Origin of the sequence: Chryseolinea serpens (assembly GCF_900129725.1) — a bacterium.
GTDB lineage: Bacteria > Bacteroidota > Bacteroidia > Cytophagales > Cyclobacteriaceae > Chryseolinea > Chryseolinea serpens.
The window spans coordinates 749,726-801,025 of the sequence record NZ_FQWQ01000004.1 but is presented as its reverse complement, the minus strand read 5'-3'; the positions used below and the strand labels follow the sequence as shown (position 1 = coordinate 801,025).

General features: G+C 52.1%; 44 protein-coding genes (1 of these 44 running past the window's edge). 14 read left to right on the top strand and 30 right to left on the bottom strand.

What is annotated here, in order from left to right; all coding sequences use genetic code 11:
- The 15 genes from BUB30_RS27890 to BUB30_RS27820 form a co-directional block, all read right to left on the bottom strand.
- The coding region (locus tag BUB30_RS27890) for an immunoglobulin domain-containing protein (RefSeq protein WP_221408811.1) at window positions 1-3,349 on the bottom strand (3,349 nt) is incomplete at its 3' end.
- 75 nt (window positions 3,350-3,424) lie between these two features.
- Entirely contained in the window at window positions 3,425-4,672 is a 1,248-nt protein-coding gene (locus BUB30_RS27885; protein WP_143165116.1) for a hypothetical protein, read from the bottom strand.
- Entirely contained in the window at window positions 4,659-5,771 is a 1,113-nt protein-coding gene (locus tag BUB30_RS27880) for a porin family protein (RefSeq protein WP_073141143.1), read from the bottom strand. The genes BUB30_RS27885 and BUB30_RS27880 overlap by 14 nt, the downstream gene beginning before the upstream one ends.
- Window positions 5,771-8,926 (bottom strand): nSTAND1 domain-containing NTPase, encoded by a 3,156-nt coding sequence (locus BUB30_RS27875; protein ID WP_143165115.1) that lies wholly within the window; start codon window positions 8,924-8,926, stop codon window positions 5,771-5,773. The genes BUB30_RS27880 and BUB30_RS27875 overlap by 1 nt, the downstream gene beginning before the upstream one ends.
- A 186-nt stretch (window positions 8,927-9,112) precedes the next feature.
- Window positions 9,113-9,457, bottom strand: a complete 345-nt coding sequence (rplT, locus tag BUB30_RS27870) for a 50S ribosomal protein L20 (RefSeq protein WP_073141140.1) — start codon at window positions 9,455-9,457, stop codon at window positions 9,113-9,115.
- 82 nt (window positions 9,458-9,539) lie between these two features.
- Window positions 9,540-9,734, bottom strand: coding sequence for a 50S ribosomal protein L35 (gene rpmI, locus BUB30_RS27865; RefSeq protein WP_073141137.1), 195 nt, complete (start codon window positions 9,732-9,734; stop codon window positions 9,540-9,542).
- Window positions 9,735-9,756: 22 nt separating this feature from the next.
- A complete protein-coding gene (gene infC / locus BUB30_RS27860; protein WP_073141136.1) occupies window positions 9,757-10,329 on the bottom strand; it encodes a translation initiation factor IF-3 in 573 nt (190 codons plus the stop codon).
- A 73-nt stretch (window positions 10,330-10,402) separates the two neighbouring features.
- Complete coding sequence (gene thrS / locus BUB30_RS27855; RefSeq protein ID WP_073141134.1) at window positions 10,403-12,337, bottom strand: threonine--tRNA ligase; 1,935 nt, start codon at window positions 12,335-12,337, stop codon at window positions 10,403-10,405.
- A 135-nt stretch (window positions 12,338-12,472) separates the two neighbouring features.
- Window positions 12,473-15,013, bottom strand: a complete 2,541-nt coding sequence (locus BUB30_RS27850) for a DUF5686 and carboxypeptidase-like regulatory domain-containing protein (RefSeq protein ID WP_143165114.1) — start codon at window positions 15,011-15,013, stop codon at window positions 12,473-12,475.
- A gap of 58 nt (window positions 15,014-15,071) precedes the next feature.
- Window positions 15,072-15,725 (bottom strand): SanA/YdcF family protein, encoded by a 654-nt coding sequence (locus tag BUB30_RS27845; RefSeq protein WP_073141128.1) that lies wholly within the window; start codon window positions 15,723-15,725, stop codon window positions 15,072-15,074.
- 26 nt (window positions 15,726-15,751) lie between these two features.
- Window positions 15,752-16,438, bottom strand: coding sequence for a TrmH family RNA methyltransferase (locus BUB30_RS27840; protein ID WP_073141127.1), 687 nt, complete (start codon window positions 16,436-16,438; stop codon window positions 15,752-15,754).
- A 103-nt stretch (window positions 16,439-16,541) separates the two neighbouring features.
- The gene (locus BUB30_RS27835; RefSeq protein ID WP_073141125.1) at window positions 16,542-17,849 is read right to left on the bottom strand and encodes a NupC/NupG family nucleoside CNT transporter; all 1,308 of its coding nucleotides are present in this window, start codon (window positions 17,847-17,849) and stop codon (window positions 16,542-16,544) included.
- Between the two features lie 140 nt (window positions 17,850-17,989).
- Window positions 17,990-18,589, bottom strand: a complete 600-nt coding sequence (locus BUB30_RS27830; RefSeq protein WP_073141122.1) for a bifunctional nuclease family protein — start codon at window positions 18,587-18,589, stop codon at window positions 17,990-17,992.
- Window positions 18,590-19,543 (bottom strand): electron transfer flavoprotein subunit alpha/FixB family protein, encoded by a 954-nt coding sequence (locus BUB30_RS27825; protein WP_073141120.1) that lies wholly within the window; start codon window positions 19,541-19,543, stop codon window positions 18,590-18,592.
- A 49-nt stretch (window positions 19,544-19,592) separates the two neighbouring features.
- Window positions 19,593-20,333 (bottom strand): electron transfer flavoprotein subunit beta/FixA family protein, encoded by a 741-nt coding sequence (locus BUB30_RS27820; protein ID WP_073141118.1) that lies wholly within the window; start codon window positions 20,331-20,333, stop codon window positions 19,593-19,595.
- Between the two features lie 242 nt (window positions 20,334-20,575).
- Between BUB30_RS27820 and BUB30_RS27815 the strand changes: the two genes are divergently transcribed.
- On the top strand, window positions 20,576-21,883 hold the full coding sequence (locus tag BUB30_RS27815) for a hypothetical protein (RefSeq protein ID WP_073141116.1): 1,308 nt from the start codon (window positions 20,576-20,578) through the stop codon (window positions 21,881-21,883).
- A gap of 88 nt (window positions 21,884-21,971) precedes the next feature.
- On the top strand, window positions 21,972-23,264 hold the full coding sequence (locus tag BUB30_RS27810) for a hypothetical protein (RefSeq protein WP_143165113.1): 1,293 nt from the start codon (window positions 21,972-21,974) through the stop codon (window positions 23,262-23,264).
- Between the two features lie 81 nt (window positions 23,265-23,345).
- Here the strand turns inward: BUB30_RS27810 and BUB30_RS27805 are convergent, their stop codons facing one another.
- Complete coding sequence (locus BUB30_RS27805; protein WP_084138437.1) at window positions 23,346-23,777, bottom strand: PRC-barrel domain-containing protein; 432 nt, start codon at window positions 23,775-23,777, stop codon at window positions 23,346-23,348.
- 322 nt (window positions 23,778-24,099) lie between these two features.
- Here BUB30_RS27805 and moeB point away from each other — a divergent pair, with 322 nt between their 5' ends.
- Entirely contained in the window at window positions 24,100-25,257 is a 1,158-nt protein-coding gene (gene moeB, locus BUB30_RS27800) for a molybdopterin-synthase adenylyltransferase MoeB (protein ID WP_073141111.1), read from the top strand.
- Window positions 25,258-25,765: 508 nt separating this feature from the next.
- Here the strand turns inward: moeB and BUB30_RS27790 are convergent.
- From BUB30_RS27790 to BUB30_RS27725, 13 genes are all read right to left on the bottom strand, one after another.
- Window positions 25,766-26,164, bottom strand: coding sequence for a hypothetical protein (locus tag BUB30_RS27790; protein WP_143165112.1), 399 nt, complete (start codon window positions 26,162-26,164; stop codon window positions 25,766-25,768).
- An 81-nt stretch (window positions 26,165-26,245) separates the two neighbouring features.
- Window positions 26,246-27,622, bottom strand: a complete 1,377-nt coding sequence (locus BUB30_RS27785) for an amidohydrolase family protein (RefSeq protein ID WP_073141104.1) — start codon at window positions 27,620-27,622, stop codon at window positions 26,246-26,248.
- Window positions 27,623-28,517: 895 nt separating this feature from the next.
- Window positions 28,518-29,696, bottom strand: a complete 1,179-nt coding sequence (locus BUB30_RS27775) for a trans-sulfuration enzyme family protein (RefSeq protein ID WP_073141101.1) — start codon at window positions 29,694-29,696, stop codon at window positions 28,518-28,520.
- Window positions 29,697-29,848: 152 nt separating this feature from the next.
- Complete coding sequence (locus BUB30_RS27770) at window positions 29,849-30,268, bottom strand: OsmC family protein (RefSeq protein WP_073141099.1); 420 nt, start codon at window positions 30,266-30,268, stop codon at window positions 29,849-29,851.
- Entirely contained in the window at window positions 30,255-31,658 is a 1,404-nt protein-coding gene (locus BUB30_RS27765) for a high affinity choline transporter 1 (RefSeq protein ID WP_073141097.1), read from the bottom strand. Before BUB30_RS27765 ends, BUB30_RS27770 begins: the two co-directional genes overlap by 14 nt.
- A 76-nt stretch (window positions 31,659-31,734) precedes the next feature.
- Window positions 31,735-32,616: a DUF5777 family beta-barrel protein gene (locus tag BUB30_RS27760; RefSeq protein ID WP_073141095.1), complete on the bottom strand. Its 882-nt coding sequence runs from the start codon at window positions 32,614-32,616 to the stop codon at window positions 31,735-31,737.
- Between the two features lie 10 nt (window positions 32,617-32,626).
- Entirely contained in the window at window positions 32,627-33,172 is a 546-nt protein-coding gene (locus BUB30_RS27755; protein WP_073141092.1) for a YceI family protein, read from the bottom strand.
- Between the two features lie 134 nt (window positions 33,173-33,306).
- Window positions 33,307-33,693 (bottom strand): hypothetical protein, encoded by a 387-nt coding sequence (locus BUB30_RS27750; RefSeq protein ID WP_143165111.1) that lies wholly within the window; start codon window positions 33,691-33,693, stop codon window positions 33,307-33,309.
- Between the two features lie 785 nt (window positions 33,694-34,478).
- On the bottom strand, window positions 34,479-34,652 hold the full coding sequence (locus tag BUB30_RS27745; protein ID WP_178377218.1) for a hypothetical protein: 174 nt from the start codon (window positions 34,650-34,652) through the stop codon (window positions 34,479-34,481).
- A 28-nt stretch (window positions 34,653-34,680) separates the two neighbouring features.
- Window positions 34,681-37,839 carry a cyclic nucleotide-binding domain-containing protein gene (locus BUB30_RS27740; RefSeq protein ID WP_073141086.1) on the bottom strand — a complete coding sequence of 1,053 codons (3,159 nt, stop codon included), beginning with the start codon at window positions 37,837-37,839 and terminating at the stop codon, window positions 34,681-34,683.
- A gap of 69 nt (window positions 37,840-37,908) precedes the next feature.
- Window positions 37,909-38,526 (bottom strand): OmpH/Skp family outer membrane protein, encoded by a 618-nt coding sequence (locus tag BUB30_RS27735; RefSeq protein WP_073141084.1) that lies wholly within the window; start codon window positions 38,524-38,526, stop codon window positions 37,909-37,911.
- A 703-nt stretch (window positions 38,527-39,229) separates the two neighbouring features.
- Window positions 39,230-39,808 (bottom strand): hypothetical protein, encoded by a 579-nt coding sequence (locus BUB30_RS27730; RefSeq protein WP_073141083.1) that lies wholly within the window; start codon window positions 39,806-39,808, stop codon window positions 39,230-39,232.
- Between the two features lie 93 nt (window positions 39,809-39,901).
- On the bottom strand, window positions 39,902-40,411 hold the full coding sequence (locus BUB30_RS27725; RefSeq protein ID WP_073141080.1) for a gamma carbonic anhydrase family protein: 510 nt from the start codon (window positions 40,409-40,411) through the stop codon (window positions 39,902-39,904).
- A 305-nt stretch (window positions 40,412-40,716) separates the two neighbouring features.
- Between BUB30_RS27725 and miaB the strand changes: the two genes are divergently transcribed.
- From miaB to secG, 5 genes are all read left to right on the top strand, one after another.
- Window positions 40,717-42,171, top strand: a complete 1,455-nt coding sequence (miaB, locus tag BUB30_RS27720; RefSeq protein ID WP_073141078.1) for a tRNA (N6-isopentenyl adenosine(37)-C2)-methylthiotransferase MiaB — start codon at window positions 40,717-40,719, stop codon at window positions 42,169-42,171.
- 95 nt (window positions 42,172-42,266) lie between these two features.
- Window positions 42,267-43,538, top strand: a complete 1,272-nt coding sequence (locus BUB30_RS27715) for a sigma-54 interaction domain-containing protein (protein WP_073141076.1) — start codon at window positions 42,267-42,269, stop codon at window positions 43,536-43,538.
- A complete protein-coding gene (locus BUB30_RS27710) occupies window positions 43,528-44,088 on the top strand; it encodes an LptE family protein (protein WP_245804189.1) in 561 nt (186 codons plus the stop codon). Before BUB30_RS27715 ends, BUB30_RS27710 begins: the two co-directional genes overlap by 11 nt.
- A 33-nt stretch (window positions 44,089-44,121) precedes the next feature.
- Window positions 44,122-45,141: a tetratricopeptide repeat protein gene (locus BUB30_RS27705; protein ID WP_073141071.1), complete on the top strand. Its 1,020-nt coding sequence runs from the start codon at window positions 44,122-44,124 to the stop codon at window positions 45,139-45,141.
- A gap of 2 nt (window positions 45,142-45,143) precedes the next feature.
- Entirely contained in the window at window positions 45,144-45,500 is a 357-nt protein-coding gene (secG, locus tag BUB30_RS27700; protein ID WP_073141068.1) for a preprotein translocase subunit SecG, read from the top strand.
- A gap of 75 nt (window positions 45,501-45,575) precedes the next feature.
- Here the strand turns inward: secG and BUB30_RS27695 are convergent, their stop codons facing one another.
- Window positions 45,576-46,292 carry a hypothetical protein gene (locus BUB30_RS27695; protein ID WP_073141066.1) on the bottom strand — a complete coding sequence of 239 codons (717 nt, stop codon included), beginning with the start codon at window positions 46,290-46,292 and terminating at the stop codon, window positions 45,576-45,578.
- A gap of 41 nt (window positions 46,293-46,333) precedes the next feature.
- On the opposite strand from BUB30_RS27695, the gene BUB30_RS27690 reads away from it, so the two are divergent.
- The 6 genes from BUB30_RS27690 to BUB30_RS27665 all read left to right on the top strand — a co-directional run.
- A complete protein-coding gene (locus tag BUB30_RS27690; RefSeq protein ID WP_073141065.1) occupies window positions 46,334-46,525 on the top strand; it encodes a hypothetical protein in 192 nt (63 codons plus the stop codon).
- 139 nt (window positions 46,526-46,664) lie between these two features.
- Window positions 46,665-46,943, top strand: a complete 279-nt coding sequence (locus tag BUB30_RS27685; RefSeq protein ID WP_073141063.1) for a co-chaperone GroES — start codon at window positions 46,665-46,667, stop codon at window positions 46,941-46,943.
- A gap of 26 nt (window positions 46,944-46,969) precedes the next feature.
- Window positions 46,970-48,610: a chaperonin GroEL gene (gene groL / locus BUB30_RS27680; protein ID WP_073141062.1), complete on the top strand. Its 1,641-nt coding sequence runs from the start codon at window positions 46,970-46,972 to the stop codon at window positions 48,608-48,610.
- Between the two features lie 187 nt (window positions 48,611-48,797).
- Window positions 48,798-49,181 (top strand): tellurite resistance TerB family protein, encoded by a 384-nt coding sequence (locus tag BUB30_RS27675; RefSeq protein ID WP_073141060.1) that lies wholly within the window; start codon window positions 48,798-48,800, stop codon window positions 49,179-49,181.
- Window positions 49,178-49,693, top strand: coding sequence for a hypothetical protein (locus BUB30_RS27670; RefSeq protein ID WP_073141058.1), 516 nt, complete (start codon window positions 49,178-49,180; stop codon window positions 49,691-49,693). Before BUB30_RS27675 ends, BUB30_RS27670 begins: the two co-directional genes overlap by 4 nt.
- A gap of 287 nt (window positions 49,694-49,980) precedes the next feature.
- Window positions 49,981-51,300: the 5' portion of an alpha-L-fucosidase gene (locus BUB30_RS27665; protein ID WP_073141056.1), read on the top strand. It continues 117 nt past the right edge of the window; 1,320 of the gene's 1,437 nt are visible here — the first part of the coding sequence; it begins with the start codon at window positions 49,981-49,983; the stop codon falls past the right edge of the window.

Below are 51,300 nucleotides of genomic sequence, written 5' to 3'. Positions count from 1 at the left end.
GGATCGTATAAGTCGATGAGGTTGCTCCTCCAATATTAACACCATTCTTTCTCCATTGATACGTTAACGCAGTTCCCGTTGCCGTTACACTGAACGAGGCCGGAACACCTTCGCACAATGCCTGACTGGCTACAGGCTGTGCGGTGATGGCCGGAGCGGTGTTCACGGTCAAGACCGCGTTGCCGCTGGTGACTGGAGTGGCACAGATGCCGTTGACCGTCACACTGTAATTGCCTGCATCCGTTGTCGCAATACTCGCGATACTATAGGTCGGGTTGGTTGCACCGCCGATGGGTGAACCGTTCTTAAGCCACTGGTAGGTTGGGCTGGTCGTTACACCAACATTCACGCTGAAAGTCACCGGACTGCCAACACACAACGTTTGACTGGCGGGGCCGGCAAGAATCTCGGGCAACTCTCGCACAGTTAAAACAGAACCGTTGCTGGTTACGGGAGGTGCACACGTGCCGCTTACTATAACGGTGTACGTTGCCCCATCTGCCGTTACAATACTTGGAATGGTATAGGTGGAAGACGTCGCCCCTCCGATGTTGACGCCATTCTTTCTCCATTGATAGGTGAGCGCAGTTCCGGATGCCGTTACGCTAAAGGAAGCCGACCCACCTTCGCATATGGCCTGACTGGCTATGGGCTGCGCGGTGATGGCTGGAGCGGTATTGACCGTCAAGACTCCGTTGCCGCTGGTGACCGGAGTGCCACAAATGCCATTGACGGTTACACTATAGTTGGCCGCATCTGTCGTGGCGACGCTGGCAATGGTGTAGGTCGGGTTCGTGGCACCGCCGATGACGGTACCGTTTTTGCGCCATTGATAGCTCGGGGTGGTTGTGGCTCCAACGTTCACACTAAAGGTTACCGGGCTACCGGCACATACCGTTTGGCTGGCAGGATCAGCAAGGACCTCTGGCAACTCCCGCACGGTCAAAACAGAACCGTTACTGGTCACGGGAGGCGTACACGTTCCGGATACTTCTACTGTATACGTTGCTCCATCTGCGGTTGCAATCGTCGGGATGGTGTAGGTTGCCGATGTTGCACCCCCTATGTCGACGCCATTCTTTTTCCACTGATAGGTTAGTGATGTTCCCGATGCTGTTACGCTAAACGAAGCGGAAAGGCCTTCGCATATCGCCTGGCTTGCCACCGGCTGCGCGCTGATGGCCGGAGGCGTGTTCACGGTCAGGAGTCCATTGCCGCTGGTGACCGGGCTGGCGCAAATACCGTTGACGGTTACGCTATAGTTGGCTGCATCTGTCGCGGCGACACTGGCAATCGTATAGGTCGGGTTGGTGGCCCCACCGATGATAGTACCGTTTTTGCGCCATTGATAGGTTGGGTTGGTCGTCACACCAACGTTCACACTGAAGGTCACCGGGCTGCCAACGCATACGGCTTGGCTGGCCGGATCAGCCAGGATCTCTGGCAATTCCCGGACGGTCAAAACCGAACCGTTACTGGTTACGGGAGGCGTGCACGTTCCACTGACCACGACGGTATACGTGGCTCCGTCTGCTGTTGCAATAATGGGGATGTTATACGTCGCCGCCGTGGCCCCCCCTATGTCAATACCATTCTTTTTCCACTGATAGGTTGGTGCCGTTCCTGTTGCTGTTACGCTAAAGGATGCCGCCACACCTTCGCACAGGGCCTGGCTTGCTACAGGCTGCACACTGATTGCAGGCGCCGTGTTCACGGTCAACGTCACCGGCGCGCTGTTAACGGGAGCGCCACACACTCCACTCACCCGAACGCTATAGCTTCCCGCATCCCCTACTACGGTAGTCGGGATGGTGTAGGTCGCACTATTCGTGCCGACAGGCGTTGCGCCCTTGAACCATTGATAGCTCGGCGAGGTGGTGACGCCGGGATTTACCGTGAACGTGGCCGCTGCTCCAGCGCACACCGTTACGTTCGCGGGAGGCGAAGTTATTTCTGCATTCTCTTGTACGGTCAACGTTGAGGCCGAGCTATTGATGGCGGGTGTGCACCCGTTGCTGACCACGACGGTGTAGGTAGCATTGTCCGCAGCCGCTACACCGGTAATGGAATAAGTATTTGTGTTCGCACCAGGAATGTCGACACCGTTCTTACGCCATTGATAGGAAAGACTGCTGCCGGTGGCGGTTACACTGAAGTTGGCGTTGCCCCCCTCACAGAGGGTTTGTGAAGCAACTGGCTGCACGGTGATGGCGGCGGGTTGCAAAACGGTGATGGTCGCAAAGCTGTAGATGTCGGCCTGGCATCCAGGCGCGGCGGTGTTGGTGGCATGGATCTTTATGTCCGTGGTGGTCGTCAACGCATTGCTCTCGATGATATTCGAACCTGCCGTAAACGTGTAGGTCGGACTCATCGGGCTGTTGTCGGAAACACGCAACAGTTGGTAGATGACGTTCGCTTGCGCGGGAATAGTGAACTGCGCTTTTTGTCCGTTGCAAATAGTCGTGGTGATGTTGGTAGGAACCACCGCTGCGGGCGGTGCGGTGACCACGACCGACTGTTGACTCGTACACGAAGGGATAAAGGCTACATAGCTGGCGGCGGCGGTCCAATTCGTATTGTTTCGACCGGGCACGATCGTGGCAGCTGTTCCACCTGAGTTTTCGATGCCTTGGGTCATCCCAAATCCCCCATCGAATTGGATGTTCTGACAATGTAACTCAATGATGTTTGTCGATTCGTGGAGTTGCACCTGAACGGTCACCGACTGCGGCGCGCCGGAGTGTCGCACACCAATAAAATTGACGATAAACCTGCGGCGGGGTGCTGTGCCTACCAACGCCGTGGTAACCGTTCCCCCGGTAGAAATATCGAGGTTGTCCCAGGCAGCAGCGATCAGGTTGTTGGGCGTGGTGGCGGAAGGAAGGGTCTGGTTTGCTCCTGAATTGGTCGGCGCTCCAAAAATGAGATATCCGTTGGCATTGATGGTCAACGTGCTGTAGGTATTGCCGTAGAATGAAAAATTGAAGCCTATGCCCGTGCTGGGGCTGCTTTCGTCGGCTGGCAATGAAGGAAAGGAAACCGTCGAGCCGGCAGTAGGATCCGGGTTATAGTAGCTGCTGGTGGTGTTTACCGTATAAGAAGCAGTGGCGCCGTTGGTCGTGTATAGTGTATGTGTTCCAACACCGGCCACTGAAGGGTCGAACGTGGTGCCGCTAACGCCCGGGCCATAGTAGGTTGTGCCCCCCGTAAGGGTAAAAGCAGCATCATTGGAGCAATACGCGGGGTTGAGGTTTGTAAAATTACACTGCGACCACGCAACGAATGGCGTGAATAAGGCTATCCCTATTACTATTAGAAAACGAAGCCCTGACTTGTAAAGTCTAACCATTTAGGTCTGGATAAAGGATATGACTTAATTTTTTTAAATCAAAAAATGTAACCACTTAATATACTTCTACTTCCATTAATTTGAAAAGCCGCCGTTTTTGTTGACAATGATCAGGGCCATCTTTTTCTGGGTTTCCAGGTCTATGGTTCCCAGAACGGCAATCCTTCCATCTTTTAAGGCGGCCACCGCACCGGCCGTATCGTCTCCGTCCTCGTTGCCAAAGCTGGTCGACCACACCTTGGAGCCGTCCAGCCGGATGTGCACGAGGAAGATGTTGCGGTTATTGTTGTCTTGGATTTCGTTGGCCAACAGGAAATAGCCCTCTTCTCGGATGGCGCTCGCCACGGCAACGCCTTCCATTTTTCCACCAAAAGGCAGCGTTTGCGCAAGCTTCGTCATACTCAAGTCCTTGCTGTATTTCGTGACGAAAATGTCCCGGTTGGAGCCGTCCTCGTTAGTACCGATCATAAAGAAGCCATCCTCCTGTGAGGCCGGTACCCGGATGGCCTGGGATGCCTTCTGTTTTTGACCGCTTTGTCCTGTGGTCACGCGCACGCCGCTTGGTAAGCCGTCAACATTCACTACGATCACTTCGAACTTGTCTTCAAAGTCCGCTTGTTCGTCTTTCTTTCTGTCCGAATAACCGAACAAAGCATACTTGGTCTCGCCTTGCAAGGGCACCTCAAACACCTTGACTGCAAATCCCTCGTGTTCGCCACCCTGCCACGACAACGTATCTACCGTGGTCAACGATTGATCTACACGTAACGAAATAATATCCGCATGATCGTCTGGCGAAGGCTGAGCGTTTCTATCCGGGTCCGGTGCCGCATTGCCACAGACAATAAAGTCACTGTCCGAGGATGGCGTTACCGATTTAACAGTTTGCCACTTGTCAGTATCCAGGATAAGGCTGTCAATACCCTTGCCGCTTTGGTCTACAATCGTGATGCGGATCTTGGATTCAGTGTCCGTTCCCACGTTGGAAACCACGACGAGTTTACCTTGATGGATACCCGACGGGATCAGTTCCACGTCAACGGCTTTTTCATTGCGGCCGCCCATTTGATGTTGCCACAGCACATTGCCCAACGAGTCCGTCTTCACAATGAAAGGGATGCTAAGCTCTGTGAGCGACGAAGAATTGCCTAACAGGATCATCGAACCATCGCCGTTCACATAAATATCCACGCCTTCCTGATTGCCGTCTTCCCCGTAATATTTAATGAAATAGTCTTGAAAAACAGGATCCACCTTGTTGCCGGTGTCGCACCCCAACAACATGACCACCATCGCGACAAGGGCTATTTTAGTTATCCGCATTATCGTCTTTTTTAATTTTGCGCAGCACGGATTTGGTTCGCGCATGCTTCAACTTCCGGGCTTTATAAAAGGGATGTATATAACCGATGGAGATCGACAGGTTATCCAACCGGAAGTCATCGTCCACATAGGTCCATCGATACGTGATATCGTCGTAGCGATGGTCGGTGTTTACCACATTTTTAAAGCCGAGGGAATATCTCAGGTCAACAAAGAAGTAGTTGAGGCCATATTTGTATTTCACACCACCGCCGACAAACAACGCCTCGTTAAAACTTTGACGTTTGTCTTTGAAGTTGAGGTTAGGGCTTTGCTTATCGCTGGAGGCAATTTCATCGCCTGATTTAAGGTCCCGGTTAAAGATCTTGATGTTGACGTTATCGGTCAAGAGCCTTCGGACAGAAAAACCGAGATAGCCATAGGGGCGGAAGCGGCCGGCATTGTCACTGTATTTTATAGAAAGCGGCAGCGATATCCAGCTCTGGCGCTCGGTCATCTCCACGATGTCTTTGTTCTGCCCGAAAAGATTGGTGGTCGTGTGTTTAAAAACCGTGGAGGCAAAGCTCAGGCCCACCGAGGCGCTGATGTGCTCGTCGTAATGATAGTCGAATCCCGCATCGGCGTGGTATCCCATTTTCAGAGTGTACTTCTCTTTCGTTCCGGCTTCACCACCGATGTTCACGTCGTGTATGACGCGCACAGGCGACACGTTGGGTCCCGCCGATGCCCAGAACGAAAAGATGGGACTGGCTGTAAATTTCCGGCTGAGGTAAACCAGGTCGATGGGGTCACGGGTTTGGTCGGGCAGGAATTCGGGATTGGCCCGCAACACATTGAGATAACTTTGTTCCGCACCCAGCGGATCTTCCAGCAGCAAGTAGGTCTCCGCCAACAATAAATTGGCCCGTTGGCGCCACTCGGTGTTTTGATTTTTTTCCAGGCAGTCGCTCAAAAGCCCCGGAATGCCATAGAGGTGGCCTTCGTTGAATTCCTCCTGGGCACGGGCCAGCGTTAACTCGCATTCGTCCTGGGCAAAGAGCGGCCCTGCGGAGAATGTGAGAAGAACCAGAAAACAGCCTATAATCTTTTCGACAACCATCAATACTCCTTGATTAATAACCGTACACAGGTATTTTCATAGGGGATCTCATCCACATTACCCACATACTTCTTCCACTCGTCTTGTGTCATGTTGCGCGTCAACTTAGGACAGATCTGCTCGGCCAGCAACGAGGGGTCTGTTGGCCACACACGGATCTCGGACTCACTGCATGCAGCGATAAGATAGTCGGATCCTTTTGCAAATTCAATATCCCAGATAAATCCATTGTTGTTGCCCATCACCACCGGCAGGTCTTCGGGATAATCCAGCACATAAAGCTGCAGGCGTTTATCCAACCCGGCGCTCGCCAGGAGTTTTTCATCCGGGCTAAAGGCCACATCGTTCACCCCGGCGCGGTGACCGGTGAATTGCCGGGTCTCTTTGGTTTTGAAATCGTAAATTTTCACCAGGCCGCGCTTGTTCACGACGTCGTCCACGCCATAGGCCAGGTAGCGGCCGCTGGGGCTGAACTTCACGGTGAGAACGCGGTTCGGATTGTCGTCGGCAATGAGCGTTGTGGTTTTGTCGCTGAGATTGAACAGGATCACCTGCCCGGACCACGACACGCCCGCCAATTGCTTGCCGTCGCGGCTGATGTTGATGGACTTGAGTTCATAAGGCAACGTGGCCAGTGTTTGTACACTGCCCGTCTTCGGGTCGATCTGTGACAGCGTGTTGCCGGCGCTGGAGACAATGAAGGCAGAATTGTCGGGCAGGAATTGCATGCTGTTGCTCGCACCGCTCAGGCCTTTCACCACCATGGGCCGGCTGTTGCCGTTCTTCAGGTTGTAGATCTGCACAAAAGCAGAATCGCTGCCGTTCACCAGGTAGGTCTCGTCGCTGCTCAGCGCAATGACCTTTGAAGGGTAGGGATTGGCATAGGGGGTGGCGGCATTCGTGAGCTTTTCAAAATTGCCTTTATAGATCCGTCCGTCTGCCCCGGCGGCATAGAACTCGTCTTTCTTATCGGTCATGACCAGGGACTTCATGTGCACGCGCGGCGGTCCCTGGATCTTCATGGCGTTGTAGGTCAATCCATTGATCTTGGTGAGGGCGCTGTATAACCCGGTGTAGATATAGGGCTCGTACTTCTTGCCTTCGTAGCGGCGGTGGAATAAAAAGCCTTGCATGGCCATCAAACCGCTCAGGTCGTTGTCGTCGTCTTCAACGGCTGCCTTAGACGCCAATTCCTGGGCTTTGGTGAGCATGAACAGACGGTTGGCTTCTTTGTAGTTTTCTTCGGCGCGGACAAATTCCGTTTGGGCGCGGTTTCTTTCCACGCGCGCGGAGTCGCGTTGCACGTTGGCCTCCACCAGGTTGCTCAAAGCCTCGTTGCGGGCCTCGCGCGCGGTGTTCAGGGCTACTTGTAACTGCTGGGTGGTTTCGGTGATCTGATCAAATGCTCTTTGCAGCTCCTCTTTCTGTTTCTGTACGATCGCTGCCTGTTCTTCGGCCTTGCGTTGGTTTTCCTGGGCGATCTTCGACTGCGTGACGGCCTCCTCGCGGTTCTTGTCGGCGCGGAGCTTATCGGCATCGGCCTGCAGTTTCTGGAGATAGGCAAACACGAAAAAGATGATGGCTACGATGAAGGCGATCCCCAGGATGATGGCCGTGGCACGTGTTCTTCTCAACACGCGGCGCTGCATCATTTCCTGGTTCTTCAATTCGGCCTCATAGGTAATGCGGCTGGTGTCGAGGAACACGATGGCCCGTTCGAAGGCCTCGTCGTAGCGTTGGCCCCATTCGCGGGTGGGGTTTTGTTTCTTCTGCCAGTTGAGGGCCAGTTGCAAATCGGGCGGACGCCACAAACCGGTCTTGCCGATCTGGTACATCGCCGCCGCTTCGGACAAGCGCTTGTACATCGACGCCGATTCAAATTCGTCGTCTACCCAGCCGGCCAGGCGGTTCCAGATGCGCATGAGGCTTTCGTGCGAAAGCTCGATCATGGAATCGGTGTTCAGCGGGATGTTGGCCGCGGGCATGAGGAAAGAGCGTCCGGCGCGACGGAAATGATCGACGATGCTGATCACTTCTTCTTCGCTGGCTTCGGCTAATTCAGCGACCAACCCAAGCCTGCACGCCCTGCGCTTGCCGAGGTTGTTCTGGTTCTTTTCGGTAATATTTTTAAAGAGAACTTCAGCGATCTGCTTGTCTCTTGTCGAAAGCTCGTCATAGGCTTCGTTGGCGTGTTGGGCCAGGGCCTGGCTCACTTTACCCACAGCGTTGTAGTGCCGTATGTCGATGGGCTCGCCGGGTTCGTGGTTGGAAATCCAATAGTCCCACGTGCGCATGAGGGCATGCTGCAAGATGGGGAGTTGGTCCTGGTTGTTGCCCACGTCGTTGAGCAGGCGCTTCACCAGGCGGTTGGATATAGCTCCTCCGGCCACGGTGACGGGCCCTTCAATGATGGAGCGCTTTTGTTCGCGCGTCAGTTGGGGCACCAGGTAGTTGCTGCTGTTGATCTGCTGGGTCAATCCCGAGAATACGGAACAGTCGCCAATGAAATCCGAGCGCATGGAAAGCGCGATGTACAGCGGTACTTCATTTTGTTGGATAGCCGTCAGGATGAGGTTCACATACAGCTGCGCCTCGTTCAACCCCTCTTCGCTGTTGTTGAATTCGCGGTAGCGAAAGATCTCTTCAAATTGGTCGACCAGGAAGAACACATTCTCTTCGCCCGAGCGTTGCACGTGGCGGGCGATCTCGATCAGGCCGTTGGCACCGCTCCGCAGGATGGAGTTGATGATCGCTTTTTGGATTTGTGCGTCCTGGGCGTCCAGCCGCTTGGTCTTCACCATGAAATCCACAATCGAATCGGTGAGGCTGTTGATGGGCGATGGACCCGGGCGGGTGGTGATCACATTCCAGAAGGAACCCGATTCGGTCACAAAGCCGCCATAGAGCACAGGCACCAGCCCGCAGGCCATGAGGGAAGACTTACCGCTACCCGAGTAACCCATGACGGTGACAAAGCGGTTGCGGGCGATCTTGAGAAGTATATCGTCTATCTGACCGTCGCGGCCGAAGAACAGGTGAGAATCGTCAATTGAGAATGCACGGAGACCGGGAAACGGGTTTTCGCTCCCTACCTGGACGTTGATGGTGACGTCCTTTGAATATCCAGAGTCGCTATGTAATGGCTCGTTCAGCATGGGCACACCGTAGAAGCCAGAATAGATAACCGAGATGGAAAAGTTATACTGCGCACTTCAGGTTTAAGTTTAAAAAAATAGCTCCTGTCTCTAAGCTGAACTATGCTAAGGCCGAATTTAGGCGAAATTAGTTAAAAAGAAAAGGGGCCCGAAGCCCCTTTACTACCTATCCGTAAGGTTTTTAAATTACTTTACCTTATTTACCAGTGCTTCGAAAGCTGCTGGATGGTTCATTGCCAGGTCGGCAATGACTTTGCGGTTGAGACCGATACCTGCCTTGTTGAGCTTGCCCATCAGTGCAGAGTAAGACAATCCGTGAACACGGGCGCCGGCGTTGATACGGGCGATCCAGATGCCGCGGAACTCTCTTTTCTTTTGTTTTCTATCGCGATACGCGTAGACTAAACCTTTTTCGACAGCGTTTTTGGCGACTGTCCATACATTTTTCTTACGGCCGAAGAAACCTTTGGCCAGCTTCAGGATGCGTTTGCGTTTTGCTCGTGAAGCTACATTGTTGACTGATCTTGGCATTTCATTGCATTTTTTGACGGATGGCGTTCCTTCATTTGTTCAGGACTCTTAGGCGCCAGCAATCGGGTTTAACATTTAACCACTAAAGCACGAGCATGGCTTTCACATTGTTCATATCTGCTTTGGAAACGAGGCCCTTGGCAGAAAGTCTGCGCTTCTGCTTGGTCTCCTTCTTGGTCAGAATATGATTTTTGAAAGCGTGCTTACGCTTAATTTTACCAGTGCCAGTAACTTTAAACCGTTTCTTGGCGCCTGATTTTGTTTTTAACTTAGGCATTATATATAAAAATTAGAAAACACTACTTTTTACCGGCCTTGGGCATGATGATCATCCCCATCCGCTTGCCTTCCAGCTTGGGCAGTTGCTCCACCTTGCCGAACTCCTCCAGCCCTTGCGCGAACTTCAGCAAGAGGATCTCGCCTCTTTCCTTGTACACGATCGAACGGCCGGGGAAGAATACCGTGGCTTTCACCTTGGCGCCTTCCTTGAGGAAGTTCTCGGCGTGTTTGAGCTTGAAGTTAAAATCGTGCTCGTCCGTGTTCGGGCCAAAGCGGATTTCCTTCAACACCACCTTCAGGGCTTTCGCCTTGATCTCCTTCTGTTTCTTTTTCTGCTCGTACTTAAACTTCGAATAGTCTACGATCTTACATACCGGGGGATCTGCATTGGGAGAGATCTCCACAAGGTCCAATCCCTGGTCCTGTGCCAATTTAATGGCCTGCTGGATTGGATAAACGTCAACTTTGATATCCTCTCCTACCACCCTCACGCGCTGTGCGGTTATCCTTTCGTTGATCCGATAAGGCTCTTCCGGTCGCTGGGGCCCTCTTCTGAACGGTTTGTTAAAACCGGGTCTGTTGTTATTAAAGATTGCGATACTATTAAAAATTTAAGTTTCAAAAAACAGGGTGCAAATATCGTTATAATTTTTGCTTTTCACAATATTAAACCGGAGCAGAACATTCAATTCTGAAGCGATTTACGAATTCTTCCAGTGGGACGCTACCTTGGTCGCCCTGGCCATGTTTACGCACCGCCACCATCTGATCGCCGGCTTCTTTCTCGCCTACGATGAGCATGAACGGTATTTTCTTGGTCTCCGCATCGCGGATCTTGCGGCCGATCTTTTCGTCTCGATCGTCCAGTAATCCCCTGATATCCTGCTCTTTAAGCTTCTCGTAGACCAACTTGGCGTAGTCGTTGAAGCGCTCGGAAATGGGCAGTACGGCGATCTGGTCGGGAGCCAGCCACAGGGGAAAATTACCCGCACAGTGCTCGATCAACACGGCCACAAACCGCTCCAGCGACCCAAACGGGGCGCGGTGGATCATGACCGGGGTGTGTTTCTGGTTGTCCGAGCCCACATATTCCAGTTCGAAACGAATTGGCAAATTGTAGTCGACCTGGATGGTTCCCAACTGCCACTGACGCCCCAAGGCGTCTTTTACCATAAAATCGAGCTTAGGACCGTAGAACGCAGCTTCGCCCTTTACGGCAACCGTGGACAGTCCTCTTTCGTCGGCAGCCTCCTGGATGGCTGCTTCTGCCTTTTCCCAGGCACTGTCTTCGCCAATGTATTTGGCCTTGTTTTCGGGATCGCGCAACGACACCTGGGCGGTATAATTCTCAAATCCCAACGATTTGAAAACGTGCAACACCAGGTCGATCACCTTCACGAACTCTTCCTTCACCTGGTCGGGACGGCAGAAAATGTGCGCATCGTCCTGGGTGAAGCCCCGAACGCGGGTGAGGCCGTGCAACTCGCCACTTTGTTCGTAGCGATACACGGTGCCAAACTCCGCCAGGCGGACCGGCAGGTCGCGGTAGGAGCGCGGCTTGGTTCTATAGATCTCGCAGTGGTGCGGACAGTTCATCGGTTTCAGCAGGAACTCCTCCCCTTCGTCCGGTGTGTGGATGGGTTGGAAAGAGTCTTTGCCGTATTTCTCGTAGTGACCGGAAGTGACATACAGGGCCTTGCTTCCGATATGCGGCGTAACCACGGGGTCGTAGCCGGCCTTGATCTGGGCTTTGCGCATGAATTGCTCCAGGCGCTCGCGCAGGATGGTTCCTTTGGGCAGCCACAACGGCAGGCCCATCCCTACCCTTTCGGAGAAGGCAAACAGTTCCAATTCCTTGCCCAACTTGCGGTGGTCTCGTTTCTTGGCTTCCTCGATCAGGTGCAGGTATTCCTCGAGCTCTTTAGCCTTGGGGAATGTAATGCCATAGATGCGGGTAAGCATCTTGTTGTTTTCGTTGTTGCGCCAGTAGGCTCCTGCCACGTTAAGCAGCTTCACGGCTTTGATGAAGCCCGTGTTAGGAATATGTGGACCGATGCAGAGATCGGTGAACCCGCCTTGCTGATAGAAGGTGATCTTGCCATCCTCCAGACCGTTGATGATCTCGATTTTGTAGGGATCGCCTTTCTCGGTGAAATATTTGAGCGCGTCAGCCTTCGACACATCCTTGCGAACGTATTGGCTGTCGTGTTTGGCCAGCTCTTTCATTTTGGCCTCTACGGCGGCCAGATCATCGTCGCCGAAAGGTTTGCCATTCAGGTCGACGTCATAATAAAAGCCGTTCTCGATGGCGGGGCCAGTACCGAATTTCACACCGGGATACAGCGCTTCCAGGGCCTCGGCCAGCAAGTGAGCCGACGAGTGCCAGAAGGTGGTCTTGCCACTTTTGTCGTTCCAGGTCAGTATTTTGATGGAGGCATCCGTGGTGATCGGGCGGGACAGATCCCATACCTCTCCGTTTACTTCGATGGCTAATGAGACACGCGCCAGTCCTTCGCTGATGCTGGACGCAATTTCGGAACCCTTAACGCCCTGGGGATATTCGCGGACGCTTCCGTCGGGAAGTGATATTTTTACATTCATGGACGTGAACTAAACTACAAAATTAATTCAGGTTGCAAATATGCAACATTAAAAGCGGGATTGCGCAGGTTTTTGAGGAAAGCGAGATTTTATTTCCGCGCAGGCGGCCGGACCTTTTTTGTCTATGAAATCCGGTCACAACTGGAATTGAAAACTAATGAACACCCCGAATTTCCGCACGGGAACATTGGGTTGTTGCTGGTGATCCAGGTAGTTGAGCCGGTGGATGAAGTCGATGCGCAAAAACCGGAAGATGTTTTCCACACCATAGCCCAATTCCACATACGGTCCCTTGTTGAAATAACCGACGGGCAATGTGGGTTCGCCCGATGGCGTATAGGGTGCTATGAGCGCGCGGTTTCCCGGAGTCATCCCGCCATAAATCACATTAGCGGTGCCCAGCAGGCGCCATTTCAATTTCCGGAGCAAGGGAATGCGATTTAACAATAACCCTTCGAAATAGTGCCGGTATTGCAGCGTCGCGTAGCGGTCGCTCACGAATTCGCCATAGTTCATGAGGTTGTAGGTCACGCTGTTGTAGAGCACGGTTTGGTTTCCCAGGTGCAGACCCAGTAGCGGGTACGGTATGTCGGTGAAGATGTATTCTCCCATCAGGTCCACATAGGCTGTGCCCAGCGGGCCAAGGCGAATGCGTTTGAAGAGGCTGAGACGCAATTTATCATAATCAAAATCGCTATTCAGAAGGCCTTTGAATCCCCTTGTGTAGCGCACCGTGATGATGGGCCACCGCGTGGTCCCCAGGCTGATGCGGTCGTTGTCGGATTGAAGGAAGACTTCATCCCGGGCGTAGCGCGCCTCGAGGATCATTTCGGCCGATTCAAAGTTCTGGCTCACGGTAGAGGCCGACAGGTCTTCCGGATTGTCATAATATGCAAAGGCATAGGTAGGCCGAAAGGTAAAGTACCGGAAGCCTACACGCTGGGAGAATCCCTTGAACACTTCACGACGAAAATCTATCCGTCCCTCCTGTGTGTAGTAGCCGCGCCGGAAATAGCCAAACCGTTGGGAGGCCAGCAACAAGAAGTTGTCGCCGGCCGTTTCGCCATCGATGCCTACACGCCCCAGGTCGCTGCGGGCCCGGACGGTTAATGTGGTCCAATGCTGTCGCGACAGAATGTTCTGGACCTGCGCCGTGTACTTGATCCGTTGGTCGCGAAACCCATAGCCCAGTTGTCCCCCGAGCACCCACTTGTTGCTGAAGTTGATGTTGGTGCGAAAGCCGGGTTGGATGCGCACCCCTTCGATGTTGTTTATGGCCAAGAGCGATATATAAGGGCCAACGTCGATCTTCCCTACTTTGTAATAGCCATTGACGGCGATCTTGAACAGGTCGATGTACGTGCGCACCATGGGAATGGTCTGCAGCGTATCGATCATCTTGTAAACGTTCTTCTCCGTGGGCGTGAGCGGTTCGTGCCGGAGAGAATCCCAGTAGACCTCCTGTTCATTCATGCGCGCGTCTTCGGCCATGGTGATGGGTAACTGGTAGAAATTTACGTCATGGGGTTTGTTGACAACAAAGTTCTTGTTGCTGGTGTAGAACTTTGCCAGCAAGCCGGTGCTGAAGCTGGTCACCTCGCTCACGTCGATGAGTACCCGGTTCTTTACCGGCAACCAGGCACCCCCTTCGGCGGGTTCGAGTTCTTGCTGGATTTTTATTTTCTCTATGAAATTAAGGTTGGCTTGTCGCCCCACGGCGGCGTCGATCTGTTTCAGGGCGTAGCCTTCTTTGGTGATCCAGATGGAACCCGTGAACGCGAGGTCTTGCGGGCTTCGCGGCGTGAAATCGAGGCGATAACAAAATTGGTCGCCGATGTACAAACTGTCTACCAGGTCATAGTCATAATACAACCGCCAGCCGTCGGCAATGGGTGAGACAAAATCTTTGGTGACGATGTTGACCCAGTTTTGATAAAAATTATATTCCTGGAACGAAGAGCCGATCAACTGCGTCACCGTGGTTCCATCCTCTATGCCCACACCGTGTACTTTCGAACGCAAAATGTTTTCATAGCGGAGCGAGGGATTGTCGCGGTAGTAGACTTTGGAGACGCTTTCGGTGATGAGGATGGGCAGTATGGGTTTGCCATCCTCGCCAGCCATGCGGTCGATGCTGTCGAGCACCTGGGTGATCTTCTGGATCACTTTTCGTTTCCGGAATGATTCGGTGATGTTGTCGACGTCAATTTCGATCTTGGTGTAGGTGTCGTATTCATAGGCCACCATTTTGCGTTTGTCGTTCTTGTTTTTGTTCTTCACCACATTCCGCAGGATGGCATATGCTGGATTTTCGCCCGAGAGTACCACCACTTCCTGGAGGCTCTGCGTATTTTCCACGATCTGAAAATTGATGACCTGCTTCTTGCCTTTCACGACCGCTTTTTTCCGCGGCGTGTAGCCAATGTAGGACACAACCAGCGTGTCGCCCGGATGCGTGGTGCGGATCTCGTAGTTGCCATCGAAGTCGGTGGTGGCGCCGGTGGCTGTTCCGGGGAAGATCAGGTTGGCAAAAGGTATGGGATCGCCGGAGTTGGCATCGGTCACTTTGCCGCTGATGGTGGTTTCCTGTGCTTGCGATAGCCAGGGCAACCCGAACATCAGTACGGTAAAGAGAATAAAGGGACCTGAGAATACGTTAGCAACGTCTCTTCGCACGCTGGGGGGATTTATGATTTTCAATCTAAGGATTAACCATGTTTAGGCCTATCCTGTTCTACTGCCGCACGGTACTGACTTTAATCTGCTCTTTCTCCCCTAAAAAGCGGGGTGCTGTTTTGAGTACATACAGGTCCAAAACAGCTTTTGGCCGGGCCAGGTATTCGCGAAGCCGCACTTTCATGGAGGAGTCAAAGTCAGGTTCGTCGGCCACCATGGCCACAGCGTCAATGTTATAGTATCGGCTGATGAATAGAGCCCGATAACTGTGAAAAGGTTGCGTGATGATAATAATCTTGTTCTGACCGAATATTTTTTGGCAGCGCACCACCGAATCCAGCGTGCGGAGGCCGGCATAGTCGAGGGTGATGGCGTATTCGGGCACCCCCATTTTGACAAGGGCTTTTTGCATGGCCATGGGTTCGTTGTAATAGCGCGAGCGATTATCGCCACTGAGGATGAAATGGTCGATCTTTCCCATGCGGTATAGCTCCGCGGCTTTTTCCATGCGTTTTTGAAAAAAGGGATTGGAGCCGCCTCCCACGGTCTTGTGGCTGGTGCCCAACACTAACGCCACGCGATGGTCGGGAAGGCGGGTGAGGTCGCTGAAAACTTTGGATGTCGTGCTGCTCACCACCCAGACGTTGGTGCCGATAACGAACAGCAGGCATACCCCAATGACTACCAACAAAATTTTCTTCAGCCTGCGCATAGCAAATGGACCCGTTGCCAACAAAGCTACTCAATTGCGCGGAGAAACTCCTGTTCGATCAGGTCCGACTTCCGTACAATTTTCCGGTACCACTGCAATCGGATAAAATCCTTCTCTTCGTCGCTGAGGCCAAACGTGTTGCCCGACTGGTGCAGCTTGCTAACGATTGAATTCAGACAAATGGCAACGCTCACCGAGATGTTAAAGCTTTCCGTGAAGCCATACATCGGTATGCGCACCTTGGCATCGCACAAGGCCAGTGCCTGTTTTGACACGCCGCGCAGTTCGTTGCCGAACAAGAGCGCCACCTTGTGTTGCGTGGCGTCCACGTCGTGGATGGACAGGCCGTCTTCGTCGGGATCGGCGGCCATCACTTTGTAGCCTTCACTTTTCAATTTCTGAACACAGGCCACGGTGTTGTCTGTGTTTTTGGAGGTATGGTGAATGATGTCCAGCCATTTGTGCGAGCCCTTCAGCACTTTTGGATTGACGCTGTATTTGCTGATGTTCTCTACAATGTGGATTTCTTGCAAGCCCATGCACTCACAGGTGCGTACAACTGCGCTGGCATTTTGCGATTGAAAGATATCCTCCAGGATCACGGTGACATGGCGCGTGCGCTGGTCCAACACCTTTTCCACGCCCTGCAGCTTGTGGTCGGAAATGAATTGGGCCAGGTGGGCCGACACCAGTTTCTCTTCACGGGTTAGCATACTCCAAACGTAAGGCGGTTGTTCCTGGGTTCCATAAAAAGCGATTGAACGATGCGTTCCTGAAAATACCGGTCAGCCTGGACGCAGCGTCCGGCGAAACCGGTCAACTGAATAAAGCGCCTGCGATGGTGGCCGTCATCATGGTGGCCAGGGTGGCGGCGATCATGGCGCGAAAGCCCAACCGGGAGATGTCGGCCTGGCGTGACGGCGCCATCCCTCCTGTTCCCCCGATCTGGATGGCAATGGAGCTGAAGTTCGCGAACCCACACAGCGCATAGGTTGATATCAGTATCGACTTGTCGCTCAACACCCCTGCCGTTTTCATGACGCCCAAATCCGAGTAGGCCACAAATTCGTTGATCACCATCTTTTGCCCCAGCAAGCTTCCCACCGCCAGGGTGTCGTGCCACTCGACGCCAATACAGAAGGCGAATATGCGGAAGACCTGACCCAGGATGTATTGCAGTGAAAAGCCATCGAAGGTACCGTTGGTGCTGTTCACCACAAATTCATTCAGGCCTGTATAATGGCCGATCAATCCCACCAGGATCCAGTTTAGGGCATAGATCACAGCGATGAAGGCGAGCAGCATGGCGCCCACGTTCAGGGCCAGCTTCAACCCGTCGGATGCGCCGATGGCGATGGAGTCGATCAGGTTCACGCCCACGTGGTCTCTGGTCAATTTCAATTCCTTGTCGATGGGTTCGGTCTCGGGCAGGAAGAGCTTCGCCATGACCACCGATGCCGGGGCGCTCATGATGGAGGCGGTGAGCAGGTAGGTGGCAAACTTTGTTTGCTCGGCCGGGTCACTTCCTCCGAGAAATGAAACGTAGGCACCAAACACACTCCCGGCAATCGTAGCCATCCCGCCGACCATAAGACAGTGCAGTTCCGATTGTGTCATCCCCGGAATGAACGGTCTCACCAGCAGGGGCGCTTCGGTTTGTCCCATGAACACATCGCCGGCAACGGAGAGGCTCTCTGCGCCCGACATGCGCATGGTGCGCGTCATCACCCAGGCAAATACGTATACGATCTTTTGCAGCACGCCCAAATGGTATAAGCCGGCCGTTACCGCCGAGAAAAAGATGATGGTGGGCAAGGTTTGAAAAGCGAAAAGGAATCCGAGGTTGTGACGAACGCCTTGCACGGCATCTGAGTTTTTTGATAGATCACCATACAGGAACGCAGCCCCTTTCTGGGCAAAGCTGAGGAACACGATAAATTTTTCGCTGACGTATTCGAACCCCGACTGCACGGCACCCACTTTGGCAATGAGTAAACCAAAAACCACCTGTAGGGCGATGCCGGCGGCTACCAGACGCCAGTCTACTGCTTTGCGGTTCGTAGAGAAGAGGTAGGCCACACCCACAATAAATACCAGGCCACCCAGCGCGCGTAAATAATCCATAACGAAGAGCGAAAGCACAACGCTGGTTGCCGCCTTGGCGGCCCTGGCATTGTCTTCAAATTGGTTTTAGATTTAGTAATTCATATACACACAAAAAGCACGAAGGGTCAGATCTTCATGCTTTATGTTATTTCTTTTTCTTAGTTCCGTTTGCTCAACTCGTCGCGGATCTTGGCGGCGCGTTCGTAGTCCTCTTTGTCGATGGCGTCTTTGAGGAGTTCGTTCAGCTTTTCGATGGAGTAGTTTTTGAAGTCGTCTTTGCGGCCGGTTTCTTTCTTCACCTTGGCTTTGGGTTCTGTTTTGGGCTCGGGCTTGTCTTCTTCCACCTCGTCGGTGAGCACGATGCCGGCTTCGGCCAGGATGTTTTCGTAGGTGTAGATGGGCGAATCGAAGCGGAGGCCGATGGCGATGGCATCCGAGGGGCGGGCGTCCACTTCGCTTTTCTTGAGGCCGTCGGAACACACGATCTTGGCAAAGAACACGCCTTCTTTCAGATCGGAGATGATGATCTCGTCTACCGTGAAATGAAAGTTGTTGGCAAAGGCTTTGAACAGGTCGTGGGTCATGGGCCGGTTCGGGATGATCTTTTCGATTTCGATGGCTATGGCCTGGGCTTCGAACATCCCGATGATGATGGGAAGCCGGCGGCTGCCTTCGGTTTCACCCAACACCAAGGCAAACGAACCAGTCTGTGATTGACTTGATGATAGTCCGAGTATTTCCAGTTTAATTTTCTTCACTTACTTCGCAGCTTTGATCGCCTCAGTCAATTTAGGAATTATTTCGAAAGCATCGCCAACAATACCATAATCGGCGGCCTTAAAAAATGGTGCTTCCGGGTCTTTGTTTATAACCACGATGTACTTCGAAGAGTTTACCCCCGCCAAATGCTGGATGGCTCCCGAAATGCCCACGGCAATATAGAGCTGCGGCGCAACTTTCACGCCGGTCTGGCCCACGTGCTCGTGGTGCGGCCGCCATCCCATGTCGGACACGGGCTTGCTGCAGCCGGTGGCGGCGTGCAGGGTTTTGGCCAGTTCTTCGAGAATGCCCCAATGTTCGGGCCCCTTCATGCCGCGACCACCCGAGACCACGATGTTGGCTTCCGGGAGCAATACTTCGCCGGTGGCCTTTTCGGAGGAGGTGATCTTTGTGGCAAAGTCGGCGTCGCCCAGGGTCACGCTATAGGGCGTTACCTGTGCCGGGCTCCCTACTTCTTTTATGTCGGCTGCATTCTTGCGCAGGGCGATCACTTTCTTTTGATTTTTTAACTCCACCCAAGCAAAGGCTTTCCCGGTGTAGATACTGCGTTTCACCACAAAACCGCCGTCGGTCTTAGGGAGTTCCACCACATTTGACGCCAGGCTGGCGCCGATCTTGGTGGCCACGCGGGCGGCGACGGGTGTTCCCAGCGACGAATTGGCCAACACCAGGAGGTCTGCACTTTCGTCCTGGAGGGCTTTCTCCAACACGGTGGCGTAGGCTTGGATGATGCCCTGGCTCAGTCTTTCATCTGCGACGTGCAACACTTTTTGCGCGCCATATTTTCCCAGGGCTTCCAGTTCGGCTTTTTCCACCGCACCGAGGGCGATGGCCGTGACGGGCCCTCCCAGCGCATGCGCATAGGCTACCGCTTCAATGGAAGTCTTTTTGATCTTTCCTTCTGCACTCTCGACAAAAACGAGTATCGCCATACAAGAATTTAGGTTAGAAAATTTATGGAATTAAAACGATGAATCGGGATTACAACACCTTGGCTTCGTTCTTCAACAGATTGACCAACTCCGGCACGTTGTCGGCAGGGATCATTTTCACGGATCCTTTGGGGGGTGGCAATTCGAATTTCTGAAGCTTCACGCCGCTGTCGACGGCCTTGGGTTCGACCACTTTTAACGGCTTGGTCCGGGCCGACATGATGCCGCGCATGTTGGGGATCTTCCACTCGGCAATGGGCTCCTGGCATCCAGCCACAAACGGCAACGACACTTCCAGATATTCTTTGCCTCCTTCAATTTCGCGGGCCAGCTTGGCCTTGGTACCATCCAGGTCCAGCTTCATGACGGGTGAGATGGAGGGGATGCCCAGCAACTCGGCCACGATGCCGTGCACAACGCCGCTGTTATAGTCGATCGATTCTCTTCCCATGAGGATGAGATCGTAGGGTGTTTCTTTTGCAATGGCCGCGATCTGGCTGGCCACAAAAAATGAGTCGGTAGGTTCGGCGTTCACGCGGATGGCATCGTCGGCGCCGATGGCCAGACCCTTGCGCAACGTGGGCTCGGTGTCGGCGGGGCCGACGTTCAGCACCGTTACCGTGGTGCCGGCGATGGCGTCTTTCAATTCGATGGCGCGCGCCAAAGCATAATCATCGTAAGGACCTATTATAAACTGAACTCCTGTGGTGTCAAACTTCGTATTGTTGTCCGTAAAATTGATTTTTGATGTCGTATCCGGAACGTGCGTAATGCAAACTAAAATCTTCATCTGGCTCTAAATCAATAAGTTGAAAATTGCTTTTCCAAACTGCGGTCAAGATACAAAAAACCGCTCTCCAATTGCCAAAACGGCCATATTTTTCAGATTACCCTTGTTTTGACAACACTTTCTTGCTCCACGCTACGGCTCCCGGAAGCGTCCCATCACTACAATCCGTTATGCGCACAACAGACTTGCGGCGTCCTTACAATGTGTATATTTAATGTACATCATCGCCGTTCGTGAAAGTTATGAAAGCGTTGTTTTGTTTCGCCCTTCTATTGCCGCTGTTTCCTTTCCATGCGCAAGGACAAGAGGACCCAGTCTATAAACTTGAGCTGCGAAAAGAAGTAAACCAAATGCCGTGGCGCGACAGCGTTTACCGGTTCCCCCATTTTCTTCCCGGCAAGATCACGTTCGATAACAACTTCACCCCCGATCAACAGGTCATGCTCAACTACAACGCGTACTTCGAGCACATGTACCTCGTCAATCAGAAGGGTGACACCTTGCAAGTGAAAGACTATAGCCTCGTCAAAATGGTGACCATCGGCGACGTGAATTTTATCAACGACCCGCAACAAGGCTATGTCGAAGTGGTCACCCGTACGCCTGTGGCCTTGGGTGTAAAACACAATTTTATCTTTCTGGGTGAAGACATGGGCTTAAACAAACCCCCGTTGATCAGGACCAGCACCGACTTCAGAGGCGCGCGCATTGACTATACCCGTGTGTATAAAAAAGGAGAAGCTTATTATTTTATCGACCTCAACAACACCGCGCACAAGGCCACCCTCCTTTCGCTCAACAAACTCTTTCCCAATTACAAAGAAGACATCAAAACACTGGTCAAAACACGCGACCTGGATTTTCGAAATAAAGCAGATTTGTTGACGCTCTTGGAATTCTGCAACAGCAAAGTTGCCTCTAACCCTTACGACACAACACACCTGCTGCTTTGGAAAGCACGCCAGCCCGCTACCACGCTCTGGTGGCGCGACAGCTTGCGACGGTTTCCAAGCTTTATGGAAGGACGAATCACCTACAGCAGCCAAAGGACGGTGGTGTCGGTGGATCAACTCAACTACAATCTGCTGACCGGCGAGATGGAATCGATCAGTCAAAAAGGCGATACCTCCACCGTGAAAAATCAACAAGAGATCCGTTCGCTGTTCCTCGACGACATCTTGTACTACCACGACGCCGCGAAGGGCTATGTCGAGGTGCTGATGCAGGGGCCTTTGTCGCTGGGAGCACAGCGCCGGCTGAAGATGATCAACGACGAACTGTCGGCCGAGGCCAGGGCAGGGTCGGCGCACGCGCCATACTTTGTGTTGAAGCCAGGCGATCGTCTGTACAGAAAAGAGATCACCTATTATTTTATCGACAAAGATGCCCGGGTCTATCCCGCATCGAAGGACGCTGTGATCCGTTCATTTTATCCTTACCGGAACAAAATCGAGGACTATCTCAAAGCAAACGATGTGGATTTCAAAAATGAAAACGATCTGCGCGCGCTGTTAAGTTACTGCCACCAGCTTCCGGCGAAAAAGAATTGAGGGCAGGGAAAATCAGTATTGAAAATGCATCCCTGTTTTCTTAACTTTCTTTTGCACTTTTCTCGTTACCATGAAAACTTCAGCTTGCTTGAGTTTCGCGCTCTCGCTATTCCTTTTTTGTCCAAACGATCGCGCCCTGGGCCAACCCGGACAACTTTTCAAATTGGGATCCGGAAAAGATGTGAACCGGATGCCCTGGCGGGATAGCGTATATCGCTTTTCGCAATTCCAATCCGCCGTGGTCACCTATTCCAACAAATTCATTCATCCGGCGAGCGTGTGTATGAATTACAACGCCTACTTCGAACACATGTTCCTCGTCGACGAAAAGGGCGACACGCTGCAATTGCAGTACGGCCCTGAAACCAGAACGATCCGGATGATTACGCTGGGCGACGTTGATTTTCTTCACGATGACCGCCTGGGCTATATCGAAGTGTTGAGCGCGGGTCCCGTGGCTTTGGGAGCAAAGCATAATTTCGTGCTGGTATCGACCTCCCGGCGCGTTTCCGTGTACGACTTTCGAGGCGAGCGCGCCGATTACGTACGGGAATACAAGAAGGACGTCGAATACTTTTTTATCGGTCGCGACAATACCGTGTACCCGGCATTTCCTCCAACGATGTCAAAATTGTTTCCGGCGCACAAGGAGGCCATCAAAACTTTTATAGACGATCATCGGATCAACTTCAAGCAGGAGAAGGACCTCCTCCTGTTGGTCGACTTCTGCAACGCGAAAGCGACGAGACCACTATACGATACCAGCGAATTGTTTTTCTGGCCAAACGGAAAAAACTTGTCGCAGCTTCCTTGGCGCAAAGGCGTTTATCGTTTTACGAATTTCGTAGAAGGCCGCATATCGTATGCCGACAACGTTTCGCCTCGTAGCGTGGCCGCCCTCAACTACAATCGTTTCACCCGCAAAATGATGTGGATCGGCCCGGGAAACGACACGCTTTCGGTGGACGAGGCCGGCAATATTCGGGCCGTGCAACTCGATAGTGTACTCTACCATCGCGAGCCGGTCAGGGGCCAGTATCTCGAGGTATTGATGCGTGGTCCGGTTTCACTGGGCGTTTTGGAAACGCTAAGATTGATGAACCGCGACCTTGAACGGGAACAACTTTCGGCTGCCGGAACCATTGCCTATCCCAAACCGCAGTTGGGCGACCGCATCTACAAGAAAAATGTGACCTACTACTTTATCGATGGCAGCGGCAACGCGTATCCCGCTACAAAAGATGCCGCCTTGCGCCTGTTCCGCACCCATAAAAAAGAGCTGTCGGCCTATCTCCACAACAATACCATCGACTACAAAAATCAAAGCGACCTTGCCGCCCTGCTGAGCTATTGTAATTTAGTTCTGACAAAAAACCACTGACGGCACCTGTTTAGAATATGAACACAAAAAAAAGCATGTGCCCTCGGCACACGCTTTTTATTTTTTTGTAAGATCGTTTGATCAATACGGTTCCGAGCCCGTGTTGGGACCCATGAAACCACCCCAATAGGTGTTGGCGGTATCAAAATCGTGGGCGTTTGTGCCCGGCCAATGATCTTTGTCGAAGCCCGGGGCTTCTTTCAGGATGTCTTTGTCGAGGTCCAGCACAAAAGCGTGCTCTTCGGCGTTGAGACGAAGCACCCGGAAGGGAAGGGCAAAGAATTTTCCGCCGAGGCCGAGGAAGCCACCGCTTTCCATGACGATGTATTCGATGGTGCCGCTTTCGAGGTTCAGCATGATGTCTTTAATATAGCCCAGCTTCTCGCCCGTGGGACCGATGATGGTGTCTTTCATGACCGACGACGCCGTGAGCAGCCTGACAGGCGTGTTGGCGTGCGCGCCTTCGTGGTTGCGGCCGGTAAGATTGTCTACGTCCAAATTTTCATTTTTCATGACCGTGTGATTTAAGGGTTGGGAATTTTTGTTTACTCCTTCGCGATAAGTGTAAAAACTGTGCCACTCCAGAAATGTGGATTGGGTTTGTTTTGCGGTGGGTGGTTTAAAAAAGAGTGTGATTAAATCTCCACAGTCGGTTCAAAGCGGGGTGTGGGTACACAGGAAAAAATCATTTTGAACCGCAGAGACGCAAAGGCGCAAAGTCAATGCAAAAGAAAGCTTTGCGCCAAACTTTGCACCTTTGCGTCTTTGCGGTTTAAACATCTCCACAGGCGGAACTTATAACACTGGAATTCCGCTTATATTTGGCAGCACCGCTATGACCACACTGACCCGCGAAGAAAACATACGTTACAGCCGCCACCTCGCACTCCGGGAATTTGGCCTGGAGAACCAACTCAAGCTGAAGCAAGCCAAAGTTTTGGTGGTAGGCGCCGGCGGCCTGGGCTCCCCTGCCCTCTTCTACCTGGCCGCCGCCGGCATCGGCACGCTGGGCATCGCCGACGGCGACACGGTGGACCTCTCCAACCTGCAACGTCAAATCCTCTTCACCGTCGACGACATCGGCCACAACAAAGCCGAAATGGCCCGCGCCCGACTCTCGCGCCTCAACCCCGGGATCGCCCTCCACCCCTACCCGACCACCCTCACGTCCGCCAATGCACTCAATGTGTTGAAAGACTATGATGTGGTGATCGACGGCACCGACAATTTTCCCACGCGTTATTTGCTGAACGATGCCTGCGTGCTGCTCGGCAAGCCGCTGGTGTACGGCTCCATTCTTCGCTTCGAGGGCCATGTTTCTGTTTTTAATCTTCAACAGGAAGACGGTCAGCGCAGCGCCAATTATCGCGACCTTTTCCCCGAGCCGCCCGATCCGTCGGCCGTTCCGAATTGCGAGGAGGCCGGCGTGCTGGGCATTTTACCCGGCATGGTGGGCGCCATGCAGGCCACCGAGGCCATCAAGATCATTACCGGGCTGGGCGAACCGCTGGCCGAAAAGCTGGCGATCCTGGATGCGCTGAGCATGAATATCACGACCATCCGCTATCACCCGCAGCGCGATCGCTACAGCATCACAGCCTTGATAGATTATGAAGATTTTTGTGGTTTAAATCAGCATAAAAATAAATCTTTGACTTTTAACGAACGTGAAATTATGAAGGAGATTACCGTACAAGAATTGAAACAACTCATGGACTCCGGCGCCGACTTTCAACTGATCGACGTCCGCGAGCCGCACGAATACGAAGCCGCCAACCTGGACGGCGAACTCATTCCCCAAGGCGACATCCCGTCGAGCGTGGACAAGATCTCGCGCGACAAACAAGTGGTGATCCACTGCCGGAGCGGCGCACGCAGCGGCAACATGGTGCAGTGGCTGGAGAAGAACCACAAGTTTGAAAATCTTTACAACCTGAAGGGCGGTATCCTCGCCTGGGCGAGGGAGATCGATCCGGAGATGCACGTTTCTTGAGGAGCGCCATGTGACACCGGATTTCAAGGTGTTATGACATCGAAGCCGTCTCAAATTTGAGGCGGCTTTTTTATTTAGGGCTCCCGTTAGCTTCAGCGCTCTATCCCTATCGTTGTTCTTGCAACCTGTTTTGCGGAACGCACGTTCAATCAATGTCCCTCAACTACATCCTAATCCTAGGTCAAATGAAGAAGAGGGTTAAACTCCTATTTACTCCCATTCTTGCTTACGGCGTATTCATCACCTTCAACGAATTTACCCGCAATCCAGGGTTTAGCTTATTGATCACTTTTACCGTTACTGTTTTTTTTCTCTGGATAATATTCCGGGAGGCTGTGCGATGATTCGGCAAGTGCGAGGTTAGTAGAAAAGGCGCAGACTAAGACGACATTTCGTTGGCGACGACGATATTTCGTTGATGGCATTGAAATGCTGTTGCGTTCGAGAAGCGTCCGCCCCAATAAGCATAATCGAAAAGAGAACGGAGAACGGTCCTTTGCCCCTTCGTTCAATTCCACCGAATGCTTTTTAACTTGGTATTGGACAAGTCTTCGAAGAAGAAAACGGTAGTCTCATCCACTCTGCTTAACAATACCAGCACTTCTTTGTCCCCGATCTCAGCTATCGATGGATGGGTTAGATTGATCACGCAGATTTTGAAGTATCTTCTTAAGAAAGACTTTTTTAGTAGCGGTACAAACATATAATTCTTGAAGAAGACGGGAGGTCCTCCAAAGTAATCTTCTTTTCCGCCGAGCATCTTTCCATCTATTATCAGGTTGGCCACCTCTGGACCCCCCTGGACTATTTCGATAAAGTTGGAATACTGGACCGTGTGTCCCTCAACTGCGTATTTGTCCGGGAAATTAGTCGGGAAGATTTGCATCAGCTTTTTTGAAGGCTTCAAAGCTATTAAATTTGAATGAAACGCCGACAACTTCGGCGCTACCTGTCGCTATTGCATACCTCTTGATGAAAGAAGCCTTATTCAGGGCTTCTGCATCAATTTATTTCGGTCGATGATGTTCCCCTCAACGATCAAAATACTAATCGCTTTCAGATGCTGCAGCGACATCACCGGATTTTGATCCAGCACCAGGATGTTGGCGTCCCTTCCTTGCTCCACTTTGCCGATCGAAGTCCAATCCCATAGCAGGGAAAAATTGTGGGTGGCTGCGGCCAGGACTTGGCGATTGGTGAGTCCATAGTGCGAGAGCATTGCCAGTTCGTTATGAAGGGAAATACCGGGTAGCGTACCAAAGGCATCGGTACCCGATCCCGTAAGATAGCGCGCTCCATTCTTAGTAAAAACCTTGTCGATCTCAAAAAGCGCGGGCACAGCGCCCTGACGAACCGGCGACGGATTTTTAGGTTTCCCCGTGCTCTTGTCCAACGGCTCGAACTCGATCATCCGCTCATCGATGATGGAAGCGATCGGCTCCAGCCAGGGATTGGTGGAAAAATCCATTTCAGGATATTCCACCATAGCGGCGGTAGGAATTAACCCGACGCGATGATCGCGATACAACTTCGACAGCTCCTGCAGTTTTGGGTTGCCGGCTAGATCTTTTTGACCGGTGATATATTCGTAATAAGCCCTTGCCGGCGGGCCGAAAGGAGACGTGCTGTAGACCTTCCGTAGAGAGTCGGGTAACATATCGGCCGAGTAGCGCGAAGTGTGCACAAAACTCAGGATGCCCGCCTGAACTGCTTCACCGTAGGACGATAATCCCAACTCGCCAATCGTCGCGATCTTGTTTCGCTTACAAGCCGCAACGATGGCCGGAAGCTGCGCGGGCACGACCGCATAGTGGACGAGCAACACCTTCACTCCAGCCCTCCCCAAGGAATCAATATCATGATCAATTTCTTCCGTACTCCAGGACCGAACAACCTCAAAACCAGCATTCTCTACCCCTCCTACGCTGACCCGCCTGGATTTCGCACCCCAATAAGCATCGAGCATGATTTTGCGGGGAGAAGGTTTGACCGCCCAGTCAATTTTACCGCGGCGGTTATCCTCCGTCATGACGGCGGTGGTTACCCCCATATACAAGTAGGCGTTCGCATAGCCCTGGTCGTTGATGATGCCGAAGCAATCGATCAACCCGGGGACGATATATTTCCCGGTGACGTTAATCACCTTGGCGCCTTTTGGAACCTTCACCGACGAGGCGTTGCCGGCGGCTCTGATTCTGCCGCCTTCGATCACCACGGTGGCGTTAGGGATATCACGTTCTGAATTGCCAAAGTCTGTGACGTCTATGATCGTTCCGCCTTTCAGTACAAGGACTTCTTGTTGGGCGAATGCGCATTGGCATAGAATCAAGGGGACGAATACGAGGTAAAATTTCTTCGCGAGCATAAAGAAGGTCGTTTAAGGGTCTCGACGATGAATTTAAGTACTTTTCAACGTATTTCTTATCCCAGAATTCGTGTAAGATCCTTCCTGCGTCGCTGAATTATTCTACTTTACATGATCCGGTTTTGCGGGAGGAGGCCTCGTTCTTGGTCATCCTTGTCAGGGATAAAAAGATTGCTTATTAACGTTGATCTTCGGGATAAGATTTCAGAAGGAGATCAGGGTATAGCGAGCAGCTGTTGCTCGACTAGGTAAGAAAGTTAGCAACTTCTGTTACCCGATGTCTAGATCATTCTGCGATAGGTCGTTTGAAAGATTTCTTCAAGACATAGTAACCCTCGGGACCGTAAAACCAAAACAAAATTTCCTTTTCATAAAAAGAAAAAGTACATGGTCATTCTGATTCTTATCTTCCTCTTTGGATCTGTTTTATAATAAGCAGGCTCCCAGTTTCTCATTTGACCTAATAAATCATCGATGATCGTCCTCATACTCGCGTCGATGCTTTTTGATGACCAAAAGAATTTTGACTCGATCTCACCCTTTCATTTATCACAAAGGAGCACTCAGCAAGGTTAGTCCCACCATCCCATTTCAAACGGTTTGCAAATTTCAGACGATTAGCTAATTCCTTATAAATCAAAACGCTATCGGCAACAAGCCGCGGGGCGGCAATGCTATCATAAATAGATGCGCTGTTCTGTTCGAATATTAGCTCGTGATCCTCACTAACGCCCTGTATCTCGGGGTCACCATCAACCTTTTGCCTCGGCGCCTGACTCTTGCACGAACCACCGATAAGGGAGATAAAAAAAGACGCAATCAATACTTTGTGCATAAAATCGCTTACGTCTCAAAATTTACGTTTCTCTCCGTCAAGGACAAATCTGTCGAAAAGTTACATAGACGCTTGGATCGCCTGCTTCACATCATTGATGATGTCGCGCACATCCTCCAACCCTACGGCGATGCGGATCAGCCCGGGCGTAATGCCTACCACTGCCCGCTCCTCGTCCGATAATTTAGAATGCGTTGTCGACGCGGGATGAATAGCAATCGTACGTGTATCGCCCAGGTTAGGTGTATGAGAAATCATTTTCAAAGCGTTCAAAAACTTGCGTCCTTGCTCCAACCCTCCTTTGATCTCGAAGGTAACAATCCCTCCACCAAGACGCATTTGCTTTTTGGCCAGTGCATACTGGGGATGAGAAGGTAGGAATGGATATTTTACTTTGATGACTTGAGGATGACTCTCCAGGAACTCGGCCAACTTCAACGAATTTTCACAATGACGATCCATGCGTACAGCCAAAGTCTCGAGGCTCTTGGAAAGTATCCAAGCGTTGAACGGTGACATCGCTGGTCCGGTGTGGCGCGTGAAGAAGCGGATCTCTTTGATGAGCTCTTTGGTGCCGAGGATGGCGCCGCCGATGACGCGGCCTTGGCCATCCATGAATTTAGTGGCAGAGTGCGTGACGATGTGTGCGCCCCACTTTGCCGGTGTTTGCAGGTAGGGCGTGGCGAAACAGTTGTCGACGTTGAGGATCAACTTGTGTTTTGCGGTCAGTTTGCCGAGCCACTCCAGGTCGATGAGGTCGAGCGCGGGGTTGGACGGGGTTTCCACGAAGATCATCTTCGTGTTGGGTTGTATTTTGCTTTCCCAGGTTTCGGGTTGATCGATGTCGGCATAGGTATAGGTGATGCCGAAGCGGGGGAAGATCGTGTTTAGGATCTGGTGTGTTGAACCAAAGACGGAGCGGCTCGCGAGCACGTGGTCGCCTGACTTTAGCAGCGCGGCCATGCTGCTCCACATGGCGGCCATGCCGGAAGAGGTGGCGATGCCGTCTTCGGTGCCTTCCATGACGCAGAGTTTGGAGATGAACTCGTTGGTGTTGGGGTTGGAATAGCGGCTGTAGATGTTGCCGGCGATCTCGTCTGCAAACATGGCGCGGGCTTGTTCGGCGTCGTCGAAGACGAAACTAGACGTGAGGTATAGCGGTACGGAGTGTTCGCGAAACTCTGAGCGCTCGTGTTGTCCGCGGATGGCGTTGGTTTCGAAATAGAATTCTTCTTCCATGGGTGCGTATAAATCAATAATCGTGAATCGTGTAAAATTTGTTACCCTTCGCTAAAGCTTCGGCGGGCAAGCAAAGAAGACCCAAAGGCCTTCGGCTCCCGGCGCTCTGCCATTAAAAACTTTGAAGGGATCACTTTAATTATCAGGCCGGTTTAAGGTAATATCTCGATGCTATAGGTGATCTTGGCGTTGGCCTCCAGCGTCTTGGCCACGGAGCAATATTTTTCCACGCCGAGGTTCACGGCCCTAGCTACCTTGTCTTTGTCGAGATCGCCGTAGAGTTTGAAGTGAGCGTGTACTTCCGTGTAAACGGCTGGCACAACGTCTTTTTCGCGTTCGCCGGTCACGGTCACTTTGATGTCCCGGAGCGGCTGTTTCTGTTTCTTTAAAATGTTTATCACATCAATGGAGCTGCATCCGCCCATGGCGGCCAGCAGCATTTGCATGGGGCGCATGCCCAGGTTTTCTCCTCCCACATCGGGCGACGCGTCCATCTGGACTTTGGCGCCCTGCTCGTTGACGGCTTCCATGTGGAAGTTGTCATTCAAACGATTGATCTCAATCTTTACCATACTTTTCAAGCTTTTCAAATTTTGCCGGCCAGAAGTACACCCCTGCCAGCATGCCTAATAAACTCACGCCGGTGGCCGGCACCAGGCTGGGCCACGACGTATCCCAAACTTCAAAGATAATCCAAGTAATCATTCCAAGCACCATCGACAAAAGGGCCCCGGTGCTGTTGGCCTTTTTCCAGTAGAGCCCCAGCGTGAGGGGCACAAACAAGGAGACCAGGCTGAGGATGGACGACTCCCCTACCAGTTCGTAGATGTTGGAACGTAAACACGCCATAATGGTGGCGGATGCAGCGAAAATTAAAACACAAATCCGCGTCATCATCAGCAATTGCTTGTCTGTGTAGCGGTGGCCGATAAGGGGTTTGAGCAGGTTCTCCGAAAAGATCGCGGCCGGGGCCAGGATGGACGAACTGGTGGTGCTCATGATGGCCGACAGCAACGATCCGAAAAAAAGGATCTGGATGGGCAGTGAGGTGTGCAGGAGCACCATGTTGGGCAGGGCCAATTGCGTGTCGCCCGTCAGTTGGTCGGGATACATGTGGCGCACACATAAGCTGATGAACAAAGGCAACATGGCGACGGACAGATACAGGAATGCAGCAATATAACACGACCACACGGCAGTGCGTTCCGACGACGACGACATCGCCCGCTGGTAGACATCCTGCGAAGGCAGCGATCCCAGGCCCAACACGGACCACATGGCAATGTAGCTCACGATCGCTTTGGGGTTTGGATCGGGGAGAAATTTCAGACTTTCCTTGGGCATCTCCGACAGGACCAGCCCCGCTCCTCCGGCCTTGCCGGCGAGGATGATGGCCAGCACGAGCAACCCGGTGATGATGATGATGCTTTGAATGAAGTCCGTGATGGAGATCGCCCACATGCCGCCCACGTAGGTGTAGAGGGTCACCACCAGGGCGCTGACCAGCACCCCTTGCCAGGTGGCGATGCCGGTGACGACGTTGAGGATGAGCCCCATGGCCACCAACTGCGCGGCGGTGTAGCCGATGTAGGGTGGTGCGAGGAAGATGCTGGCCACGCGCTCGGTGCGGCCGCCAAAGCGGACCTTAAAATAGTCTCCCAAGGTGAGCAGGTTCATCCGGTAGAGTTTGCCGGCGAAGAAGGCTCCAAAAAGAATGAGGCAGAGCGCCGCGCCAAAGGGATCTTCGATGACGCCATAGAGGCCGCTTTTCAGAAATTCGGAGGAGGCACCAAACACGGTCTCGGAGCCAAACCAGGTGGCGAACATGGCGGCCGAGCTGAGCATGAGCGGCAGGCTGCGGCCGGCCAGCATGAAGTCGCCCGAGGTCTTCACCTTGCGGGACGCCCAAAACCCCACCAGCACCGTAAGCAAAAGGTAGGCGATGATGGAGAAAAGTAACAATGCGCTTGTGCTATTAGACGGTTAAGGGTCTAAAAGTAAAGAACAGGAGGTTTATTTCAATAGCCGCCGGTGGATGTTACTGTCTTTTTTTCAGCTGGAAGGCCCGCGTCACGTTGAAGCCCAGGTGGATGCCGCCGTCCCAGAAGTTGTCGCGGGTCTCGGTGATGAAGGCGCGCTCGGTGAGCCCGATGGCGTTGGTGAGCAACAACTGGAACACGTGGCCGCCGGTCTCGATGTCGATGCCCAGCGACATGGCGTCGTAGTACGGCGACCCGCTGATGCGGCTGACATTGTAATAGTATTCGCCGGTGAGCGCTATGCTTTTGCTGAGCTTGATGCGTCCGCCAAAACCGATGGCAAACTGGTCGTTGCTCTCGATGGATTGGGTGACATAGTTTTTATGCACCAGCGTGGGCATGAGCTGGAACGAGAAAGCCGTTGAGAACTTTCGCGCGATGAGCAGCTGGCCCGTGTAGGAAAGACGATCGATGTTCTCAAAGCCGGGTGCTACTTCGCTGTTGTCTTTCGGGGAGAGTTTATAGGCGATGCCTCCCAAGGCGGTGACGGAGATCGGGAAGTTCTTCACGCCGGAGGTCTGCCGCAGCAATTTGTATTTCAGATAACCGTCCATCGTCTTGTCGGTGGAGTTGCGACCGATGCTGGCGGAGAGGCGGTCGGTGATGCCATAGTCCAACCCGAGGCGCACATAAGCCTGGTCAAGGCCCCACATTTCGTAAGAACCTCCGTTGATGGCTCCGAAGCGGTGACCGAAGATAAATTCGAGTGTGCCGCCGGGTTTGGTTTCGATGGTGTGGCCGTTGCCGAGGCGGGTGCCCTTAAAAGTGGCATAGACCACTTCGGTTTCTTTCTTGGAATCTTTTTCGAGCTCGCCCAGCAAATCGTTTTGTGCCAGGGCAACGCAAGGGATGAGCAAAAAGAGTAAAATTATTTTTTTCATGGTGCTTTGATTAAAGGGGTCGATACATGAAGTCTACCGTGACTTCCACTTGTTGAGCGATGTTCTGCCACACGATCTGCGGGATCTTGATATCGTAGTCTGCTAATTTTATAACGAACTTGGTTTTCAACGCCAACCGGTTGTCTACCACTTCGATGGTGCCGGGCACATCGATGTCGTGGGTGACGCCGTGCAGGGTGAGCTTGCCTTTGGCCTTCACCTGCTGTTTGCCGGTGCTGCTGAGACTGAAGCCGGTGATCTGTCCTTGAAAAGACGACTTCGGAAATTTTTCCGTGTCCATGTACTTTTCATTGAAGTGCACCTGCATCAATTTGTTTACAAACTGAAAGTCTTTGATGCTTAACAAATAGGCTACCTCGCCGTCGTGCGCATCGAAGATGCTGGTCACTTTCGAGTTGGTGGCCGAGATGTCTTCCACCACGCCATCGGAAAAAAACGAAACGACCGACTTCTCTGCGAAGTAACGTTGCTGTGCCGTTACTTGCCAGGGTATGGCAACCAGGAGCAAAAGCAAGAGTTTTGTCAAAGACTTCATAGGTTAGGTTTTGGTGGAAGGCCCGTAACAGTTTCTTAAAAAAATCAGAGAATGTTTGTCATGCCCCGGTGCTGATAGCTTGGATGCGAAACCTAAAAAAATCAACCGGTGAAGATCGCTGTACATCCGGTTTGTTAATTGTGCTGTGCACCCTGCTCTACCCAACAAACAATGAGGCGGATCTGGTCGTCGGTGATGGCGCCGATCTTGGGCATGTGGCCCGCGGCGTTGGCCGGGCGGGTGATGCGGTCTTTCACGTGGAGGGCGTGGCTTTGAAAATTCTCAAACACGCGCCAGTCCAGCGAAGGGCCGTTGCCTCCGTTGTGGCATCCGCCGTCGCCCACGATGGCGCAATTCGAATTAATGATGGGATTGATTTGGGAGGTGAAGCTCACGGTTTCGGCCGACTCACAGCTGTACTCGCTTTCGGGGGCGCTGTGGTCGACGCAAGACACCACCGAAGCAGCCAACAGTGCACAGGTACAGGCGAGCATCAGCCTGACGGGTTTTAGGGTTCTCATGCTAAAAGTTAGTTAAAACAATTATAGTAACAATTACCGTAGAAAAGATCCCTCGCAAGACAAAAATAAGGTTCCGGATTCGCTCGATTTCCTGCGGGTTCTTCAAGGGGACGGGACGAGAAAAATGTGTCTGGGGTTGGCTGGACGGGCAAAAAAGCTGACAGGCATAAAAATAAGAATCCCCCGAAAGTCCTGGACCTCCGGGGGATTCTTATTGTCTATAGTTGGCTTTAATCTTGAGTCAAAGGTAAGGGGCGATTATGCTGCATGCATACCTGCAATCGGCGACTGGGGAAATAGACAGACGAATGGGGATATTTCCAGATAAGGGGCCCTCCTACGCTAAACCTGCCTGCGGCGGGTCTAGCTACGGCGGGCGAAGCCCTGGGAGGTATAAAAATAACAATCCCCCGAAATCCTGGACTCCCTCCTTCGCTACAACCTGCCTGCGGCTGGCGTAGCTACGGCGGGCGAGGCCGGGGCGTAGAAATAACAATCCCCCGAAATCCTGGACTCCGGGGGATTGTTATTGTCTATAGTTGGCTTTAATCTTAATACAAAGGTAATAAGCGTCGGCGAAATTGCCATCCCAGAAATCGGTCGTTGGAGAATATGGGGGTCGAAAGGCTGATTCTGAGGATAAAGCGGCGGTCTATAAATTGAAAATCCCCCAAAGTACTCGACTAAGGGGGATTGTCATGTCTATAGTTGGCTTTAATCTGGCAGCAAGATACAAATTATGATTGTCAAAACAACCGTTTGCATCATAAATTTGTAATAAAATGTTAATTTTTCTTTGAAAATCCGTTAACGCTATCGTTTGAAACGGAATCCTTGTCCGAATACTTTTCTTTGAGACGCTCTTTTAACTGCGACTTGGATCCAGGGAAGGTCGTTTTCCGGCTGATATCATAGCTGGCATAGGCCAACAGGATCACAAACACAACGGCCAGAAGCACAAAAATCTTTTTACCACGCGACATCGCCTCAAATATACTCTAATACCTTATCGGCCAGCATCACGTTGTCCGACAAAAGTTCGTAGAACTGGTCCTTGTTAAATTTCAGGATCACCACATCCGTTTTGGCAATGATGATGTTCGTGTTTACGAAGTTGGGCAATCCCAGCATTTCGCCAATGAACTGGCCGGCCTCAAACTCCGATACCTTTTCGCCACGCTGATAGAAGTCGACAGCCCCGGAGATCATTACGTAAAAATTATTGTTGTGCTTTTCGTCCAGGGGCATGGAGTCCTGTGGACGCATGCGCACTTCCTCGCTGATGTCGGCGAGGTACGACAGGGTGATGCCGGGCACGTTCTCGAAGAAGTTATTTTTCTGGAAAAACAACACCAGTTCGAACCGCGTCTTTTTCTTTGATTGGATGATGAGCGCATCCAGTTCTTTTTGCATGCCCTCCCCCAGACGCTTTGTGTTTTTCAGATACTCCTCTGGATTGAGTTTGTAAAGCGCCCACGCCGACACTTCTCGGATGAGGGTGTCGGGATTGAAAAGTTGGGCGATGAGGTCGAGCTTAAAGTCTGCGATGCCCAGGATGCCGATCTGGAACAACACACAAGCTTTTGTCCAGCGATTGGATTGAGCAAAGTCGCGGTTGATCAAAAACTTCAGCACCAGCTTGGAATCGAGTCGCACGCGGGGGTAATAGTCTTCCAAACGTTTGGTACGCTCGGCGTCGGTGAGGTCGTCAAGGATGGGGATCACGCGCTGTTTCAATTGTTCGGACAAGAATACGTCGAGCAATTCGATGGCATAGGTGATCCCTTCGGCCGTGCCGCTGTCGATGTTTTCTTTCACCAGCTGGATGGAGCGGGTGTCATACAACATGGTGAGCAACATGTAGATGTGTTCGATGTCGTTTTGGATCTCCCAGCGCAGGGTGGCTTTGATCTGGTCGGAGAAGCCGTCCTCCCCTACCTCTTGCAAAGCGCTGAGGTTCCAACTGATGTCGGCAATATCGGACTCGATGGCATATTTGATACGCGTGATCTGCGAAATGCCCGCCTTGAACCCGCACTCTCCCAGCGACAACAGCACTTGCGACACGATGATCTTGTTCGGGTAGTCGATCTTTCCCCAGAGGATCTCCCGCGCCCGTTGCCCGCCGATGCGGCCGATCACCTGGATGATCCGCAGCATCATTTGCGTGCTCTGACCGCTTCGGTAAAAACCGGAATCCAGTGCGGAGAGTGTTTCATTGCCGATGAGCACCAACGCATTCATCGCCTGGTTGCTGAACACGGGGTGGCCCAGGTTTTCGATCACGGCGTTGATCACTTCGGAGTTGTTCTTTTTTATCGACGTCTTGATGGCTGTGTTTCTTACTTTGGGTTCCGAGTCGTTCAACAATTCCATGAGGAACGATGTGCACTCATCTTTTGACGTGTGCAGCAACAGCTCGGCGGCATAGTGGCGATCGTTGGGGTTGACGGAACGCGTCAGTTTCTGGATGCGCGTTTTGGTGATGTCGCCCCCGTTCTCGATGATGAGTTGAAGATCCAGTTTGCTGAGCACGTTTTTCACACTGCCATCGGCTTTCGACTGGTCCATGCGGATCACGTATTGATCTGACACGGACAAACCTTTCAACTCGTTCACTTTTTCCTGGGCATAGTAACGTGCGGCCTCGTCCTCGTTCTTCATGAGGCTGTTGGCCCACACCGACACTTGTGCAGCGTTGATCTTTTCCAGCAGTTTGTAAGAGAAAACCGCTTTGCCGGAATAGGGCACTTTCAGCATGTTTTCCAGGCGCGTGGTGATCTGGGCGTATCCTTTCTCCAGCTTTTCCTGGGCTTCTTCCTTGCTCTCCAGTTTCAAGTGGATCTTGTTGCGGTAGCCCCGGTACAAATTGTTTACGACGATAAAATAAATGCCCGACAACACGATGAGAAAAACGGAGATGTGAATGACGTTGAAGACAGGGATGAACGCCAACACGAAGATCAAAAGACCCGCGATGAAACGCGCGGTTTCGTTCATCAAGCCTTCGACCTTGGCCTGGATGTTGAACCTTACGCGGTTGTCAAGCGGAATAAAAAAGAGCTTGAACACGGGGTTCTCCATCGAGTCGCGCAGCGTCCAGTTGAACAGGCGGCTCAGCGACACAAACAGGAAGAAGTAGATGAACCCAGTGGGAGAAATGGCTTTGTCGAATCCGAAGATCGTTCCCATGGTGACGGAGCCCACGGAGAAAATGATCATGACGATGGGCAGCACGAACAGCGAAATGCGCAACCCGTAGTTGCTGATGATCCGCTGGTTCACGAACGTCTGCAGGATCAAGCTGATGCCATACACGGCACCGATAAAAAATGAGTTGAAGTTTGTGAGGTCGCGTTCGTTGGGGTATTGTTCCGTCACCAGGGTTTGAAAACTATACTGGCTCAACACGAACATGACCATGGACACCAACAGGAAGACGGAAAGCAACACGATGTATTGATCCGAAAATATTTTTACAATCGAGGTCTCCCGTCGCACGGTGACGCCAAACTCACGCGGGTCGTTTTTGGAAATCGGGAACGCCGAGGCGATCACAAACATGAGCACCGACACGATGGCGATGCTGATGGCACAAAGCAGCAGGTAGTTCGAAGTGTCCTTCACCACTTCGGTGGTGAAGGGAATAAGAACCAGGGTCGCGAAGATCGCGGCAATGAGTTGCCCGGTGTCGATCCACCCGATGATGCGTTTGGATTGCCGGAAGTTGAACAGGCGCCCGAAGATGCCCCAGAAGCTGAGCAGCAGGATGGCGGTGTTGGGGCCCGACATACAATACAGTGCAAAAATGAACCGGTCTTTCAACGCCGGGTCGCCGAAATGGACCAGCCAATAGGCGCTGAGCGTGAATATGCAAATCAACCCGACACTCCACAGCGCCAGGGTGGTGAACTTGATCCAGCTCTGAAAAAAAGAAAAGAGGGCCGTGGTAACAATGCCGAGTGCCCCTGCCACGAGGAACGCTTTGTCCAGTTGGTCGCCCATGCGGTTGAGGAAGAGCGAGTCTACCGTTACCTGGTAGGTGGCGATGAACATGCCCATGAAAAAGCCGGTGGCGAGCATGAGCGATATTTGCTTCTGCTCCTGCGTCTGTATCTGAAGGGCTCCGACGAAACGATTTGCCATAGTATAGAACCAAATATAAAAAGAAAAACCGGCTTGGGACCGGTTTCTCAATTGTGATGTAAGAAAGTTCTATTTCTTTTTTGTCGCGGTGCTGTCGGCAGCGCCGGTCTTTTCTTGTTTGTATTCGGCATTCAATCCTTCGATCACATCCTTGGAAATGTCGAGGCTCTGGCCGGCATAAAGTACGTCGCTGGTGGGGTCGAATTTCAATACCACCTGGTAGCCTTTTTCATCGCCGATCTTTTTCAAGTAGACGGTGATGCGGTCGTAGAGGGCTCTGTTCAGTTTGGCCTCTTCTTCCATCATGGCCTGGCTGAGGCTCTGCTGATACATCTGGAGATTTTGTTGTTTTTTTCCGAGATCTTCTTCGGTGGCTTTCACCTGACCCAGGGTCATGCTGGATACGTTGCGTTGGTAGGCGGCGATCTCATTTTGCAGGCTGATGGCGCGGTTGCGGTAATCCTGTTCAGCTCTTTTGTTCTTATCTTCCAACAACTGGCGGTTCACTTCCAGGTAGTCATAGTGCTTCAAAACACTGTCGGAGTTGATATAGGCTATTTTCAAATCGCCGGCGGGCGCGCTGGAAGATGATGCGGCCGCGGGTTTCCCGGAGGAAAAATGTAAATAAAACAAAACACCCACTGCCACCAGCAGCACGACGTTTAAGATAAGCGACAAATTCTTCATTTAGGATTTTAAGTTTTCAGGGCGCAATATGTGGAGAAATAAAAGCTTAGGCAAGGGTAATCAGGAGCCAGGAGCCAGAATCCAGGAGCCAGGAGCGTAGGAATCGGCATTCGGGAGCCAGGAGCCAGAATCCAGGAGCCAGGAGTTAGGAATCGGCCTTCAGTAGCCAGTATTCAGTAGCCAGGCGTTCGGAGCCAATGGTTCAGTATTTTAAGTGCCAGGGAGTCCAGTAGTCAGGAGGTAGTTCAGGAGCCAGGTGAACAGTGGACTGGAGGTCGATCTTCGTACTTAGAATTCAAAGCCGGAAATTCCGGAACCGGGAGTTTGATCGTTGAGCGCAGCGTTTGTGTATGAAATTCAAGGGAAGAGAAAGTGGGCTTGTCGATCGGGATCGGGTTCAATGTTCTGAAACCCAGGGCCACGAATTAATGCGGGGTTATGCCACTCACCCTGTTAGAGCTCTCACTGTGATTGATTTGATCCCAAAGGGCGATTGGATTTATCTTTAGCCCGTTGAAATCGCGCGCGGGAAACATTCCCTTTCCTAAATTCCTAAATCCCCTCAGCCCAAATCCATTGCCCGCAACATTCCCTTGAACCCATCTTCTGGATTCTAACTACTGGGTACTGAATACTGGGTACTGAATACTGGCTACTGAATTCCGACTCCCAAGCTTCTGGCTCCTGGATTCTGGCTCCTGACTTACTCCGCCTCCTGATCCTGCGTCTGAAAAGTATACAACGTCTCATCCAGCCGCACGTTATCCTCATTGTAATCCTTGATGAACTTCTCGATCACTTTCGGTGTGATCGTTTCTACATGCAGGCCCACATCCAGGCTCACACCAAATTCGGCGTGGGGGTCGATGTCGATGTGTTCTTTTACTTTGATGGCTTCTTCTTCTTCAAGTTCGAGGATCACTTCGGCCATGAAGAGGCCGATCTCTTCTTCGAGGGGATCGAGGGCTTCGAGGTTGCCGTTCTCGTCTTCGTCGTAGGTGATTTTTTTATAGGCAGGGAAGTGTTGGGCGGCGCGGTGCTCGGCCACTTCATACATCTCGCTTTCGTGGTGTAGCCGTAGCGTGTAGATCACGGTATCATAGATCACGTCGCGTCCTTCGAACTTGCCCACGAAATAGAAGTGTGCATATTCGTCGGAGTTTTCGTCTTCTTCGTCCAGCAGATAGTTCTTTCCCGCGGCAGTCATTTTTGCCTTGTATTCTTCAATGTACTGTGGATCGAAGCCGTCGTTCTCTACCAATGGATTATTTGTTAAGGGCATAAGTATCTCTTAGCTTTTGAATATAAACAATAAAAGTGAATTTTGTTCTTTCTATCTGTTCAAATGTGGGGGAATCTTTAGGCGGTCAAAAGATCATTTGAACCACTCGGCATACATGGGATAGTTCCGGGCCGTCCGCTGGATAACGGCCTTCATTTCTTCGCTGGTATCCTTTATTCTTTTGGCGGGCATGCCGGCATAGGTGCTGCCGGGTTCCACCTGTGTGCCGGGCAATACCACGGCGCCGGCGGCGATGACCGAGTTCGATCCAATGACCGCGTCGTCCATGATGATGGCCCCCATGCCCACGAGCACGTCGTCGTGGATGGTGCAACCGTGAACGATGGCGTTGTGTGCAATGGAAACGTTGTTGCCGATGACCGTCTTTGCTTTTTGATAGGTGCAATGGATGATGGCCCCGTCCTGGATGTTGGTGTTGTTGCCGATGGTGATGGAATGCACATCGCCCCGCACCACGGCGTTGAACCACACCGTGCAGTTGTCGCCCATCACCACCTCTCCTACCACCGTTGCGTTATCCGCCAGGAAACAATTGTTGCCGAACCGGGGGGTGTTTCCTCGGACGGTTTTGATGAGCGCCATACGTTTTGAAATTTGGAGCGAAGCTACAATGGGGAGGGTGGTAAAAACAAGGTGGGGTAGAAAACTTATATGGAATTGGGAGCCAGAATTTCAGGAGCCAGAATCCAGGAGCCTGGAGCCAGAATCTTGGGAGTCGGAATTCAGTAGTCAGTATCCAGTAGCCAGTAGTTAGTGACCTAAAATTTGCTGGCCCGACCTTTTTTGAACGGATCGGTGTTTTTCAGCTCCAACCCCTCAGATTTAACCTGACAAGATGTCACGAGGATGGTAAAAAGTATTATTTTTGCGCTTCGAAACAGGCTGAAATGGATAATCTGATAAGTGAACTTGAGATTTTAAAGGAGCAGGACGGCGAAGCTTGTGAAACGGTGCATATTTCCAAGGATACGTCTACGGGCAATAGCCGGAAATTATACATCGAAAGCTATGGGTGCCAGATGAATTTCTCCGACAGCGAGATCGTGGCTTCTATTCTCCAAAAAAACGGTTTTGATACTACCTCCGATATCGCTGAGGCCGACGTGGTCTTTTTGAATACCTGCTCGATCCGCGAAAAAGCCGAAACGACTGTACGCCACCGCCTTATGCACATCAACGGCCTGAAAAAGCACAAGCCTGAGATGTTGGTGGGTGTGCTGGGTTGTATGGCCGAGCGTCTCAAATCCAAGCTTTTGGAAGAGGAGAAGATCGTCGACCTGGTGGCCGGTCCCGATGCCTATCGCGACCTCCCCAACCTCATTTCGCAGGTTGACGACGGCGCCCGGGCCGTGAACACGTTCCTGTCGCGTGAGGAAACCTATGCCGACATCAGCCCGGTGCGATTGAACTCCAACGGCGTGACCGCCTTCATCTCCATCATGCGGGGATGTGACAATATGTGCTCGTTTTGCGTCGTACCCTTCACCCGGGGGCGCGAACGGAGTCGGGACCCGCATTCTATCGTGGCCGAAGCACGCCAGTTGTTCGAGAACGGCTATCGCGAGGTGACCCTGCTGGGCCAAAACGTGGATTCCTACAAATGGAGCGCCACCGAAAACAACAAGGCCCGTCTGGAGAAGACCCCGGTATCGGAAGTGACCACCTTTGCCCAATTGTTGGAAGAGGTGGCCCTGGTACACCCCGACCTGCGCGTGCGGTTTGCCACGTCGCACCCTAAAGACATTACCGACGACGTGCTGTATACCATGGCCCGTCACGAAAACATCTGCAAATGCATTCACTTGCCCTTGCAAAGTGGGAACACCCGCATCCTGGAGCTGATGGACCGCGGCTACACGCGCGAATGGTACTTGTCTAAGGTTCAGAAGATCAGGGAGATACTTGGAGAAGACTGCGCTATTACCTCCGACATGATCGCCGGCTTTTGTTCCGAGACCGAAGAAGAGCACCAGGACACCCTTACCCTGATGGACCTCGTGAAGTACGACTATGCCTACATGTTCTTCTACTCGGAAAGGCCAGGAACGGTGGCCGCGAAAAAATATAAAGATGACATTTCCGACTCTACCAAGAAGGTACGATTGGAAGAGATCATAAAAAAACAACGCGAACATTCATTGATCCGTAACCAAACCGATGTGGGCAAGGTTCATAAGGTTCTGGCAGAAGGATTCTCCAGGCGCTCTGCCGATTTCCTGCAGGGAAGGAACTCAGCGAACAAAGTGATCGTGTTCCCGAAAGAACACTATCAGAAGGGACAGTATGTTAACGTTTTAGTGGAAGATTGTACAGGGGGTACGTTGGTTGGAAAAGCCGTGTGACCCGTTGCCATCTTTTAAATCCTTTTCCTACGGCCGTTTTCGAAGCAGACCCTCAAATTAAAAACACTGACAAGGATCAGTGACGATGAAACAACATGGCCATAACAGATTCAGAAATACAAAGTGTGAAGCAGCGGTTTGGCATCATCGGCAACTCGCCGTTGTTGAACAATGCCGTGAGCGTTGCCCTGCAAGTAGCCCCGACGGATATGTCGGTGCTGATTACCGGTGAGAGCGGAAGTGGGAAGGAATCGTTTTCCAAGATCATTCACCACCTGAGCGCGCGCCGCCACGGGCAATTCATTGCCATCAACTGCGGGTCGATCCCGCTAGGCACCATTGACTCAGAACTATTCGGACACGAGAAAGGCTCGTTCACCGGCGCCCATGAAGCCCGCAAGGGATATTTCGAAGTGTCGAACGGTGGAACGATCTTTTTGGATGAGATCGGCGAAATGCCGCTGGGCACGCAAGCCCGTTTGCTGCGCGTATTGGAGAATGGAGAGTTTATAAAAGTAGGTTCTTCGAAGGTGCAGAAGACAGACGTACGCGTGGTAGCCGCCACAAACGTGAACCTGATGCACAACGTGGAGGAAGGAAAATTCAGGGAAGACCTGTACTACCGCCTCAGCACGGTACCCATATACGTTCCTCCCCTGCGCGAACGCGGCCGGGATATCGAACTCCTCTTCCGGAAATTCGCTTCCGACTTTGCCGACAAATACAAAGTGAAACCCATCACGCTCACGGATGAAGCGAAGGAATTGCTGCTGCAATACCGGTTCCCCGGAAACATCCGTCAGCTTAAAAATCTCGTCGAGCAAATCTCGGTTTTGTCGAGCGACAACAAGGAGATTTCGGCCGAGTCGCTGCAACGGTATCTTCCGAAAGCCAACACCTTGCCGGCGCTCTATAAAACCGCCGGTGGAGAGAAAGAAAACCTCTCCGAGCGTGACATCCTCTACAAGGTACTCTTCGACATGAAGAAGGATTTCAACGACCTGAAGAAACTGGTGCTTGACACGCTGCCCAGCCAGGCAAAGGCCGCGCAATTGGTGAAAGACCATCCCGAATTGTTCGAAGGCATCCACCACGCCGAGGAGATCCATCATCCTATCGCCTCCGACCACGTGGTTTTGAACCTGAATCCGTCATCCAACGATCAGGGGAATGGACATGTGGAAGACGTGCACGATATTTCGCACGAAACGGAAGATGACTCGCTGTCGATCGAGAAGAAAGAGAAGGAACTTATTCTCCGGGCGCTCCGGAAAAATAACAACAAACGCAAATATGCGGCACGCGATTTGGGCATATCCGAACGCACTTTGTATCGAAAAATTAAACAATACGATCTTGAAGACTAACGGCGCGATCCCTGAAATGAAGCAATGGCTGTATTCCCTTTTGCCTGCAGCGGCCATCCTGCTCCTTTTTAACGGGTGCGGCGTATCGGTGAATTACTCGATGACCGGCACCTCCACGCCGGCCAAGACCATCTCCATTTCCGAATTCTATAACAACACCGACCTCGGTCCCGCCAACCTGGGTCAGACCTTTACGAACCAGCTTAAAACTTATTTTATACAAAATTCGAGCATCGCCGTAGTGGCCGAAGAAGGCGAGCTTCAGATGGAGGGCGAGATCACCGATTTTCGGGTCACCCCCATTGCGCCGGTGGCCACCAGCGACCCGAATCAGATCAACAGCGCATCTTCTACCCGTCTGACCATCACGGTGAAAGCCACCTATGTGAATACCCTCGACGACTCTTTTAGCTTTAAGGATAAGACCTTTTCCTTCTACAAGGACTTCCCCAACGACCAGAATCTGACCGACGTCCAGGAGCAATACAGCAAGGCCATTTTTGACCGGATCATCAACGACCTTTTCAACGCATCGGTTGCCAATTGGTAAATTTTACTATTTTTACCCTAAGGCACCCCAACCGTGGAAAAAGAAACCTTCATAAAATTACTGGAACGCTACCCTGAAAGTACGGCGGAAGAAGCCCAGGCGGTGCTCATGCTGAAGGAGGCCTTCCCCTACAGCCAGGTACTCCACACGCTGTCGGCACGGCTTTGTAAAGAGCAGGGATTCAGCACACAGACCCAGGAATTGCAACTGGCAGCCGTGTATGCGGCCGACCGTGGCGTGTTGAAGGAAGTGATGCAGGCCGACCATCTGTCGGTGGTGAAATCGGCAAGGCTTTCCTCCGCTATCAGCGAGGCCGCTTCCGTTATGACGGCCCCCACCCCGGTGGCGCCGCCAGATGATTTCGACCCCGATTCGGTGGCCGATGAGGTGATGCACGACCTGGAGAAGCTGCATGAATTGAAGCAAAACTTCGAGGCCTTGTTCATCGAGGGCAAGACCAAAGCGGTCGCCACACCAGAAAAGGAAAAGTCAAAACCCACCAAAACGGAGCCGCCACTCCCAGTGTCGTTTCACCGGGACCTTTCCAAATCAAAAAAGGAACGGATCGTCGAACTGGCGAAAGCGCTCGAAGAACCACCCAAAACCAAGAAAGAACGCATCATCGAGCTGGCCAAGGCCCTGGAAGCCCAGCGCCAGCAACCCAACCCGCCGGCCGTTGAGCCGCGGCCGCCCGTGAAAAAAAAACGAGATAATCCGGGCGAGGATATCATTGAGGAGATTGCCAGCACGAAAGAAACGATCGAGCCCGAGAGCGAAAAACAAAAGGAGCAGTTGGAGATGATCGATCAGTTTATCAAAACCCAGCCCTCCATCAGCAACGCCAAGGACAAGCCCACGAACATCGCTTCGGGCGACCTCAGCACCATAAAAACAGGGGAATTCAGCGACAATATCGTGTCAGAAACGTTGGTCGATATTCTGCTAAAACAAGGTAAAAAAGACAAGGCCATCGAGGTTTTGAAGAAGCTGATTTGGAAGTTTCCACAAAAAAAGGCTTACTTTGCGGCTCAAATTGAGGAATTAAAAAATTAGCCATGTACACGCTTGTTATCTCTCTGATCATTCTTTTTGCAGTTCTGTTGGTGTTGGTGATCCTGGCCCAAAATTCCAAAGGCGGTGGATTGACCAGCCAGTTTGGCGGTTCTACGGCCAGTAACATTATCGGCGTAAAGAAAACAGGCGATCTTTTGGAGAAACTCACCTGGTCGTTCATTATCGGCATCATGGTGCTTTCCCTGGCTACCAACTTCATCACCCCTTCGGCAGGCGGCTCGTCTAACGATCTTTTGGATCGCGCAGGCCAGCAAGCGGCTCCGGCCCCTCAAACGCCCAGCCTGAACCTGGATTCGACCAGCGCTGGTGCACCGGCGGCGTCAGATTCTGCCAAATAAGAATTATCAACCCCATCATATCAAAAAAGGCTGCCAAAAGCAGCCTTTTTTATTTGCCATCAAGCAAAGCGGCGATCAGGCCGCCTCTGAAATGTGTTTTACGAACAATCTTTTGGCCACGGGCATGAGGGTTTCGGAGAACGGGAATTTCATGCGGGCCAGGATGAGGTAGGCTGCCGGGTTGGGCAGGTCCCTGAATTTGCGGATCAGGTCCAATTTGAGGCGCTCGTACGTATTCACGGTGCTTTTCTCCACGCGGTCGATAAACTGTGTGTTGAGGCTTCTCAGTTGTTCCTGGCTGTCCTCGAAAATGCTCATTTGGTAGCGGTAGATGTGGGTTTCCTTTTCCGGTGGCTGGGTCACGAACAGATAGCCCTCTTTGGCATAGAGCGGGGTTACGCCCACGGGTGAGATCTCGCATTGCGATTCCACATATTCATAGATCACCGAGCCTTCCTGCAGCGAGTCGCGGATCTGGGGCAGGGCGAAATTGATGATGGACTCCAGTTCCACCATGATGGCGTCGTCTTCGATGATCTCGCGGTAGCGCAACTCGAGTTTTTTCAATTCCTCCACGGAAAGCTCTTTCGGGAACGATTCGCGAAACAGGGTCTTGTTCTCCTTGAGGGCCACCAGGTTGCGGTAATGAAAGACGAGGTCGGCCAGGAACGGGTAAAGCTCTACTTTCCCGAAAGAGTTTTTCACGGTCTGGAGATAGGCCATCAGCACGTATTTCTTGTATTCGAAGTCGATCAATCCCTGGGTCAGCCAGTCTTTCGATAGTTTTTCCATATCAGCGCAGCTTCAGTACTACCAATTTAGTGATTCCGCAAATGGGTCACAACTTAAAAAAAGCGGTATCCGGAGACGGAAAGCACATTCGTGCGATGGGTATGGAAGCCGCCCAAAAAGGGACGTCGGTGCTGTCGTCGCTAAAGCTATGGCCCGCCGTCGCTAAAGCTATGGCGGGCGAAGCGGGCAAGCGGGCCGGCCTGCCAACCTGGCTATTTCCAACGATTGACTGACAGCGCTCCCGTCGAAATACAGGGTAAAACCTGACAGTATGTAAAAAAATTAGTCGTAATTCGCGTCACTTTTCGCTTTGGCACGATAGGTGACAAGCGGAAAGAGTCAAATTTGTTAACCTTTTAAACCATTAGAGATATGGCAAAAATCAACTTCAAACCAAATGAGGACAGGGTACTTGTTGAACCTGCTGAAGCTGAAACCAAGACCGCATCAGGCATCATCATTCCTGACACGGCAAAAGAAAAACCCCAGAAGGGCATCATCGTCGCCGTTGGCGAAGGCCTGAAAGACAAACCTGTTACGGTAAAGGTGGGAGACAACGTGTTGTATGGCAAATACGCCGGCACAGAAATCAACATCGATGGCAAGGAGTACCTTATCATGAGAAACTCTGACATTTTCGGAATCATCTAATCGAATCAACCCAAAAAATTACAATTATGGCTAAAGAAATAACCTTTGATACCAACGCGAGAGACAAGATCAAGAAAGGTGTTGACAAGCTTGCAGATGCAGTGAAAGTGACGCTGGGTCCTAAAGGACGCAACGTTATTCTTGATAAAAAATTCGGCGCTCCCACGGTGACTAAGGACGGTGTGTCCGTAGCAAAGGAAATCGAATTGAAAGACGCTATCGAAAACATGGGTGCACAACTCGTGAAAGAAGTAGCTTCCAAAACCGCTGACGCAGCCGGCGACGGTACGACAACGGCAACCGTATTGGCACAATCCATCTACGCCCACGGCATCAAGAACGTGGCCGCTGGTGCTAACCCGATGGACCTGAAACGCGGTATCGACAAAGCGGTTGATGCTGTGGTTCAAAACCTCATCAAACAATCCAAGAAAATCAAAGATTCCAGCGAGATCGCGCAAGTGGCCACCATCTCTTCCAACAGCGATGAGACCATCGGCAAGATGATCGCGGATGCTATGGATAAAGTTGGCAAAGACGGTGTCATCACCGTGGAAGAAGCCAAAGGAACCGAAACCGAAGTGAAGACCGTAGAAGGTATGCAATTCGACAGAGGCTATCTTTCCGCTTACTTCGTGACCAACACTGAGAAAATGGAAGCTGACCTCGATCAGCCTTACATCCTCATCTACGACAAGAAGATCAGCAGCATGAAAGAATTGCTTCCTGTATTGGAGCAATCGGCACAAACCGGCAAGCCTTTGGTGATCATCGCCGAAGAAGTTGACGGCGAAGCCCTCGCTACCCTGGTGGTGAACAAGATCCGTGGCGCCCTCCGCGTAGCGGCTGTGAAAGCTCCCGGTTTTGGCGACAGAAGAAAAGCTATGCTGGAAGACATCGCCGTATTGACTGGTGGAAAAGTGATCTCCGAAGAACAAGGCTTCAAGCTGGAAAACGCTACGTTGGACATGCTGGGCCGCGCTGAAAAAGTGAACATCGACAAAGACAACACGACGATCGTGAACGGCGCTGGCAAGAAACCTGAGATCCAAGCCCGCATCGCGCAAATCAAAGCACAAATCGATACTACTACTTCCGACTACGACAAGGAAAAACTCCAGGAACGCCTGGCGAAACTTTCCGGTGGTGTGGCCATCCTCTACGTAGGTGCCGCAACGGAAGTGGAAATGAAAGAGAAGAAAGACCGCGTTGACGACGCATTGCACGCTACACGCGCAGCTGTACAAGAAGGTATCGTCCCCGGTGGTGGTGTAGCCTATATCCGTGCCATTGAAGCGTTGAAAGACATCGCTGTCCTTGGCCTGAGCAATGAAGACCAAGCTACCGGTGTGAACATCGTTCGCCTGGCGCTGGAATCTCCTTTGAGAACCATTGCTGAGAACGCCGGACAAGAAGGTTCTGTGATCGTGAACAAAGTGCGCGATGGCAAGAAAGACTTCGGTTATAACGCCCGCGACAACAAGTTCGAAAACTTCTTCGAAGCCGGTATCATCGACCCCACGAAAGTGACCCGTTTAGCCCTGGAGAACGCTGCTTCTATCGCAGGTCTCTTGTTGACGACGGAAGCTGTTGTGTCGGATATCCCCGAAGAAAACCCTGCTCCTGCTATGCCTCACGGCGGCGGTGGAATGGGCGGCATGATGTAATCCATTCTCGAAGGCTCCCCGAAAAGGGAGTGCGAAGAGTCTCCATAAAAAAGGCTTCGTCTATGGGCGAGGCCTTTTTTTATTTACCCGCCTTCGCCAAGGCTTCGGCGGGCGAGCCCGCTCACGGTATGCATCCAGTATACAGGTGATTTGATTTTTTGCTATTTTGGGGTTCAACTCCATGTCTATGCTGCTTCACAAGACCTTTAGTGACTTCATTCTCTTCCTCTATGTCCACATGTCGCATGCCGACGACAGCTACGATCCCAACGAGTTGGCGGCCATCAAGACCAAAATGAAAAGTCTGTTCCCGGAGGGCACCGACATCGAGCGGAAACTGTATACCGCCCTGCGCGAATACAATGCCCTGGACCGGTCGTCCCTGGGCGGTGTGATCGAAGAATCGTTTCGCCATTTTAGCGGCGACCCCGGGGCCACGGTGAGCAACGATATGTATGCCGATCTTTACGAGATCATGCAGGCCGACGGCAAGGTGGACCAGGCGGAGACCAAAGCGTTGGAGGCGTTGAAGAAAGTGATCGACCACCACGCGGCCAAAAGCCTTTTATGAAAACCTGTCTGCTCTTTCAGGGATTTCTACTCTTCTGTTTTCTCGCGTGTCAGAAACCAGCCAACCTGGGCGACGGTGTCGCGGCTGGAGAAAGACTGCCCATAGCCCTGGCCGTTTCGCTCCGCGACAGCCTTCCACAAAAGGCAATGACGGCGCTTGGCTTGTCGGATGTGACCGGTGTCAAGGTCCAATATATCGACGGTCATGCGGTAAGTTACTTTGCTTATCCCGCGGCGACGGACGTCACGCTGAACACGATTGCAACGCTGCCTTTTTCGAAGAACAGCAAACTTGCCGATACGCTGTGCCGTCCCGTTGCAACGGCTACCCTGCGGCGCGAATATGCCGGCCTCTCCCCCACCGAATTGCAGTATGGCGACTTCTTCTGGCGGGCACTTAGCCAAAACGTTGAGGCGTATGAATGCATCAAAGCCCCCTGGAGGCATACCCTCCTCGTTAGCAAGACTTCCGGACAGGTGTTGCATCGCATAGAATTCCTTTCCATGCTTTGATTGGCCCTCATTTTCCCGCGCTGATCTTTTCCCATAGAAAAAATTATCCTGTTTTTGAAAATATTTTGATGACTGCAAATTCATTGCAGTGATGAGCGCTATACTTGAGTAGTCATAACGTTCATTAAATGGACCTGAGAGCTGCCATCTGCCGTGGATGAGGTAAAGTCGGCGATGGCGGCTCGCCCAGGTCTGATCCATTACAAAAGACCAATCCCCGTAACCGAGGCTGATCCCATTGGGTCAGCCTTTTTATTACCTTTGCTTTTAATTCCTCAAAAAAACCTATGATCATTTTTCGCAAGCTCCCGGCAGTGGTGATACTGCTGACCTTCTTTGCCTGTCCGGCGATTGGCCAGGGCAATATTCACCAGCAATCGAAAGAATATGAATGGCCAACAGACTCGTTGGTCAAAAAGAAACTCGAAGCCTGGCGCGATCTCAAGTTTGGCATCATCATTCACTGGGGGCTTTATGCCGTGCCGGGCATCATTGAATCGTGGGGGTTGTGTTCGGAGCCGTGGATAACCCGCGACAGCACCATGACCTACGATGGATTTAAGACGTGGTATTGGGGAATGAAGGATAAATTCAATCCCCGTCAGTTCAACCCCGATCAATGGGCACTGGCGGCCAAGGCGGCCGGCATGCGCTACCTGGTCTTCACCACCAAACACCACGACGGCTTTTGCATGTTCGACACCCACCAGACGGACTTCAAAATAACGGCCGGGCCATTTGCCGACCATCCCAAGGCCAATGTGGCCAAGGAAGTGTTTAACGCCTTCCGGAAACAAGATTTCATGATCGGCGCCTATTTCTCCAAACCCGACTGGCACTCGGAATACTACTGGTGGCCCCGCTATGCCACCGCCGACCGCAACAACAACTACGACATCCGCACCAATCCCTGGCGGTGGAACAAATTCAAATCCTATACAAAAGCTCAGATCGGCGAGTTGATGACCGACTACAACAAGATCGACATCCTGTGGCTTGACGGCGGCTGGGTGAGACCACTCGAGACCGTGAACGACGAAGTGCGTGCCTGGGGTGCCGCCATCCCGGCGTGGAGCCAGGACATCGACATGCCCGCCATTGCCACGATGGCCCGCGAGAAACAACCCGGTCTGCTCATCGTAGACCGCACCGTGCACGGCCCCTATGAAAACTATCAGACACCCGAACAAAGCATTCCAGCCAACCGCCAGGAGACGCCGTGGGAAAGCTGCATCACCCTGGGAGGTGCCTGGGGCTTTGTGCCGAATGATCAATACAAATCGGCAGCGACGGTGGTCCACAACCTGATCGAGGTGGTGGCGAAAGGGGGCAGCCTGTTGCTGGGTGTTGGCCCGCGGCCGGATGGAACGATCGGTGATGCGGAAGTTCAGCGTTTGAAAGAGATTGGCGACTGGCTGAAGGTGAATGGAGAAGGGATCTATGGCACCCGAAGTGTAGAGCACTTCCGCGATGGCGACACGTTCTTCACCCGGGGCAAGGACGGCACCATGTATGCGCTGATCTGTTTTAAAAACATCACCTCCGCTCCCACCACCGTTTCCTGGAAAGGCCATCAACCGAAAAAAGGAACCAAGCTGAAAGTAATC

Bases quoted from the DNA above. Each gene is read 5' to 3' on its own strand.
- BUB30_RS27885 (WP_143165116.1), bottom strand. From the start codon at position 4,672: ATGCGGATAACTAAAATAGCCCTTGTCGCGATGGTGGTCATGTTGTTG.
- BUB30_RS27880 (WP_073141143.1), bottom strand. From the start codon at position 5,771: ATGGTTGTCGAAAAGATTATAGGCTGTTTTCTGGTTCTTCTCACATTC.
- BUB30_RS27875 (WP_143165115.1), bottom strand. From the start codon at position 8,926: ATGCTGAACGAGCCATTACATAGCGACTCTGGATATTCAAAGGACGTC.
- rplT (WP_073141140.1), bottom strand. From the start codon at position 9,457: ATGCCAAGATCAGTCAACAATGTAGCTTCACGAGCAAAACGCAAACGC.
- rpmI (WP_073141137.1), bottom strand. From the start codon at position 9,734: ATGCCTAAGTTAAAAACAAAATCAGGCGCCAAGAAACGGTTTAAAGTT.
- thrS (WP_073141134.1), bottom strand. From the start codon at position 12,337: ATGAATGTAAAAATATCACTTCCCGACGGAAGCGTCCGCGAATATCCC.
- BUB30_RS27845 (WP_073141128.1), bottom strand. From the start codon at position 15,725: ATGCGCAGGCTGAAGAAAATTTTGTTGGTAGTCATTGGGGTATGCCTG.
- BUB30_RS27840 (WP_073141127.1), bottom strand. From the start codon at position 16,438: ATGCTAACCCGTGAAGAGAAACTGGTGTCGGCCCACCTGGCCCAATTC.
- BUB30_RS27835 (WP_073141125.1), bottom strand. From the start codon at position 17,849: ATGGATTATTTACGCGCGCTGGGTGGCCTGGTATTTATTGTGGGTGTG.
- BUB30_RS27825 (WP_073141120.1), bottom strand. From the start codon at position 19,543: ATGGCGATACTCGTTTTTGTCGAGAGTGCAGAAGGAAAGATCAAAAAG.
- BUB30_RS27820 (WP_073141118.1), bottom strand. From the start codon at position 20,333: ATGAAGATTTTAGTTTGCATTACGCACGTTCCGGATACGACATCAAAA.
- BUB30_RS27815 (WP_073141116.1), top strand. From the start codon at position 20,576: ATGAAAGCGTTGTTTTGTTTCGCCCTTCTATTGCCGCTGTTTCCTTTC.
- BUB30_RS27805 (WP_084138437.1), bottom strand. From the start codon at position 23,777: ATGAAAAATGAAAATTTGGACGTAGACAATCTTACCGGCCGCAACCAC.
- moeB (WP_073141111.1), top strand. From the start codon at position 24,100: ATGACCACACTGACCCGCGAAGAAAACATACGTTACAGCCGCCACCTC.
- BUB30_RS27785 (WP_073141104.1), bottom strand. From the start codon at position 27,622: ATGCTCGCGAAGAAATTTTACCTCGTATTCGTCCCCTTGATTCTATGC.
- BUB30_RS27775 (WP_073141101.1), bottom strand. From the start codon at position 29,696: ATGGAAGAAGAATTCTATTTCGAAACCAACGCCATCCGCGGACAACAC.
- BUB30_RS27770 (WP_073141099.1), bottom strand. From the start codon at position 30,268: ATGGTAAAGATTGAGATCAATCGTTTGAATGACAACTTCCACATGGAA.
- BUB30_RS27760 (WP_073141095.1), bottom strand. From the start codon at position 32,616: ATGAAAAAAATAATTTTACTCTTTTTGCTCATCCCTTGCGTTGCCCTG.
- BUB30_RS27755 (WP_073141092.1), bottom strand. From the start codon at position 33,172: ATGAAGTCTTTGACAAAACTCTTGCTTTTGCTCCTGGTTGCCATACCC.
- BUB30_RS27750 (WP_143165111.1), bottom strand. From the start codon at position 33,693: ATGAGAACCCTAAAACCCGTCAGGCTGATGCTCGCCTGTACCTGTGCA.
- BUB30_RS27740 (WP_073141086.1), bottom strand. From the start codon at position 37,839: ATGGCAAATCGTTTCGTCGGAGCCCTTCAGATACAGACGCAGGAGCAG.
- BUB30_RS27735 (WP_073141084.1), bottom strand. From the start codon at position 38,526: ATGAAGAATTTGTCGCTTATCTTAAACGTCGTGCTGCTGGTGGCAGTG.
- BUB30_RS27730 (WP_073141083.1), bottom strand. From the start codon at position 39,808: ATGCCCTTAACAAATAATCCATTGGTAGAGAACGACGGCTTCGATCCA.
- BUB30_RS27725 (WP_073141080.1), bottom strand. From the start codon at position 40,411: ATGGCGCTCATCAAAACCGTCCGAGGAAACACCCCCCGGTTCGGCAAC.
- miaB (WP_073141078.1), top strand. From the start codon at position 40,717: ATGGATAATCTGATAAGTGAACTTGAGATTTTAAAGGAGCAGGACGGC.
- BUB30_RS27715 (WP_073141076.1), top strand. From the start codon at position 42,267: ATGGCCATAACAGATTCAGAAATACAAAGTGTGAAGCAGCGGTTTGGC.
- secG (WP_073141068.1), top strand. From the start codon at position 45,144: ATGTACACGCTTGTTATCTCTCTGATCATTCTTTTTGCAGTTCTGTTG.
- BUB30_RS27695 (WP_073141066.1), bottom strand. From the start codon at position 46,292: ATGGAAAAACTATCGAAAGACTGGCTGACCCAGGGATTGATCGACTTC.
- BUB30_RS27690 (WP_073141065.1), top strand. From the start codon at position 46,334: ATGGGTCACAACTTAAAAAAAGCGGTATCCGGAGACGGAAAGCACATT.
- BUB30_RS27685 (WP_073141063.1), top strand. From the start codon at position 46,665: ATGGCAAAAATCAACTTCAAACCAAATGAGGACAGGGTACTTGTTGAA.
- groL (WP_073141062.1), top strand. From the start codon at position 46,970: ATGGCTAAAGAAATAACCTTTGATACCAACGCGAGAGACAAGATCAAG.
- BUB30_RS27675 (WP_073141060.1), top strand. From the start codon at position 48,798: ATGCTGCTTCACAAGACCTTTAGTGACTTCATTCTCTTCCTCTATGTC.
- BUB30_RS27670 (WP_073141058.1), top strand. From the start codon at position 49,178: ATGAAAACCTGTCTGCTCTTTCAGGGATTTCTACTCTTCTGTTTTCTC.